Annotated in this window: 59 protein-coding genes (2 of these 59 cut by a window edge); 40 read left to right on the top strand and 19 right to left on the bottom strand. The window is 66.6% G+C overall.

Going from position 1 to position 53,599, the window contains the following annotated elements; translation table 11 throughout:
* The 3 genes from ACYZGB_RS10890 to ACYZGB_RS10880 form a co-directional block, all read left to right on the top strand.
* On the top strand, positions 1 to 259 hold the 3' portion of the coding sequence (locus ACYZGB_RS10890) for a hypothetical protein (RefSeq protein WP_462388227.1). The gene continues 161 nt to the left of window position 1, outside the view; the window shows 259 of its 420 coding nt (coding positions 162-420); its start codon lies off the left edge, out of view; its stop codon occupies positions 257 to 259.
* 26 nt (positions 260 to 285) lie between these two features.
* The gene (locus ACYZGB_RS10885; RefSeq protein WP_462388226.1) at positions 286 to 495 is read left to right on the top strand and encodes a hypothetical protein; all 210 of its coding nucleotides are present in this window, start codon (positions 286 to 288) and stop codon (positions 493 to 495) included.
* 237 nt (positions 496 to 732) lie between these two features.
* Complete coding sequence (locus tag ACYZGB_RS10880) at positions 733 to 1,050, top strand: hypothetical protein (protein WP_462388225.1); 318 nt, start codon at positions 733 to 735, stop codon at positions 1,048 to 1,050.
* A 92-nt stretch (positions 1,051 to 1,142) separates the two neighbouring features.
* Here the strand turns inward: ACYZGB_RS10880 and ACYZGB_RS10875 are convergent, their stop codons facing one another.
* Together ACYZGB_RS10875 and ACYZGB_RS10870 are read right to left on the bottom strand one after the other, a co-directional pair.
* Positions 1,143 to 2,264: a hypothetical protein gene (locus tag ACYZGB_RS10875; protein ID WP_462388224.1), complete on the bottom strand. Its 1,122-nt coding sequence runs from the start codon at positions 2,262 to 2,264 to the stop codon at positions 1,143 to 1,145.
* A 132-nt stretch (positions 2,265 to 2,396) separates the two neighbouring features.
* The gene (locus tag ACYZGB_RS10870; RefSeq protein WP_462388223.1) at positions 2,397 to 3,341 is read right to left on the bottom strand and encodes a M14 family metallopeptidase; all 945 of its coding nucleotides are present in this window, start codon (positions 3,339 to 3,341) and stop codon (positions 2,397 to 2,399) included.
* A 78-nt stretch (positions 3,342 to 3,419) separates the two neighbouring features.
* Between ACYZGB_RS10870 and ACYZGB_RS10865 the strand changes: the two genes are divergently transcribed.
* From ACYZGB_RS10865 to ACYZGB_RS10850, 4 genes are all read left to right on the top strand, one after another.
* Entirely contained in the window at positions 3,420 to 4,841 is a 1,422-nt protein-coding gene (locus tag ACYZGB_RS10865) for a S1 family peptidase (protein WP_462388222.1), read from the top strand.
* Positions 4,838 to 5,836, top strand: coding sequence for an FHA domain-containing protein (locus ACYZGB_RS10860; RefSeq protein ID WP_462388221.1), 999 nt, complete (start codon positions 4,838 to 4,840; stop codon positions 5,834 to 5,836). Before ACYZGB_RS10865 ends, ACYZGB_RS10860 begins: the two co-directional genes overlap by 4 nt.
* Positions 5,837 to 5,892: 56 nt before the next feature.
* On the top strand, positions 5,893 to 6,222 hold the full coding sequence (locus ACYZGB_RS10855) for a hypothetical protein (protein ID WP_462388220.1): 330 nt from the start codon (positions 5,893 to 5,895) through the stop codon (positions 6,220 to 6,222).
* Between the two features lie 157 nt (positions 6,223 to 6,379).
* Positions 6,380 to 6,697, top strand: a complete 318-nt coding sequence (locus ACYZGB_RS10850) for a DUF2322 family protein (RefSeq protein WP_462388219.1) — start codon at positions 6,380 to 6,382, stop codon at positions 6,695 to 6,697.
* A 42-nt stretch (positions 6,698 to 6,739) separates the two neighbouring features.
* Here ACYZGB_RS10850 and ACYZGB_RS10845 read toward each other — a convergent pair whose 3' ends face one another.
* A complete protein-coding gene (locus ACYZGB_RS10845) occupies positions 6,740 to 7,525 on the bottom strand; it encodes a transporter substrate-binding domain-containing protein (RefSeq protein WP_462388218.1) in 786 nt (261 codons plus the stop codon).
* 405 nt (positions 7,526 to 7,930) lie between these two features.
* Between ACYZGB_RS10845 and ACYZGB_RS10840 the strand changes: the two genes are divergently transcribed.
* The 3 genes from ACYZGB_RS10840 (at position 7,931) to ACYZGB_RS10830 (ending at position 9,990) form a co-directional block, all read left to right on the top strand.
* Positions 7,931 to 8,179, top strand: a complete 249-nt coding sequence (locus ACYZGB_RS10840; RefSeq protein WP_462388217.1) for a hypothetical protein — start codon at positions 7,931 to 7,933, stop codon at positions 8,177 to 8,179.
* A gap of 160 nt (positions 8,180 to 8,339) precedes the next feature.
* Positions 8,340 to 9,281, top strand: a complete 942-nt coding sequence (locus ACYZGB_RS10835) for a peptidoglycan DD-metalloendopeptidase family protein (RefSeq protein ID WP_462388216.1) — start codon at positions 8,340 to 8,342, stop codon at positions 9,279 to 9,281.
* Between the two features lie 82 nt (positions 9,282 to 9,363).
* On the top strand, positions 9,364 to 9,990 hold the full coding sequence (locus ACYZGB_RS10830) for a pseudouridine synthase (RefSeq protein WP_462388215.1): 627 nt from the start codon (positions 9,364 to 9,366) through the stop codon (positions 9,988 to 9,990).
* On the opposite strand, the gene ACYZGB_RS10825 is transcribed toward ACYZGB_RS10830, so the two are convergent.
* Both ACYZGB_RS10825 and gstA read right to left on the bottom strand, forming a co-directional pair.
* A complete protein-coding gene (locus tag ACYZGB_RS10825) occupies positions 9,912 to 10,610 on the bottom strand; it encodes a glutathione S-transferase family protein (RefSeq protein WP_462388256.1) in 699 nt (232 codons plus the stop codon). The two genes, ACYZGB_RS10830 and ACYZGB_RS10825, sit on opposite strands and share 79 nt — an antisense overlap.
* An 11-nt stretch (positions 10,611 to 10,621) precedes the next feature.
* Positions 10,622 to 11,230, bottom strand: a complete 609-nt coding sequence (gene gstA / locus ACYZGB_RS10820; protein WP_462388214.1) for a glutathione transferase GstA — start codon at positions 11,228 to 11,230, stop codon at positions 10,622 to 10,624.
* Positions 11,231 to 11,343: 113 nt separating this feature from the next.
* On the opposite strand from gstA, the gene ACYZGB_RS10815 reads away from it, so the two are divergent.
* Together ACYZGB_RS10815 and ACYZGB_RS10810 are read left to right on the top strand one after the other, a co-directional pair.
* Entirely contained in the window at positions 11,344 to 12,234 is an 891-nt protein-coding gene (locus tag ACYZGB_RS10815; protein WP_462388213.1) for a LysR family transcriptional regulator, read from the top strand.
* A 108-nt stretch (positions 12,235 to 12,342) separates the two neighbouring features.
* Entirely contained in the window at positions 12,343 to 12,888 is a 546-nt protein-coding gene (locus ACYZGB_RS10810) for a dihydrofolate reductase family protein (protein ID WP_462388212.1), read from the top strand.
* 97 nt (positions 12,889 to 12,985) lie between these two features.
* Here the strand turns inward: ACYZGB_RS10810 and ACYZGB_RS10805 are convergent, their stop codons facing one another.
* On the bottom strand, positions 12,986 to 13,423 hold the full coding sequence (locus tag ACYZGB_RS10805) for an Lrp/AsnC family transcriptional regulator (protein ID WP_462388211.1): 438 nt from the start codon (positions 13,421 to 13,423) through the stop codon (positions 12,986 to 12,988).
* A gap of 130 nt (positions 13,424 to 13,553) precedes the next feature.
* Here ACYZGB_RS10805 and ACYZGB_RS10800 point away from each other — a divergent pair, with 130 nt between their 5' ends.
* On the top strand, positions 13,554 to 14,120 hold the full coding sequence (locus ACYZGB_RS10800; RefSeq protein ID WP_462388210.1) for an RBBP9/YdeN family alpha/beta hydrolase: 567 nt from the start codon (positions 13,554 to 13,556) through the stop codon (positions 14,118 to 14,120).
* A gap of 161 nt (positions 14,121 to 14,281) precedes the next feature.
* On the opposite strand, the gene ACYZGB_RS10795 is transcribed toward ACYZGB_RS10800, so the two are convergent.
* Positions 14,282 to 14,815, bottom strand: a complete 534-nt coding sequence (locus ACYZGB_RS10795) for a DUF2242 domain-containing protein (protein ID WP_462388255.1) — start codon at positions 14,813 to 14,815, stop codon at positions 14,282 to 14,284.
* A 530-nt stretch (positions 14,816 to 15,345) separates the two neighbouring features.
* On the opposite strand from ACYZGB_RS10795, the gene ACYZGB_RS10790 reads away from it, so the two are divergent.
* Positions 15,346 to 15,783 (top strand): thermonuclease family protein, encoded by a 438-nt coding sequence (locus tag ACYZGB_RS10790; RefSeq protein ID WP_462388209.1) that lies wholly within the window; start codon positions 15,346 to 15,348, stop codon positions 15,781 to 15,783.
* A 21-nt stretch (positions 15,784 to 15,804) separates the two neighbouring features.
* On the opposite strand, the gene ACYZGB_RS10785 is transcribed toward ACYZGB_RS10790, so the two are convergent.
* On the bottom strand, positions 15,805 to 17,508 hold the full coding sequence (locus ACYZGB_RS10785) for a flagellinolysin (protein WP_462388208.1): 1,704 nt from the start codon (positions 17,506 to 17,508) through the stop codon (positions 15,805 to 15,807).
* A 264-nt stretch (positions 17,509 to 17,772) separates the two neighbouring features.
* Here ACYZGB_RS10785 and ACYZGB_RS10780 point away from each other — a divergent pair, with 264 nt between their 5' ends.
* The 3 genes from ACYZGB_RS10780 to ACYZGB_RS10770 all read left to right on the top strand — a co-directional run bounded on the left by ACYZGB_RS10780 (position 17,773) and on the right by ACYZGB_RS10770 (position 22,034).
* Positions 17,773 to 19,044, top strand: a complete 1,272-nt coding sequence (locus tag ACYZGB_RS10780; protein ID WP_462388207.1) for an MFS transporter — start codon at positions 17,773 to 17,775, stop codon at positions 19,042 to 19,044.
* A gap of 148 nt (positions 19,045 to 19,192) precedes the next feature.
* Positions 19,193 to 20,806 carry a DUF1800 domain-containing protein gene (locus ACYZGB_RS10775; RefSeq protein ID WP_462388206.1) on the top strand — a complete coding sequence of 538 codons (1,614 nt, stop codon included), beginning with the start codon at positions 19,193 to 19,195 and terminating at the stop codon, positions 20,804 to 20,806.
* Positions 20,807 to 20,816: 10 nt separating this feature from the next.
* Positions 20,817 to 22,034, top strand: coding sequence for a DUF1501 domain-containing protein (locus ACYZGB_RS10770; RefSeq protein ID WP_462388205.1), 1,218 nt, complete (start codon positions 20,817 to 20,819; stop codon positions 22,032 to 22,034).
* Between the two features lie 87 nt (positions 22,035 to 22,121).
* Here the strand turns inward: ACYZGB_RS10770 and ACYZGB_RS10765 are convergent, their stop codons facing one another.
* The gene (locus ACYZGB_RS10765; protein ID WP_462388204.1) at positions 22,122 to 23,039 is read right to left on the bottom strand and encodes a DHH family phosphoesterase; all 918 of its coding nucleotides are present in this window, start codon (positions 23,037 to 23,039) and stop codon (positions 22,122 to 22,124) included.
* Between the two features lie 141 nt (positions 23,040 to 23,180).
* Between ACYZGB_RS10765 and ACYZGB_RS10760 the strand changes: the two genes are divergently transcribed.
* Positions 23,181 to 23,372, top strand: coding sequence for a hypothetical protein (locus ACYZGB_RS10760; RefSeq protein ID WP_462388203.1), 192 nt, complete (start codon positions 23,181 to 23,183; stop codon positions 23,370 to 23,372).
* Positions 23,373 to 23,407: 35 nt separating this feature from the next.
* Positions 23,408 to 23,644, top strand: coding sequence for a tellurite resistance TerB family protein (locus ACYZGB_RS10755; RefSeq protein WP_462388202.1), 237 nt, complete (start codon positions 23,408 to 23,410; stop codon positions 23,642 to 23,644).
* A gap of 117 nt (positions 23,645 to 23,761) precedes the next feature.
* On the opposite strand, the gene ACYZGB_RS10750 is transcribed toward ACYZGB_RS10755, so the two are convergent.
* Both ACYZGB_RS10750 and ACYZGB_RS10745 read right to left on the bottom strand, forming a co-directional pair.
* Positions 23,762 to 24,097, bottom strand: a complete 336-nt coding sequence (locus ACYZGB_RS10750) for an ankyrin repeat domain-containing protein (protein ID WP_462388201.1) — start codon at positions 24,095 to 24,097, stop codon at positions 23,762 to 23,764.
* A gap of 155 nt (positions 24,098 to 24,252) precedes the next feature.
* Positions 24,253 to 24,846 (bottom strand): DUF6151 family protein, encoded by a 594-nt coding sequence (locus ACYZGB_RS10745; protein WP_462388200.1) that lies wholly within the window; start codon positions 24,844 to 24,846, stop codon positions 24,253 to 24,255.
* A 151-nt stretch (positions 24,847 to 24,997) separates the two neighbouring features.
* On the opposite strand from ACYZGB_RS10745, the gene ACYZGB_RS10740 reads away from it, so the two are divergent.
* Positions 24,998 to 25,807 carry a pseudouridine synthase gene (locus ACYZGB_RS10740; protein WP_462388199.1) on the top strand — a complete coding sequence of 270 codons (810 nt, stop codon included), beginning with the start codon at positions 24,998 to 25,000 and terminating at the stop codon, positions 25,805 to 25,807.
* Positions 25,808 to 25,875: 68 nt separating this feature from the next.
* On the top strand, positions 25,876 to 26,826 hold the full coding sequence (locus ACYZGB_RS10735; protein ID WP_462388198.1) for an NAD(P)H-dependent flavin oxidoreductase: 951 nt from the start codon (positions 25,876 to 25,878) through the stop codon (positions 26,824 to 26,826).
* Between the two features lie 28 nt (positions 26,827 to 26,854).
* On the opposite strand, the gene ACYZGB_RS10730 is transcribed toward ACYZGB_RS10735, so the two are convergent.
* A complete protein-coding gene (locus tag ACYZGB_RS10730) occupies positions 26,855 to 27,445 on the bottom strand; it encodes an NAD(P)H-dependent oxidoreductase (protein WP_462388197.1) in 591 nt (196 codons plus the stop codon).
* A gap of 284 nt (positions 27,446 to 27,729) precedes the next feature.
* Between ACYZGB_RS10730 and ACYZGB_RS10725 the strand changes: the two genes are divergently transcribed.
* Together ACYZGB_RS10725 and ACYZGB_RS10720 are read left to right on the top strand one after the other, a co-directional pair.
* Entirely contained in the window at positions 27,730 to 28,665 is a 936-nt protein-coding gene (locus ACYZGB_RS10725; RefSeq protein WP_462388196.1) for a DMT family transporter, read from the top strand.
* 136 nt (positions 28,666 to 28,801) lie between these two features.
* A complete protein-coding gene (locus tag ACYZGB_RS10720) occupies positions 28,802 to 29,341 on the top strand; it encodes a DUF924 family protein (RefSeq protein ID WP_462388195.1) in 540 nt (179 codons plus the stop codon).
* A gap of 25 nt (positions 29,342 to 29,366) precedes the next feature.
* Here the strand turns inward: ACYZGB_RS10720 and ACYZGB_RS10715 are convergent, their stop codons facing one another.
* Positions 29,367 to 30,302, bottom strand: a complete 936-nt coding sequence (locus ACYZGB_RS10715; protein WP_462388194.1) for a M14 family metallopeptidase — start codon at positions 30,300 to 30,302, stop codon at positions 29,367 to 29,369.
* 101 nt (positions 30,303 to 30,403) lie between these two features.
* Between ACYZGB_RS10715 and ACYZGB_RS10710 the strand changes: the two genes are divergently transcribed.
* Positions 30,404 to 33,559 carry a thioesterase domain-containing protein gene (locus ACYZGB_RS10710; RefSeq protein WP_462388193.1) on the top strand — a complete coding sequence of 1,052 codons (3,156 nt, stop codon included), beginning with the start codon at positions 30,404 to 30,406 and terminating at the stop codon, positions 33,557 to 33,559.
* Between the two features lie 211 nt (positions 33,560 to 33,770).
* Positions 33,771 to 34,436: a hypothetical protein gene (locus ACYZGB_RS10705; RefSeq protein ID WP_462388192.1), complete on the top strand. Its 666-nt coding sequence runs from the start codon at positions 33,771 to 33,773 to the stop codon at positions 34,434 to 34,436.
* Positions 34,437 to 34,575: 139 nt separating this feature from the next.
* Here ACYZGB_RS10705 and ACYZGB_RS10700 read toward each other — a convergent pair whose 3' ends face one another.
* Positions 34,576 to 35,598 (bottom strand): OmpA family protein, encoded by a 1,023-nt coding sequence (locus tag ACYZGB_RS10700; protein ID WP_462388191.1) that lies wholly within the window; start codon positions 35,596 to 35,598, stop codon positions 34,576 to 34,578.
* Between the two features lie 239 nt (positions 35,599 to 35,837).
* Here ACYZGB_RS10700 and ACYZGB_RS10695 point away from each other — a divergent pair, with 239 nt between their 5' ends.
* Positions 35,838 to 35,981: a hypothetical protein gene (locus ACYZGB_RS10695; protein WP_462388190.1), complete on the top strand. Its 144-nt coding sequence runs from the start codon at positions 35,838 to 35,840 to the stop codon at positions 35,979 to 35,981.
* Between the two features lie 134 nt (positions 35,982 to 36,115).
* On the opposite strand, the gene ACYZGB_RS10690 is transcribed toward ACYZGB_RS10695, so the two are convergent.
* Positions 36,116 to 38,401, bottom strand: coding sequence for a putative bifunctional diguanylate cyclase/phosphodiesterase (locus tag ACYZGB_RS10690; protein WP_462388189.1), 2,286 nt, complete (start codon positions 38,399 to 38,401; stop codon positions 36,116 to 36,118).
* A 109-nt stretch (positions 38,402 to 38,510) separates the two neighbouring features.
* Entirely contained in the window at positions 38,511 to 39,488 is a 978-nt protein-coding gene (ylqF, locus tag ACYZGB_RS10685) for a ribosome biogenesis GTPase YlqF (RefSeq protein ID WP_462388188.1), read from the bottom strand.
* 94 nt (positions 39,489 to 39,582) lie between these two features.
* Here ylqF and ACYZGB_RS10680 point away from each other — a divergent pair, with 94 nt between their 5' ends.
* On the top strand, positions 39,583 to 39,834 hold the full coding sequence (locus ACYZGB_RS10680) for a hypothetical protein (RefSeq protein ID WP_462388187.1): 252 nt from the start codon (positions 39,583 to 39,585) through the stop codon (positions 39,832 to 39,834).
* Between the two features lie 68 nt (positions 39,835 to 39,902).
* Positions 39,903 to 40,073, top strand: coding sequence for an oxidoreductase-like domain-containing protein (locus tag ACYZGB_RS10675; RefSeq protein ID WP_462388254.1), 171 nt, complete (start codon positions 39,903 to 39,905; stop codon positions 40,071 to 40,073).
* Between the two features lie 140 nt (positions 40,074 to 40,213).
* Here ACYZGB_RS10675 and gshA read toward each other — a convergent pair whose 3' ends face one another.
* Together gshA and ACYZGB_RS10665 are read right to left on the bottom strand one after the other, a co-directional pair.
* The gene (gshA, locus tag ACYZGB_RS10670; RefSeq protein ID WP_462388186.1) at positions 40,214 to 41,740 is read right to left on the bottom strand and encodes a glutamate--cysteine ligase; all 1,527 of its coding nucleotides are present in this window, start codon (positions 41,738 to 41,740) and stop codon (positions 40,214 to 40,216) included.
* A 71-nt stretch (positions 41,741 to 41,811) separates the two neighbouring features.
* Positions 41,812 to 42,720 (bottom strand): SDR family NAD(P)-dependent oxidoreductase, encoded by a 909-nt coding sequence (locus ACYZGB_RS10665; protein ID WP_462388185.1) that lies wholly within the window; start codon positions 42,718 to 42,720, stop codon positions 41,812 to 41,814.
* 963 nt (positions 42,721 to 43,683) lie between these two features.
* On the opposite strand from ACYZGB_RS10665, the gene ACYZGB_RS10660 reads away from it, so the two are divergent.
* The 11 genes from ACYZGB_RS10660 to tolA all read left to right on the top strand — a co-directional run bounded on the left by ACYZGB_RS10660 (position 43,684) and on the right by tolA (position 51,818).
* Positions 43,684 to 43,965 (top strand): DUF427 domain-containing protein, encoded by a 282-nt coding sequence (locus ACYZGB_RS10660; protein WP_462388184.1) that lies wholly within the window; start codon positions 43,684 to 43,686, stop codon positions 43,963 to 43,965.
* A gap of 545 nt (positions 43,966 to 44,510) precedes the next feature.
* A complete protein-coding gene (locus tag ACYZGB_RS10655) occupies positions 44,511 to 45,146 on the top strand; it encodes a DUF938 domain-containing protein (RefSeq protein ID WP_462388183.1) in 636 nt (211 codons plus the stop codon).
* Positions 45,147 to 45,159: 13 nt separating this feature from the next.
* Positions 45,160 to 45,456: a 2Fe-2S iron-sulfur cluster-binding protein gene (locus ACYZGB_RS10650; RefSeq protein ID WP_421561150.1), complete on the top strand. Its 297-nt coding sequence runs from the start codon at positions 45,160 to 45,162 to the stop codon at positions 45,454 to 45,456.
* Between the two features lie 386 nt (positions 45,457 to 45,842).
* A complete protein-coding gene (ribBA, locus tag ACYZGB_RS10645; protein WP_462388182.1) occupies positions 45,843 to 46,964 on the top strand; it encodes a bifunctional 3,4-dihydroxy-2-butanone-4-phosphate synthase/GTP cyclohydrolase II in 1,122 nt (373 codons plus the stop codon).
* A gap of 18 nt (positions 46,965 to 46,982) precedes the next feature.
* On the top strand, positions 46,983 to 47,447 hold the full coding sequence (ribH, locus tag ACYZGB_RS10640; RefSeq protein ID WP_462388181.1) for a 6,7-dimethyl-8-ribityllumazine synthase: 465 nt from the start codon (positions 46,983 to 46,985) through the stop codon (positions 47,445 to 47,447).
* Positions 47,444 to 47,986 (top strand): transcription antitermination factor NusB, encoded by a 543-nt coding sequence (nusB, locus tag ACYZGB_RS10635; protein ID WP_462388180.1) that lies wholly within the window; start codon positions 47,444 to 47,446, stop codon positions 47,984 to 47,986. The genes ribH and nusB overlap by 4 nt, the downstream gene beginning before the upstream one ends.
* Positions 47,987 to 48,077: 91 nt before the next feature.
* Positions 48,078 to 49,262 (top strand): pyridoxal phosphate-dependent aminotransferase, encoded by a 1,185-nt coding sequence (locus ACYZGB_RS10630; protein ID WP_462388179.1) that lies wholly within the window; start codon positions 48,078 to 48,080, stop codon positions 49,260 to 49,262.
* 4 nt (positions 49,263 to 49,266) lie between these two features.
* Positions 49,267 to 49,686: a tol-pal system-associated acyl-CoA thioesterase gene (ybgC, locus tag ACYZGB_RS10625; RefSeq protein ID WP_462388178.1), complete on the top strand. Its 420-nt coding sequence runs from the start codon at positions 49,267 to 49,269 to the stop codon at positions 49,684 to 49,686.
* The gene (tolQ, locus tag ACYZGB_RS10620; RefSeq protein ID WP_462388177.1) at positions 49,683 to 50,396 is read left to right on the top strand and encodes a protein TolQ; all 714 of its coding nucleotides are present in this window, start codon (positions 49,683 to 49,685) and stop codon (positions 50,394 to 50,396) included. Before ybgC ends, tolQ begins: the two co-directional genes overlap by 4 nt.
* Positions 50,397 to 50,411: 15 nt before the next feature.
* Positions 50,412 to 50,840, top strand: a complete 429-nt coding sequence (locus ACYZGB_RS10615; protein WP_462388176.1) for a biopolymer transporter ExbD — start codon at positions 50,412 to 50,414, stop codon at positions 50,838 to 50,840.
* 21 nt (positions 50,841 to 50,861) lie between these two features.
* Positions 50,862 to 51,818 (top strand): cell envelope integrity protein TolA, encoded by a 957-nt coding sequence (tolA, locus tag ACYZGB_RS10610; RefSeq protein ID WP_462388175.1) that lies wholly within the window; start codon positions 50,862 to 50,864, stop codon positions 51,816 to 51,818.
* Positions 51,819 to 51,948: 130 nt separating this feature from the next.
* Here the strand turns inward: tolA and ACYZGB_RS10605 are convergent, their stop codons facing one another.
* The gene (locus ACYZGB_RS10605) at positions 51,949 to 53,289 is read right to left on the bottom strand and encodes an MFS transporter (protein WP_137749560.1); all 1,341 of its coding nucleotides are present in this window, start codon (positions 53,287 to 53,289) and stop codon (positions 51,949 to 51,951) included.
* 242 nt (positions 53,290 to 53,531) lie between these two features.
* Between ACYZGB_RS10605 and cyoA the strand changes: the two genes are divergently transcribed.
* A protein-coding gene (cyoA, locus tag ACYZGB_RS10600; protein ID WP_462388174.1) for a ubiquinol oxidase subunit II crosses the window boundary here: on the top strand, positions 53,532 to 53,599 show its start. Its footprint extends 997 nt past the window's final position; 68 of the gene's 1,065 nt are visible here — the first part of the coding sequence; the start codon lies at positions 53,532 to 53,534; its stop codon lies off the right edge, out of view.

Below are 53,599 nucleotides of genomic sequence, written 5' to 3'. Positions count from 1 at the left end.
ACGTTCAACCTTCGTGACGTTTCAACAGCTGGCAGAGTTGTATGCAAAAGGTGCACTCGAAGAATTCGGGTTTTCCGTTCGCATGTGCCCAGGTCAGGGCACGTACCCCGCCAAGAATCCAGCAAAAAAGATACTGCCAACCAGCATCAGGCCGGGCTCACCGTTCGACGTGGCTGTTCAAAAGGTGGATATTTCAAAACCTGCTACTCGCGAATTAAGAACCGCCTTACTTCGCACCAACGTCACCCTTCAAGGGTGATGACGTTGATTGATAGGAAAGTCCCTGTGAACTCATCCGTTGCCCATGCTGAACTCATCGCCACTTTCCAGCGGGCGCAGGCAGATGCCGCTCACAAGCTCGGATTGATCCAAGCTGCGGCGAACAAGGGGCCCAAGGCAGTTCAAGCCGCCACGGAAACGGCAGCAAAGGCCGTAAAACGCAGGGACTCGTATGCAAAAAAGCTGGACAACCTGGGGGTGAGCCTCAAGGATTGATGGTGGCCCAGCCTAGGGACCGGCACCGGCCAGTAGCCACCGGCTGCACCTGGCCGCCAGAGACAGATAAGTGCTAGAGACCAATTGCATGATCCATGCAAACCGCCCATAGTCTCCCACGGGGTGCAGAGCGAAACCTGCGATCGGTCGGCAAAGCACCCACAACACGCGACACACCGGGCAGAGATCGAGCTACCGCGCCGCAAGCGCCACGCCATTTGCGATAAAAACACCGCCATGCTCCCTTCCTCACCCCTGCCGCTCACTTTCACCCCCTCCTTCGCCCACATACCGCCCGGCCCGCTGGCAGGCCCCTTGCAGTTGCTGCCCATCAACGCCGCAGCAGTGGCAGTCCACACCGCCGATGGCGCGCATGTGGGCTCGCTCAAGCTGGTTGGCGGGGTGTGGAAGTTCAAGGCCATGGGCTACGACGCTGCGGGGCGCATGGAGCCGGGCCACGGGCCGCTGACGGAGCAGCACAACATGCAGTTCGCCACGCCCGATGCAGCCGAGGTGAGTGCGCGGTTGCTGGGTGCTTTGGGCAGCCATCCGTAAAAGGCACTTGCACTCACGCGCCGAACCCTTTTCGCTTTCATTTCGATAGCAGAAAAGGCAATTCCATCAGGCGGAAACAGCCAATTTCGCCTCTATTTCCGCTCCACCAACGCCCGCAACGGCTGCCCGCCCGTGTACAGCTGAAACACCAGCCCCATGGCCTGCACCTGCCAGCCTTGTTTGGCCACGGTGGGGGTGAGCTGGAAGCCTGCCATCACGCAATCGGTTGTGCGCACCTCGCCTGCCTCGGGCGGGCTGCCCAGCATCTGGGTGTAGGTCTGCGGAGGTTGCTGCGTCGGCGCTTGCTGTGGCTGCACCGCCTGCCCCTCTTTCACCAGCACCAGGTACGCCCTGTCGCGCGCGATGGGGGCGGCGGGGTCGGCGCCGTCGGGGCGCAGGGTGAGGGGGAAGTCGGGCACGGGGGCGGCTGGGTCAAACACCAGCTGGGGCGTGAATTCGGCCTTGGTGGGTGCGCCGTTGCTCTGGGCCCAGTGCAGGCGCAGGTAGGGAGGGGGTTCCTGGGCGGACCACATCAGGTACACGTCGTTGCCGTGGGTGCAGTAACTGGGGTGGGCCACGGGGTGGGGGTGCGTGGGCCATTGGCCGCCGCCGTGGCGCTGCTCCACGCGCAGCAGGCGGTTATCGGTGGTGCCCAGCAGTGACTGGGTGTAGATGAGCCCCACGCCGTGCAGCTGGTAACGCTGCACGGGCTGCACGGTGTGGGCCAGCGGCGGGTTGCTGGCGGGCAGCTCGCGGCGCTGGGCCACGTCGCGTGCGGCGGTTTGCAGGGCGCTTTGCGCCACCAGGCTGGCGTAGATGGGCACGGCGGCGATGGCCAGGCCGGTGAGGCCCAGCACCAGGCTTTCGGCGCGCGAGAGTGCGGGCCGCACCCAGCGCCCGGCCAGCACATGGCCGCCAAACCACACCACGGGGCCCAGGGTGTAGAGCGACAGCACAAACACGCCCAGCGCAGCGGGCCCGCCCACGGCGCGCGCGGGCAGCAGCACGGCCGCCACCGCCAGCAGCGCGGCCAGCACCGACACCAGGCGCACCGCCAGCCAGCTGCCCACGCGGCAGCTGGGCTTGAAGTAGCGGCTCTCCAGCCACAGCAGGGCCACCACCACGGCCACCAACCCGGCGGCCATGCGCCACCAGGCCTGCTGCTCGGCGGCGGGCATGCGGGCGAAGGTGTCCAGCATCTGGGGCCAGTCCATGGGCGGTTCCTTTCAATGCGGGTGGTGGGTGGGCTGGAGCTTTAGCGCCTTATCGCTTCAATTTTTATAGCTATCAGCGCTTATCCATCAGGCGGTAGCGGCCAATTTGACTCAAAAAAATGCGACACAGGGTTACTGCGTCCCACACACAAACTCCACCGCCGCACACACGGCCGCCACCTGCGCCGCGATGCACTGCTCGGGTGTGGCGCGGGGGCTGTCGGGGTAGACCTCGGTGGTGGTGGTGTAGCGCGCGCCGCTCACGCTGGCGCACAGGCCCCAGGCCTTGAGTTGGTAGCGGATCACGCCGGGCGCCACCACGGGCGAGCCGATGATTTCGTTCTTGTCGTCGGCAGGCGCGATGTGCGTGACGCGGCCCACAGCCTCGATGATGGCTTGCTGGAAGGCGGGCTGCGGGTTCTCGGTGTCGTCCACCAGGTAGAAGCCGTCGGGGATGCTGCCGGGCTCGAACACCTTGCCGTCGCGCGCGGCCACGGCGGGGCGGTACTCGGATTCGTCGGTGTCGGTGGTTTCGTGCAGGTCGATGTGGGCGTCGAATAGGCCGTACTGCGCCTGGTGCTGTGCCACCAGGCGCATGAGGGCGGCGGATTCCTGCGCGGGCGAGCCCTCCTTGAACGCACGGTTGGGGTCGATGGCGTCGAAGTTCCAGCGCTGAAACCGCTCATACGCCCAGGGGCTGACGCAGGGCACCACCAGCAGGTTGGCGCGGCCCGCAAACTCGGCAGCATGTTGTTGCGCAAAGTGCAGCGCGCCGTGCACGCCGCTGGTTTCGTAGCCGTGCACGCCGCCGGTCACGAGCACGCTGGGCAGGCCGGGTTGCCAGTGGCGGCTGCGCAGGGCCTGCAGGGGGAAGTGTTCGGGCGCATGGTGGGCGTTGGCGTAGGCCACCTCGCCGTAGGGCTGCACATCCCACTGGCTGCGCAGGGCGTCGATGGCGCGCAGCACATCGTCGGCATGGCTGCGCTGGCGCACCTGGCGCGCGCGCCACTGTTCGCGTTCGGCGTCGCCCCAGGGCTGGCCGGGCGTGCCGATGGGGTAAGAGGAGGTGGGTTGCATGGGTGTGTGGGCAGGTATGAGAAGAACCCGTGGCCGACAGGGCCCGGGCAGGTCGCAGAGCGTTCATAGAATACCGCGATGCCCTTCCCCTTGATCCGGCCCCTGCGGCTGGCCACCTCGTCCCTGGTTCTGCTGCTTTGCGCCCTGGCGGCCCATGCACAGAACGCCCCTTCAACCGCCACCGCATCCACCCCAGCCCCACGCCCGGCGGGCAGCAGCCCGGTGGATGGCACGGCGCAGACATCTGCAGCCGCCGCGCCCACAGCGGCCGATGCCGCCCTGCTCTCGCGCGATGCGCGGCGCATTTACGAGCTGTCGCGCGACAAGCTGGTACAGATCCGCACGCTGCTGCGCAACGCGGGCACGCAGGCGTCGATTGGCTCGGGCTTTTTTGTGTCGTCCGATGGGCTGATCGTGACCAACTTCCATGTGGCCAGCCAGCTGGCGCTGGAGCCCGAGCGCTACCGGGGCGTGTACGTGACGATGGAAGGCCAGGAAGGCGAGGTGGAGCTGCTGGCGTTTGACGTACAGCGCGACCTGGCCGTGCTGCGCGCCAAGGGCCGCACGGCCGCTGCGCCGGTGCTGGGCTTTCGGCCCACCGACGAGGCGCTGGCGCAAGGCGAGCGCATCTACTCGCTGGGCAACCCGCTGGACATTGGCTTTGCCGTGACCGAGGGCACCTACAACGGGCTGGTCAAGCGCAGCTTTTACCCGCGCATCTTTTTTGGCGGCACGCTCAACCCCGGCATGAGCGGTGGCCCGGCGGTGGACGACGCAGGCCGCGTGCTGGGCGTGAACGTGGCCAAGCGCATGGATGGCGAGCAGGTGAGCTTTTTGATACCGGCCGAGTTTGCGCAGGCGCTGGTGCAGCGCGCGGCCAACGCCCAGCCCATCACCCAGGCCGCGCATGCCGAGATGACGCGGCAGTTGATGGAGCACCAGCAGGTGCTGACCGACCGATTCCTGAAAGCACCGTTTCGCGAGCAGCGCCACGGCAACTACCGCGTGCCGGTGCCCGACGACGCGCTGGCACGGTGCTGGGGCTCGGGGCGCGACCCGTCCTTCCCCGGCCTGAACCTGGAGCGCACGCAATGCCGCGCCGACAGCGACGTGGTAGCGGGCGACTTCAACACCGGCGCGGTGCGCCTGTCCTACGAGGCCTACAACGCGCCCACGCTGGGCGCGGCGCGGTTTGCGCGCATGTATTCGCAAAGTTTTGCCAACGAGCAACTGCCCACACGCGGCAACCGCCACCAGACGGCAGCCGAATGCACCGAACGTTTTGTAGACCCTGGCAGCCTGCCGCTGCGGGCGGTGGTGTGCCTGTCGGCCTACCGCAAGCTGACCGGCCTGTACAACATGACGGTGCTGGTCACCTCGGTGAACCAGCCCACGCAGGGCGTGCTGGGTCGCCTGGATGTGCAGGGCGTTGCGTTTGACAACGGCATGAAGCTGGCCAGCCACTACCTCAAGGCCTTCCGCTGGGAGGCCGCACCATGAGCACGATGCCGACAACGACCACCCTGGGGCTGATCGAGGCCCATGACCGCCACGGCGCCCTGCTGGCGCGTGCCCCCATCACCCGCTGGCCCGTGACGGTGGGCCGCGCGCTGGACTGCGACCTGGTGCTGGACGACCCGTTTGTGGCGCCCCGGCACCTGCGCATTGACCGCACGGTGGACGAACACCGCACCGTGCAGGTGGATGTGCTGGAAACCCGCAACGGCGCCCGCCTGCAGCGCAAGCGCCATGCCCAGGGCGAGCGGTTTGACTGGCCCGGCGGCACGCCCATCGACCTGGGCCACACCCACATCACGCTGCGCCTGGCCGATGCGCCCATTGCCAACGAGCAGGCGCTGCCGGAGTTTCCGTGGCGCACCGTGGGCACCACGGCCGCGCTGGTGGTGCTGGTGGGGGCGGCGGCCATGGCCTCGTCGTGGCTGGAGTCGCGCGACAGCTCGCAGTACCTCAAGTCGCTGCCCAGCGTGCTGCTCATGCTGCTGCTGGTGCTCAGCGCCTGGTCGGGCCTGTGGGCCGTGGCCAACAAGATGTTTGCGGGCCGCCTGCAGTTCTGGCGCCATGTGCGCATTGCCTGCACGGTGTACCTGGCCAGCGAGGCCCTGCGGCTGGCGGCCAATCTGGCCGCGTTTTCGTTCTCGCTGGAGGCACTATCGCAGTTCGCCAGCGTGCTGGGCGTGCTGGTGCTGGCCTGGGCGCTGTATGCCCACCTCGCCACCGTGCTGCCCCGCCGCAGCGTGGGCCTGGCCTGGACGGTGGCCGCCGTGGTGATGCTGGGCGTGCCAGCGTGGCTGGGCGCGCAGTGGCTCAACCGCATGCGGCTGACGAACGAGATGTACATGAGCAGCCTGTTCCCCCCCAGCCTGCGCGTGGCGCCCACCGCGCCGGTGGACCAGCTGCTGCAAGACGCCGAAGCCCTGCGCGGCAAGCTGGACCGGCGCTTGAAGGACGATGGGCTGGCGGATGAAGACGATTGAGCGGCAGCACGCTCCACCCCGCCCTGCCCCGCCCACGCCAGCCTCTGCAGCCCCCCATGCGCCGCCGCAAGCCCCACCACCACGTCTACGTGGTCGAACTCTCCAAAGACGTGCTGCTGGAGCCGCGCTTTCGCAAGAACAACCCGGGCTACATCGACGGCAAGCCCTGCGTCTATGTGGGCATGACGGGGCTGGACCCGGACGTGCGGTTTGACAAGCACAAGGCGGGCATCCAGGCCAACCGGTTTGTGACGCAATATGGCCTGCGGCTGCTGCCCGACCTGTACGAGGGCTTCAACCCCATGACCTACGAGGAGGCGGTGGACCGGGAGGTCGAGATCGGCATCGACCTGCGCTCGGCGGGGTTTGGGGTGTGGCAGGCGTGATTGCGCCACCCCGCTCCACCCGCCCCGCCCCGCCCCGCAAAGACGCTGATCCCGTACGATCGCAGATCGGAATTTACTCACTAATTGATAGCTAAAAGCGCTTATCCATAGCGCGGAAGCAGCCAATTTCTTTCAATTTTTTACCTCCACCACCCCCATGAACTTCGCAGACCGCCTGAAACAACTCCCCTCCGCCAGCCACCTCGCCGCCTTGCACCTGATGGGTGCAGACGGCCAGGTGCTGGCCACCATCGAAAACAAGCCCGGCCAGGGCGGATCGCTGGTGGTGTATGCCGCACTGGCTGCGCTGTATGGCGGCAGCATCACGCCCGCAGCCGCCAGCCTGGGGCTGGAGTGGTATGCCGAGCATGTGGCTGATGCGCGCGCCTTCCCCGGCAAGCACCCCAACATCGACCGGCTGCTGGCCTGGGCGCAAGGCAGCGAGAGCTTTGGGGTGCGCACGGTGGGTGCCTGATGCGGCCCCCCACCGCGTATACGCGTATACGCTTTTACGCTTTTACTTCAACCACTTGTCTGCTGCCTGCTTGATGGTGCCCCGGCTGTCCACCAGGCCCCACACAAAGCCCATCACGCGCAGATAGTCGGCGTCGTCGGTGGGCAGCATGAAGCCCAGGTAATTTTTGGGCGTGAGCGGCGCATCCACAAACGCGGCGTGCAGGCGCGTGTCCACCCGGGCGTAGTGCAGGGCTTCATAGGTCTCGGTGATCATCACGTCGCCCTTGCCTTCGGCGATCAGCGCGGGGATCTCGGCGTTCTTGTCGTGTGTGCTGACCTGGGCGGCCTTGAGGTTGGCCAGCACATAGGTTTCGTTGGTGCCGCCGGGGTTCTTGATGACGCGCACCGTGGGCTGGTTCATGGCATCCACACTGGTGTACTTGGCCTTGTCCGCCGCGCGCACCAGCGCCACTTTGCCGAAGGGGGCGTAGCCGGGCAGCATGTCAAAAATACGCATGCGGTTGACGTTGCGGGTGATGCCGCCCACGGCCACGTCAAACTTGTCGCCTTGCAGGTCCTTCACCAAATTGGGCCACGAGGTCTGCACGTACTCGATCTTCACGCCCAGCTCTTTGGCCATGGTCTCGATCACGTCGATGTCGTGGCCGCTATAGCCTGCGTCGGTCTTGATGGCAAACGGGCGGTAGTCGCCGGGCGTGCCCACACGGATGACCTTGGCCTCCATGATCTTGTCGAGCCGGGGGCCCGCCTGCGCGGCCTGGCTGAAAAAAGACAGGGCAGTGGCCAGGGCGGCGGCAGCCACGGCGAGTGTTTTGTTGGGGATCATGTGGGAAGTGCTCCAGAGGACAGAAGGGATGAAACCGGCCGCCAGGGCAACGCTGCGCGCACCATCCTGGCAAAGCCACAAAAAGGATACGCCAACAATCAGGGATCCTCTGCACGAATCGAGCGGCCAGTGTGCGCTGCGGATCGGGATGGGCTGCAAGGCGCAAAACGCAGCAATAGCCATCGCTATTGCGAGTATTTGCAACGCCGCAGACCGCCCGAGACCGCAGATGCACACGGCGCGATGATTTTTGTGCAGAGGATCCCCAGCACGCAACATGCCACGCGCGCGACCGGTGGTGGCTTCTTGCGGGCACTTCCATCGTGCTGGGTTACCCTCCGGGGCCTGAAGACCATTCCCCCGGCTTGCCCCACAGCAAGCCACACCCATTCCCCGAGGAACACCATGAAAAAACTCAACGTCACCATCCAGCTCGAAATGACCGTCCCCGACGACTGGGCCCTGGTCGAGACCTCAGAAGGCACGCCGGTGATCCAGATGGCCGACGGCAAGTTTCTGGACATCGCCATCGAGCCGCTGTTTGCCACCGACCCCGAAGACATGTGGAGCAGCACCGAGAGCGAGGACGAGCTCAACGACGTGCTGGACATGGTCGAAAGCGAAGCCGTAACCTACGAGTTTGTGACGCACTGACCAGCCCTTGGCCGCCAGCCCGCTACTGCGCCACCCGCGTGGTCTTGCGGGCTTGCATTCCAGGCCCGCCCTTTCCTCGCTTGCAGCCCTCGGCCCCAGCCCCGCCTACAGCCCCGCCTACAGCCCCGGCTGCAGCCTCACCGCCACGCCAGACCTTCCCGTGCCAGCCTCTTTCCCCCACCCCGCTCACCCCGCCTTCCTCACCCGCCGCGCAGCGCTGGCCAGCGCGGGCGGCCTGCTGCTGGCGCCCGCCATGGGCCTGCACGCCAAGCCGCAGCCTGCATCCGCCACCAAGCCACCTGCCGCGCCTGCAGCACCCACCGTGTGGCCCCAGGCGCTGCAGGTGCCGGGCGGTGTGGCCCGGCTGTCGCTGGGCCCCGCCGCCGCGCGGCCCCGGGCCCTGGTGCGCCAGGGTGAGGTGGATGTGCCGGTGCTGGTGGCGGGCGACGCCATCGAGTGGACGGCCATCGTGGGCATTCCGCTGGCCGCTGCGCCGGGCGACGCGTTCATCACCGCGCTGGCTGACGGCGGCAGCCCCCGCCCGCTGCACTACACCGTGGCCCCCAAGCGCTACAAAGAGCAGCACCTGCAGGTCTCGCCACGCACGGTAGACCTCTCGCCCGAAGACCAGGCGCGCTACGAGCGCGAGCGCGACCACCAGGCGGGCGTGATGGCCACCTTCACCGAGCTGCCTGCGGGCCAGGCCCAGCCGTCTCTGCGCATGCGCGTGCCGGTGCCGGGGCGGCGCTCCAGCTCCTTCGGGCTGCGCCGCGTGTTCAATGGCCAGCCGCGCAATCCGCACAGCGGCATGGACATCGCTGCGCCCACGGGCACGCCCATCGTCGCGCCGCTGGCAGGCCGGGTGATCGATGTGGGCGACTACTTTTTCAACGGCGGCACGGTGTGGCTGGACCACGGCCAGGGCCTGCTGACGATGTACTGCCACCTCAGCCGCATGGATGTGCGCGTGGGCGATGTGCTGCAGGCGGGCGACGCCTTTTGCCAGGTGGGCGCCACCGGCCGCGTGACGGGGCCCCACCTGCACTGGGGCGTGATGCTGAACCGCAGCATGGTGGACCCGGCCCTGTTCATCCCTGCATAACTATTATTTTGATAGCTGCTTGCGCATGATGGACGCGCGCAAGCAGCCAATTTCATTCAAAACCCACGCCCCGCCCGCCCCCATGACCCCGCGCCTGATCCGCTTCAACAAACCCTATGGCGTGCTCAGCCAGTTCACGGCCGAGGGCAAGTGGCAGGGCCTGAAGGACTACATCGCCCTGCCCGGCGTGTACGTGGCCGGGCGCCTGGACGCCGACAGCGAAGGCCTGCTGCTGCTGACCAACGACGGCCAGTTGCAGGCCCACATTGCCGACCCGCGCTTCAAGATGGAGAAAACCTACTGGGTGCAGGTAGAGGGCGTCCCGGATGAGGCCGCGCTGGCCGCGCTGCGCAGTGGCGTGGTGCTGAACGACGGCCCCACCCTGCCCGCCCGCGCGCGGCTGCTGGAGCCCGCCCCCGCCGTGTGGGACCGCACCCCGCCCATCCGCGAGCGCAAGGCCATCCCCACCGCGTGGATCGAACTCATCATTCGCGAAGGCCGCAACCGCCAGGTGCGCCGCATGACGGCCGCCGTGGGCCACCCCACGCTGCGGCTCATCCGCGCGGCCATCGGGCCGCACACGCTCGACGGGCTGGCGCCCGGCGCCTGGGCCGATGCGGATGTGGGGAGTTACGCCGCCACGGCGCCCATGCGCCGCGAGAGCGCTGAGCCGCGTGCGCGCAAGAACCTGCGCAAGCCCTCGGCATAGTCTGCCCCCACGGCCTGCTGCACTGAGGCGCGGGCAGCCAGTGCGGTGCGCCAGTGCGCCACACGCGGCAGGCCCCGCCACAACTCCAGGTCCGCCATGCCTGGCACGGTGTCGATGACATCGAAGTAGCGGAACACGGGGCCGAACACCACGTCCACCATGCCAAAGTCCGGCCCGGCGAAATAGGGGCCCTCGGCACTGTGCTGGCTCAGGGCTTCTTCGATCTGCACAAAACGGCCACGCAGATCCAGCGCGCGGCCCTGCAACGTGGCCTCATCGGGCGCCGAGTAGAACGCGCCGATGGTGCCCAGCACCGTGGAGCCAAACTCCATCCACGCGCGGTGGCGCGCGCGCTGCAACGGGTCTTGCGGATGCAGCATGGGCGTGGCCACTTCGTCCAGGTATTCGCAGATCACGGCCGACTCGAACAGGCTCTGGCCGCGCACCTGCAAGACGGGCGTCTTGCCCAGAGGCGAAATAGCAAGGAACCAGTCGGGCTTGTGGGCCAGGTCGATGGTGCGGCGCTCGAACACCATGCCCTTCTCGTGTAGCACGATAGCCACACGCTGCACATAGGGGCACAGCGCATGCGAAACCAGTGAGAGCGGGGGCGCTCCAATTGGCCCTGCATTCACGATCCGAGCCCCTCGGCCTGCAGCGCAGCCAGGACCTGCGGGCGCGCCGCCACACGTGCCATCCAGGCCTGCAGATGCGGATAGGCAGAGAGCGGAATGCCCAGCAGATTCGACCAGTTGACGATGGTGAAACCATAGGCGTCAGCCACGCTGTAGCTGCCTGCCAGGAAGTCACTGCGCGACAGCACGGCATCCATCTCTGCAAACCGCTCGGCCAGTTTGGCCCGGACGGCCTGGCGCGTGGAGTCGGCTGTCTCCCTGTGCCACAACCAGGGACTGAAGGCCTTGTGCAACTCGGTGCTGATGAAGGTGAGCCACTCGAGAACGGCCAAGCGCTCGCGCGAGCCGTGCTTGCCAATCAGCGCCTGCGCCGGGTCCAGATCCGCCGCATACTGCAGCAGCGCCGCCGCCTCAGTGTGGCGCGTCTGGTCGTCCAGCTCCAGCAGAGGCACATAGCCACGCGGCGAAATGTCGAGGTAGTTGGCGCCAGTCTCGGTGGTGTGACGTGCCAGGTCCACCTTGACCAGATCGAAGACGGCACCCACCTCGCGCAGCGCAATGTGGACGGCGAGCGAGCAGGCGCCAGGAGCGTGGTAGAGCTTCATGTTGGAAAAGGCTTTCTGTGAAAAGTGAAGGGGACATCCCCCTGAGCACACAACTCGGCCCCGGGGGACAGGCAAAATCTACATTTGCATCAGCGCAAATAAAATAAGCAAGAATGAAATCAAATATTGCATCAATGCAATACCATTTTGGCGCTGCCGAGCTGGAGGTACTGCTGGCCATGGTGCGCACCGGCACCTTGGCGGCAGCTGGTGAGCGGCTGGGCGTGGATGCGTCCACCGTGTTCCGTTCCATCCAGCGCATCGAGCGCGGACTGGGGCAGGCACTGTTTGAGCGCTCGCGCGCGGGCTACCGCGCCTTGGAGCTGGCCCTGGCGTTGGCAGAACAGGCCGAGCGCGTGGAGGCTGCGCTGGAGGCCGCCCGCACCGCCGCGCAGGCACAGCCCGAGCAGGTCACAGGCACGGTGCGCATCTCCACCACCGACACCCTCCTGCACGGGCTCATCGCCCCGGCCCTGCAAGCGCTGCAGCCCCTGCACCCGGGGCTGGTGTATGAGCTGCATGCGGGCAACGAGCTGGTCAGCCTGACGCGGCGCGACACCGACATCGCCGTGCGCGCCACCAAACGCCCGCCGCAGCACCTGGTGGGGCGGCAGCTGGGCATGGTCCGCGCGGCGCTCTACACCGCAGCGGCCAGCCCGCAGGCCTTGTCCGATGTCGAGTCGGGCCGGGCCGCGTGGATCGCACCGGACGACGCCCTGCCCGACCACCCCTCGGTGCGCTGGCGCAAAAAACGCTTTCCCAAGGCGCTGCCCACCTACCGCGTGAACAGCCTGCTCACGGTGATGGAGCTGGTGGCCCTGGGCATGGGCGTGGGCGTGCTGCCCGTTTTTCTGGCGCAGGCCCGCAGCGACCTGCGCCCGCTCACCGGTTCACTGGCCGACTGCGAGACGGAGCTGTGGCTGCTCACGCACCCCGAGTCCCGCCACCTGCGGCGCATCGCGGCCGTGTATGGGCACCTGGCGGAGACGGTGCAGATGCCCTGACGCAAAGCAAGCCGTACAGGAGAGCCGCGAGCACGTGCTGCCAGCACGTTGTCAGCAGCGTCGCACTATGGTGTCGGCACCCACAGCACCGACCCCAGCATTCACCCCATGACCTCCACCCAGTTCTACGGCGCAGCCAGCCTTGACGGTTTCATCGCCACGCCCGACCACGACCTGGGCTGGCTGCTGCAATTTGGCGACATCGAGGGTTCCAGCTACCCCGCCTTCATCCGCGATGTGGGCGCGCTGGCCATGGGATCGCACACCTATGAATGGATGCTGAAACACGCCATCGACGCCGGGCAGCCTTGGCCCTACACCCAGCCGACATGGGTGTTCAGTGCGCGCGCGCTGCGCGGTATTGCGGGCGCCGATGTGCGCTTTGTGCGCGGCGATGTGCGGCCCGTGCACCAGGTCATGGTGCAGGCGGCGGCGGGGCGCAATGTATGGATTGTGGGCGGGGGCGAGCTGGTGGGGCAGTTTTATGACGCGGGCCTGCTGGACGAGTTGATCGTGCAGATTGCCCCGGTGACGCTGGGCGCAGGCATGCCGTTGCTGCCGCGCCGGATCACGCAGCCTGCGCTGCGCCTCACGTCGGCGACCACACTGGGCGGCCTGTTTGCCGAGCTGCGCTACGCGGTGCCACGCCCATAGCCAGCACGTGGATTGCTACATATTCAATAGCTATTCAAGCAATACAGACGCGCGGTAACGGCCATTTTTTTCTTGCAAGGGCCCCACCCCACCCGGGCTACGCCAGCGGCACCGCCTTGTTCACCGGGTGCGACAGCACCAGCGCGGTGGACACGCTGCCAAACGCCGCCAGCGCATCCACCACACGCTCCAGGTCGGCGGGCTGGCCGAAGGCACAGCGCACCACAAAACAGTCTTCGCCAGTCACACGCACGGCGTCGAGCACCTCGGGCATGGACTGAAACAGCAACACATAACGCTGGATATGTTCGTGCGTGGTGCGCACCCGCACCACGGCCTGCAGGCCCAGGCCCACGGCGGCGAGGTTGATGCGGGCGGCGTAGCCTGCAATCACGCCTGCGTCTTCGAGCTTCTTCACGCGCTCGCTCATGGCGGGTTGCGACAAGCCGATCTGTTTGCCCAGCGCTGACAGGCTCTGGCGCGCGTCGTGCTGCAGGGCCGTGAGGATCTGCCGGTCTTTTTTGTCCAGTTCCACAGCGTGCTTTCTTAACGATGACTTCAAGGTTTGGGCGGGCGATTTCCGATGGGTGCCACTGGCCGATGTGGCCGCAGTTTCCTATCGTGGGCGGGCAGTGATGGATCTGCTTTGACAACAAGGAATTTGGATGACGACGCGACCTGTTTTGCTCATTCCGGGCATCTACAACTCGGGCCCCACCCACTGGCAGTCATTGTGGCAAACGCGGCACGCGGGCGTGGCGCGGGTGGAGCAGGCCGACTGGGACCACCCCGTGTGCGACACCTGGGTGCGTGCGCTCGATGATGCGATTGCCGCGCTGCCGCAGCCCCCCATCCTGGTGGCCCACAGCCTGGGCTGCCTGGTGGCGGTGCACTGGGCAGCGCGCCACCACCGGGCCGTGCATGCGCTGCTGCTGGTGGCGGTGCCCGACCCCAGCGGGCCGAACTTTCCGGCCGACGCCCGGGGCTTTGCGCCGCTGCCTGCATCGTTGCCAGCGTTGCCAGCGCTGCCCACCCTGCCATCCATGACGAGACGGGTGCTGATGAGCAGCACCACCGACCCGTATTCCACCCCTGTGTTTTCGGCGCAATGCGCCAGCGCCTGGAACGCCGAGCCTGTGGTGCTGGGCGCGCGGGGCCACCTCAATGCCGACAGCGGACTGGGCGACTGGCCCGAGGGGTGGGCGCTGGTGGAGCGCTGGCGCGGCGAGTGACGCCTGCTGCTCTACCGCTGCGGGCGCCTGGCAACACACGTTCAGCCATAGAGCGGCTAAAAAACTCAGCGAAGCGGTTCTGGCTAGGCACTGCGTCGCAGGCCGTACGCCTAGTACGACAAGACGCGGCAACGACGCCAGAAGAGTTTTGTTAGCCGCTCTTAGCCACCACTGGCCTGGGCCTGGTCGATGATGAGGTAGCGCTTGACCAGGTCGAAGAAGCTTTCGTAGAAGGTGTCTTTGGAAATGGTCTCGCTGCCCACCTTGACCAGCGATTCGCTGCTGGAAGAAAACGGCAGCGACACCGAGCCGATCGCCCCAACACCCACGCTGGCGGAGTTGTTGGTCTTGCGCAGGGCGTAGGTGTCCTGCAGCGCGGTCACAAAGCCCAGGCTCACCTTGCCGTCATTGGCCTCGGGCACACACACCACGCGCACCACCATCTGCAGGTGCGATTCGGCCTCGGGCTGGAAGCTCTTCTTGCCCTCGATCAGCTCGGCCTGCTGGGTCGAGATGACATAGCCCTGGCTCAGCAGCGCGCGGCGCGATGCCTCGCAGGTCTGGGCGGGTGTGGCGTCGAACAGGCGCGAATAGGTGGCCACGGAGCCAAAGTTTTCCTGCACTTCAAAGGTCTTGACGGTGGTGCCCACACACCCCGCCAGCAGCAGGGCCGATGCACCGCCCGCCACGGCCATCGCCAGCGCCCGCAGCGGGGTGCGGCTTGGTGCGCGGGCCGCCGGTACGGCGGAGGGCAAGGGGCAATCTTTTGGGGAGTTTGGGGTCATGTCTGGTTTTCTTTACGCTGCGCAACAGGGTGTTCTGACGGTGCAGGCCCGGCGCGGTTCCATCAATTTTAGGGAGCTGCTGCGGGCCCCACGACCACCACGAGGAGGGGATTTGCCCGTCCTGCCAGCCAGCATCCGGCAAGTTATACCCGCCGCGTGTGCAACAAGTTGTGGATAAACCCCGGAACAACCTTCAGAACGTGTTCACGATCTCAAACCCGCGCCGGTGCGTGGTTTCAGCCGGCTGCACAAAAAACCGGCATCCCTGCACCCCATGAGCCACACACCTAGGCTTGCCCCGGAGCCTGCTCCACAGCAGCTACACTATTGATAGCGATCTGCGCTTACCCATTGCGCCCAGAAGGCCAAAAAGGCTTGTAAAGCTGCCGCCTCCCGTCAACGCTGCCTTTCGCCCTCCTCCCCCAACCACACCACCGCCCGTGCCCCTTGCTTCCCTGTTCTGCCTGGTCGTCGCCATCAGCGACGGCGACACCCTGACCGCCCGCTGTGGCACGCCCGGCGCTTACCAACAGGTGAAGGTGCGCATTGCCGCCATCGACGCGCCCGAGTCGCGCCAGGCGTTTGGCCAGAAGTCGCGGCAGCACCTGGCGCGGCTGTGCTTCAGGCAGCGCGCCACGCTGCAGCCGGTGGATGAGGACAGCTATGGCCGCACGGTGGCCCATGTGCGCTGCCGCAGTGCCGACGTGGCCACGGCCCAGGTGCGCGCGGGCCTGGCCTGGGTGTACACGCCCTATGCCGAATCGCGCCCACAGCTGGCGGCGCTGCAGCAGCAGGCGCGCAGCAGTGGCACCGGCCTGTGGTCGCAGAAGCGGCCGCTGGCGCCGTGGGACTACCGGCACCGGCGCAGCAAACGCTGAGCGGAGTTGGAGAGGGATGGATCAGGTGCGCAGCAAAGCCAGCACGCCCTGGGGCATCTGGTTGGCCTGCACCACCATGGCGTTACCCGCCTGCTGCAGGATCTGCTGGCGCGCCAGGGTGGCGGTCTCCACCGCAAAGTCGGTGTCGGTGATGCGCCCCCGGCTGGCCGAGAGGTTCTCGCTGCCGATCTGCAGGTTGGTGATGGCCGACTCCAGCCGCGACGACTGTGCGCCGATGACGGCACGTTGGCTGTTCACGTAGTCCAGCGCGCGGTCTACCGACACGATGGCCTGTGCGGCCGAGGTGGTCACATCCAGCGTGTTGCGCAGGCCCATGGCCCCCAGGCCAATCGCGCCCACGCGGGTTTCCAGCGTCTGGTTGGCATTGGCGCCCACCTGGAAGACCTTGGTGCTGATGGCGCCGCTGGACGAGGCGATGCTCTCGTAGGTTTCGGTGAAGCCCTGCAGCGCGTCCTTGCCCGAGCGGCTGCCCTGGTTGGGCAGCGCCGCCTTGGCGTCGCGCACCATGCCGCCGTCCACGTCGGCGCCGCCAATGGCGCCGGTGTCGGCATTGTTCAGGTCAAAGCTGCCGATGAAGGCCGCGCCGTTGAGCCCGTACTGCGTGAGCACATCCCCAGCGTTGGTGAAGGCCCCGGCCGAGGCTGCGCCAATGGCCGCGTCCAGCGTGGAGCCGGGGTTGTTGCTCATGTAGGTGAGCACATCCTTGATGCCGGTGCCGCCCGCCGTCTTGATGCGGTCGTGCATGTAACGCACGGCCGAGTAGCTGGAGGAGTAGAACTGGCTGGTATTGCTGGGCCCGCCAATGGCCGCCACCACGGCCGCCACGCCCAGGTTGGCCACGTCGGTGCGCACACGCTCTTCGGCGCCGTGGATGAACTCGGCCGCGCCTTCGGCAAACCACAGGTGGCTGCCAGTGATGTTCTGCCAGTTGGTGGAGCGGGCCATCACCGCGTGCACCATTTCGTGGGCAATCACACGGTCGTTGTAGAACGGCGCGGAGCCGCCGTTGGGCGGGTTGGGCGGCACAAAGTCGGCCATGTCCACCTGCAGCACCAGATTGTTGCCCCGCCCCTGCCCGTCAAACCCGGTGACCTGCACATAGGCGGCCACGCCACCCGCGTTATCGGTAAAGCCGGTGTAGCGGATGTCGATGGCCGCGCCGTCGCCCTGCAGGCCAAAGTAGCTGCGGATGAGGTTCTCGCTGCTCTCCAGCCAGCTGCCCGCGCTGGTCAGGCCGTCAAACACGGCCAGCAGGTTCTCGTCACCCACCACACTGGCGTCGGAGCGGTCGAACACGTCCATGCCGTTGAACTGCGTGGTGCGCCCGGTGCGGTCAATCTCCTGCGCCAGCCGCGTGACCTCGGCCTGGATGGCCTGGCGGTCGGTCGCGCTGTTGGTGTCGTTGGCGGCCTGCACGGCCAGCTCGCGGATGCGCTGCAGGCTGGCGGTGACGCTCTGCAGCGCGCCCTCGGCCGTCTGCATGAGCGACAGGCCGTCGTTGGCATTGCGCGCCGCCTGGTTCAACCCCCGTATCTGGGAAGTGAACCGCTCGGAGATCGCCAGGCCCGCGGCGTCGTCCTTGGCACTGTTGATGCGCAGGCCCGAGGACAGGCGCTGCACGGTCGTGGCCATATCGCTTTGCGCATTGCCAAGCCGGCGCTGCGCATTCAGCGACATCACGTTGGTGTTGATCGTCAACCCCATGGCCAGCCCCGCAGCTCCTGGTGAGTGGTTGATAAATACACAGGCACCGCGCCCCACGCCACAGCGCCGGGGGCCCGGAAACCCGCTTCTCTGTCTCCTTATCGACGCGCTCCGGCAAAACCTGAATGGCGATTTCTGCGGGTCTTTCCCGTAGCTGCCAGCGCGCCGGGGGCACGGCCAGTAGGATCGTGGGGTCTTTCTCTCCCTTTGGCCCGGCCCTTGAAAAGCTGTTTTCAGCCCCGCGCCAACAGCCCCTCCGTTGTCATGACTGCCCCCCCATCCCCCCTTGCGGCGCCCGAAGCCGAGCCCGCCAGCGTCTACCGCCATTCCGGTTTTGTTGCTTTTCTGATCGCACGCGTGGTGGCCGTGGTGGCCACCCAGGTGCAGGCCGTGGTGGTGGCCTGGCAGGTGTACGACCTCACCCGCGAACCCCTGGCGCTGGCCTATGTGGGCCTGGCGCAGTTCCTGCCCATGCTGTGCCTGCTGCTGCCGGCGGGCGATCTGATCGACCGGTTTGCGCGCAAGCGCATCCTGGCGGCCAGCTGGGCCGTGGGCGGGCTGTGCAGTGCCCTGCTGTGGTGGCTGTCGGGCCACGGAGCCAGCGGGGTGGCAGGCATCTATGCGGTGCTGGTGCTGTATGGCTGCTCGCGCGCGTTCTCGGGCCCGGCCATGCAAAGCCTGCTGCCGCAGATCGTGCCGCGCGGGCATCTGGCGCAGGCGATGGCCGCCAACAGCATGCTGATGCGCGTGGCCAGCATTGGCGGGCCGCTGCTGGGCGGGCTGCTGTATGCGCTGGGCGGCGGCGAGCTGACCTATGCCATGTGCTGCGCCTGCTTTACGCTGGGGGTGGCGCTGGTGCTGCGGGTTCCGGTGGCGCACGCCACGGCGCCCGGGCCCACGCAGGGCACGATGTGGCAGCGTTTTGGCGCGGGCATCGGCTTCATCCGCTCGCGGCCCATCATCCTGGGCACCATTTCGCTGGACCTGTTTGCCGTGCTGCTGGGCGGTGTGGTGGCCCTGCTGCCCATCTATGCGCAGGAGGTGCTGCATGTGGGCCCGGCGGGCCTGGGCGCGCTGCGCAGCGCCATGGCCGTGGGCGAGGTGGGCGCGGGGCTGTACCTGAGCATGCGGCCCTTCAACCGCCATGTGGGGCGCACCATGTTCATCGCCGTGGCGGTGTTTGGTGTGGCCAACCTCGTGTTTGCGCTCTCACACTGGTTCTGGCTGTCGTTTGCGGCGCTGATGGTGGCGGGCGCGGCCGACATGGTGAGCGTGTACATCCGGGGCGCGCTGGTGCAGTTCTCCACGCCCGACACCATGCGTGGGCGGGTGAACGCGGTCAACATGCTGTTCATCGGCTCCTCCAACGAGCTGGGCGAGTTCCGCGCGGGCACCAGCGCCGCCTGGCTGGGCGTGGTGCCCGCCGCCGTGGTGGGCGGGCTGTGCACCCTGGGCGTGGTGGGTGGCTGGATGCTGGCGTTCAAGACCCTGCGCACGGTGGACCGTTTCGAGGAAGCTGCGCAGGCCAGCAGCTGAGCAGGTGAGCGGTTCAGCGACGGAGCGACAGCCCTTGTAAACAAGCTCCGGGGCGTTTGTGTCGCGCAGGTAAAACCCGCGCAGCAGGCTTGCACGCCGCGTTGGAGCGGAGCACCATGCGCCCACTGCCTGCCCCCAAGCGCACTCCATGAACGCTCCTTCCGCCCCGCCCCACGGCCCTCTTCAACGCCGCACCGTGCTCGCAGGCCTGCTGGGCATGGCTGCCACCGCCCCGCTGGGCCTGGCCCGCGCCGCCACCCCGGCGGGTACCGCTGGCTGGGCTGGTGCCGACGAAGCCATGCAAGCCCGCCTGCTGGACCGCGTGACCTGGGGCAACACCGCCCAGGGCGCACAGGCGCTGCCACCGCAAGGGGTTGCCGCCTACCTGGCCGCGCAGCTGCGCCCCCCGCCCGCCACGCTGCCGCGCGCGGCCCAGGCGCAGATCGACGCGATGGCCATCACCCGCACGCCCCTGCCCGAGCTGGCCGCGCGCATGGAGGCCCAGCACCAGGCCGCCAAGGCCCAGCCCACCGAGGATGGCCGCAAGGCCGCGCTCAAGGCCTGGCAGCAGGAGATGCGCGCGCTGCAGCAGGAGGCGGCCGAGCGTTTTGTGCTGCGCGCGCTGTATTCGCCCACCCAGCTGCGCGAGAAGATGACCTGGTTCTGGATGAACCACTTCAGCGTGTTTGCAGGCAAAGGCAACCTGCGTGTGCTGGTGGGCGACTACGAGGAACGCGCCATCCGCCCCCATGCGCTGGGGCGCTTTCGCGACCTGCTGGGCGCCACCGTGCGCCACCCGGCCATGCTGCATTACCTGGACAACGCCCGCAACGCAGCAGGCCGCATCAACGAAAACTACGCACGCGAGCTGATGGAGCTGCACACGCTGGGCGTGGACGGTGGCTACAGCCAGCAGGACGTGCAGGAGCTGGCACGCGTGCTGACCGGCGTGGGCATTGCACGCCAGCCAGACAGCGACGAGCCCCCGCGCATGAAGCCCGCGCTGCGCCGCCACTATGTGCGCGACGGCCTGTTCGAGTTCAACCCCCAGCGGCATGACTGGGAGCCCAAGACCCTGCTGGGCCAGCCCCTGCGCGCCGAAGGCCTGGCCGAGGTGGACGAAGCGCTGGACCGCCTGGCCCGCGCACCGGCCACGGCGCGTTTCATCACGCGCAAGATCGCGCTCTTCCTGGTGGGCGACAAGCCGCCGCCCGCACTGCTGCAGACGCTGGCCCGCACGTTCGAGCGCACCGATGGCGATATTGCCGCCGTGCTGGAAGCGCTGTTCAGCGCGCCGGAATTTCGGGCATCGCTGGGCCAGCGCTTTCGCGACCCGGTGCACTATGTGCTGGCCAGCCTGCGCCTGGCCCATGGCGACGCCGTGCTGCCCGGCGCGGAGCCCGCACTGGGCTGGCTGCAGCGCCTGGCCGAGCCCCTGTATGGCCGCGCCACGCCGGACGGCTACCCGCTGGACGCGGCGGCATGGGCAGGCTCAGGGCAGATGTCCACGCGCTTCGAGATCGCCCGCGCCATCGGGGCTGGGGTGGCCACCGCCCCCATGCCCACCCCGCGCGAGAAGGAGATGAGGATGGCCGAACAGTCGGCATCGCAGCGTACGCCCCCACCGCTGGCGCAGAGTGCCTATGTGCGCGCCCTGCAGCCCACCTGGTCGGCCGCCACGCGCAATGCGCTGGCGCAGGCGGCATCGCCGCGCGAGTGGAACCTGCTGTTCCTTGCATCACCGGAATTCATGCACGGCTGAGGAAATCACCATGCGACGCAGACACCTTCTTCAAGCGCTGGGCACCAGCGCCCTCGGCGTGCACAGCGCCAGCGCGATGGCCGCCCCCGGCGCGCAGGACGTGCGTTTTCTGCTTGTGTTCTTGCGCGGTGGTTATGACTGCGCCAGCCTGCTGGTGCCCACGGCCAGCAGCTACTACTACGAGACACGGCCCAACATCGCCATTGCCCGCCCGGGGCAGGACGGCGGCGCGCTGCCGCTCACGCCCGACTGGGGCCTGCACCCCGCGCTGGCCGAATCGATGCTGCCGCTGTACCAGCAGCGCCAGCTGGCCTTTGTGCCCTTTGCGGGCACCGACGACCTCTCGCGCAGCCACTTCGACACGCAAGACAGCATGGAGCTGGGCCAGCCCGTGAGCGGGCGGCGCGACTACCGCTCAGGTTTTTTGAACCGGCTGGTGTCCGAGCTGAACCCACGCACCGGCAACACCCCGGCCACGGCCGCGCTGCAGCCCATGGCCTTCACCAGCACCCTGCCCCTGGTGCTGCGCGGCGCAGTGGATGTGCCCAACACGCTGCTGAGCGCGGCGGCCGGCCGCAGCGGCGTGGATGCGCGGCAGGCGCAGCTCATCGAATCCATGTACCGGGGCACGCCACTGGCCACACCCGTGGCCGAAGGTTTTGCCACGCGCGAAGAAGTGGCGCGCACCATGCAGGGCGAGATGGAGGCCGCCAGCCGCAACGCACTGAGCACCAAGGGCTTTGAAGGCACGGCCCGGCGCATGGCAAAGCTGATGCAGACGCGCTACCAACTGGGCTTTGTGGACGTGGGCGGCTGGGACACCCATGTGGCACAGGGTGCGGCCACGGGCGCGCTGGCTAACCGGTTTGAAGAGCTGGGCCGGGGCCTGGCGGGTTTTGCCGACGAGATGGGCCCGGCATGGAAGAGCACCGTGGTCGTGGTGGTCAGCGAGTTTGGCCGCACCTTCCGCGAGAACGGCAACCGGGGCACCGACCACGGCCACGGCACCGTGTTCTGGGTGCTGGGCGGCGGTGTGGGCGGCGGGCGCATTGTGGGCGAGCAGCAGGCGCTGACGGCCACCACCTTGTTCCAGAACCGCGACTACCCCGTGCTCAACGACTACCGCGCCGTGCTGGGCGGGCTGTTCGCGCGCATGTACGGACTGAACGCAGCCGCCGTGGCGCGGGTGTTTCCGGGGACCAAGGGGGCGGACTTGCGGCTGGTGTAGCTTGCGCCAATTGCTATATATTTAATAGCTATCAGCGCTTATCCATAGCGCGCAAAGGCCGATTTTTATTCAAAACCGGCGCCTGCTTCAGGCGTTGAAGGTGCCAGAGAGCAGCTCGGGCAGGCGCTCCACCTTCATCTTGAAACCGCAGGCCTGCGCATGCCCGCCGCCGCCCATGCTTTCGGCCAGCGCGATGCAGTCAAAGTTGCGCTGCGCACGCAGCCCCACCTTCACACCTTTTTCGCCCGCGCTCCACATCAGCGCAAAGGTGCCGGTCTTGGCCGAGAGCATGTCGCCCACCAGGCTGTGGAACATACCGGGCGCATTCACCATCAGGCCCGCAATGCCGTTGAACACCAGGGGCTGCGCGCCCTCGGCGATGTCGGCGCAGAGCTTCTTGTACTTCTCGTCCATGGCCGCGCCGCGCACCATGAACTGCGCGAGCTGCTCGGGGCTGAAGGTGGCAATCTCGCTCCAGCGCGCAAAGTCCTGCGTCTCCATGTCGAGCGCCGACAGGAAACGTGCGCTCTCTTCAAACTCCCACTTCCAGATGTCGCGGTCTTCCACATACTGCAGCAGCGCCGGGATGGGGGTATGCGGGTGGAAGAACTCCCAGGCCAGGCGCGCGCCCGACTTGCTCATGTCAAAGTGCACCACGCCGCAGCGGCAGGCAAAGCCAGTGAGCTTTTCGGCCGCGCTCTTGTGGTGGTCCAGCATCACCAGCTTGGCGGCGCGCTCGTCAATGGCCTGCAGGATCTCGGCCGAGAACGAGAAGTCGAGGATGTAGACAGTGCGGCCCGCCACGGGCGGCAGGTCGTCCACCGAGAGCACATCGCCATGGTCCAGCCCCCGGTACTCGGCGCTGTCGCCGTAATACAGCCAGGCAGCCAGCGCCGCGCCAAAACCATCGGGGCAGTTGCGCCCGTGGTACAGGATCAGCGGCGCGGGGTCGTTCTTGTCGGGGGCAACCAGCAGTTGCAGGGGGAGTATGGTTTTCTTCGTCATGACCCCCAATTGTCACCGGGGCAGTAGTCAGCCACGAGCGCAAAGTGCGCAACCGCCTGCGCGCACGGCGGGAACCAACCGGCGCGGCCACACCTCCACCCCCTTGCGCCACACAGAGAAAGCCCTCCCCAAAGGCCCCCGATGTTCCAAACCCTCAAAGACCTGTTCGACAGCTTCACGCAGCCCACGCCGTCACAGTCACCCGCCGAGCGTGCTCACACCGTGCAGCTGGCGGCCGCCGTGCTGCTGGTGGAGGTGGTGCGATTTGATGCCGCCATGGACGACGCCGAGCGCACCACCGTGGTGACCGCCTTGCGCAGCAAGTTGCGCTGAGCGACGACGAACTGGCCCGCCTGCTGGAGCTGGCCGTGACCACATCCCAAACGGCCTACGACTACCAGCGCTTTACAAGTAGCCTGAACACACACTTCACGCAGGACCAGAAGATCCAGCTGGTCGAAGCCATGTGGCAGGTGGCCTATGCCGATGCGCGCCTGGACGAGAACGAGATGCACACCATCAGCAAGGTGGCAGGGCTGCTGCATGTGACGCATGGGGAGTACATAGCGGCCAAGATGCGGGCAAGGGAAATAAGCCCCCCCTGAGTCGCTTTGCGCCTTCCCCCCGAGGGGGGACGCCGCCCGTGCGGCGGGACGCCCCTTGCACGGCGGCCGCTGGCCTGCGCCGCGCGGGCTCTACGGATATGGGCCCGTGCTTGGCGCCTACACCGGCAGCCAGCGCCACCAGAACGGCTTGCGCTCTTCCTTGGCGCCCTGTGCCTGCAGCAACGTGATGAACTCGGTGCGCCGATAGCGGCGCGCGGCCTCCAGCGGGGTCATGTCGTCAAAGTCTGACCGCAGCCCGGGGTCGGCGCCGTGAGCCAGCAGGTATTGCGCGATCTCGCTGTGCCCATGGATCAGGCTGGCCACCAGGGGCGTGCACAGAATCTCGGGGTGCTGGTAGTTGGGGTTGACGCCCGCGCTGATGTGGTGGCGCACCAGCGCCAGGTCTCCCGCCACGGCGGCGGCGTACATGTCTTTCCAGTCTCCTGCCGACATGGGGTCTCCTTGTTGTGTTTTGGGTTCGGCGAAGAGCGCAGCGCTGACCGATGCACAAGCGGCCCGGCCCGGGGCCCCGCAGCGAACCGTCGGCATTCTGGCACGCCCCGGCGCGAGGTTGGTGGGGCCGGGAGCCCATGCACCCGGCGCAGCGGCTACACCGCTGCCATGGCCCGCCCCCGCTCGGCGGCGGACAGCACACGCACGGCCACCACAGGCGAGCCAGCGGCCGTGAAGAACGGTGTGCGGCGGTAGCTGCCGGTGAATCGCGCCGCCGCAATGCGGGGCATGAAGCCCAGCAGCGCCCTCAGCTGGCTCCAGCCTGTGCGAGGCGGCGTGCCCTTGGCGCTGGCGGTCTCCAGGTGCATCTGCACTGGCACAAACGCAGGCGCAAGCGGTGCGCCGCCCGCCCGCAGGCACAGATGGACCAGGCCCACATAGGGCATGCGCCAGTCGCGCCCCGTATTGGCCAAGGGGGTGTTGCAACAGCGCGCGTACCAGCGCAGCAAGCCGCCTTCGGACAACGACAGGCAGGCCAGCTGATCGATGCCACTGCTGAAAGACACGTTGCGGGCATGTGTGCCCACCACCTCGGTACCGGCCAGGGCGTCCAGCGCCGCGTCGGCCTGGCCCAGGTGGTGGGCATAGGCCTGGCAGTCCCGGCAATAACAGATGGCGTGGATGGCGGAGCGCGTGTCGGCCACTTCGCCGACGACCTTGGCACACTGGCATTGAAAGCGATGGATCATGAAGCCCCCTCTCTGGTGGACCGGGAGCTTATCGCCCCTGCTGCCAGAATCTGTCAGCAGTGTGCGGGGCCATGTAGTAAAACGGCGCGCGCGGCATCCCGGCCCGTGCGTGCTGCCTGCATTTTTCCTGCCACCCTTCCCGCTTTCTTCCATGCCCCCTCCCCTGCACATCCTCTGGCGCGACGAGCACTTGGTGGCCGTCTACAAGCCTGCGGGCTGGCTGGTGCACCGCACGGGGCTGGACGCGGGCGAGACGCGGTTTGTGATGCAAACCCTGCGCGACCAGCTGGGCCAGCATGTGTACCCCGTGCACCGGCTCGACAAGGGCACCTGCGGCGTGCTGGTAATGGCGCTGCACAGCGATGCGGCGCGGGCACTGTCACAGGCATTCGAGCACGGCGCCACGCACAAGCGCTACCTGGCCATGGTGCGCGGCTGGGCGCCCGAGGCCATCGAGGTGGACCACGCCTTGAAGCCCGACGATGCCCCGGCCGATGCGGCAGTCCAGGACGCCCACACGCGCTTTCGGCGACTGGCGCAGCTCACGCTGCCCGAAACCAGCGACACGCGTTTTGCCACCACCCGTGCCTCGCTGGTCGAGGCCATCCCCACCACAGGGCGGCGCCACCAGATCCGCCGCCACCTCAAGCACCTGGCCCACCCCATCATCGGCGACGCCACGCACGGCAAAGGCCCGCTCAACCGCTGGTGGGCCGAGCGGCTGGGACAGCAAAGGCTGTGGCTGCATGCGTGGCAGTTGACGGTGCCGCACCCGGTGTCGGGGGTGGCGATGACGTTTGACAGCGGGCTGCCATGGCCGGGGCCTGCGGGCTGGGGGCCTGGGCACAACATGGCAGAGGATGCCAACCTCAGCCTCAGCGCCATCCCCAGCGCCGACTGGCAGCGCCTGTTTGAACGCTTGCCGTGGGAAGAGACTGCAGAGAACCCACCAACCCCGTAACGCGGGCGACACGGCAGCCACACCTCCGTAGAAATAATGGGCGCTCCAAAAATCAGGAGACTCCGCCCATGACCCCACCCGCCACCAACCGCGTCCTCGCCCACACCGGCGCGCGCTACCCCATCATCCAGGCGCCCATGGGCTGGATCGCGCGCACGCCGCTGGCCTCGGCCGTGTCCCGCGCGGGCGGGCTGGGCATCATCGAGACGTCCTCTGGCGAGACGGCCAATTGCCAGGCCGAGATCACGAAGATGAGCGTGCTCGGCCTGCCGTTTGGCGTGAACCTGCCCATCCGCTTTTTGAAAGACGACGCCATGCTGCGCTTTGTGTGCGCGTCGGGCGTGAAGTTTGTGACCACCTCGGCGGGCAGCCCGGCCAAGTTCATTGCGCCGCTCAAGGATGCGGGCATCACCGTGTACCACGCGGTGCCCACGGTGGACGCGGCGCTCAAATGCGTTGACGCAGGCATCGACGGCCTGGTGGTCGAAGGCGGTGAAGGCGGCGGCTTCAAGAACCCTGAAGAAGTCTCCACCCTGGTGCTATTACAGGCCATCCGCGCGCAGGTGGATGTACCGCTGGTGGCCGCGGGCGGCATCTGCGACGGGCGCGGCATGGCGGCGGCCTTTGCACTGGGGGCAGAGGCGGTGCAGATGGGCACAAGGTTTGTGAGCTGCGCCGAAAGCCCCGTGCACGCCAACTACAAGAACGCCATCGTCGATGCGGGCGTGACCGGCACCTGGATGCTCAACACCAAGGCCAGCCCCTGCATCCGCGCGCTCAAGTCGCAGCGCACCCAGGCCATCCACGAGGCAGGCCTGATGCCCGCCGACAGCTTTGCGGGCATCCAGCGCGTGTACTTTGACGGCGACATGGAGGCCGCGCCTGCACTCGCAGGGCAGACGGCCGGGCTCATCGACTCTGTCAAGACAGCCCAGCAGATCATCGAAGACACGGTGGCAGAGTTTTTTGCGATCAGCCAGCGCATGGGCGCCCTGGCAACGGCACGGGCGTTTGGCTGACGCAGCCTCCTGCCAAGGGCAGGGGGAGCTACGCGGCCTTGGCCCCGAGCGCACGCATGCGTGCCTTCCACTTCGCCACGCCCGCATCGCCCAGTTGCTCCACATGGCCGACCAGGGTTTCATGCACGGGTGCAATGCCCACAAAACCCAGGATGTTGCGCTCCAGCGACTTCACGCTGTGTGCGCGGAAGTACCAGCGGTACACCAGCGCGGGCATGCCCATGGTGACCACCACACGCGCGCTGCGGCCGGTGAGGCCCTTGCGGCCAAACGTGTTGCCGCCTTCGGTGCTGAAGGCAAACCCGGGCCGCGCCACCTGCTCCAGAAAGCCCTTGAGCAAGGCGGGCATGTCGCCCAGCCACAGCGGGAAGAACAACACGATGTGCTGCGCCCAGCCGATGTCGGCCTGCGCCGGTTTCAGCGAGGCGGGCAGCAGACCCAGTTCCCACTCGTGCTGGCTGCGCAGCAGCGCAAAGTCGATGGTGGCAACATCGATCTGGCGCACCTCGTGCCCTGCAGCAGTGGCGCCGTCGGCATAGGCCTGGGCCAGCGCATGGCACAGGTGGGGCGCCTGGGCGTCGGGGTGGCCTTGTATCAGCACGATGCGGTGGGGGCCCATGGTGGCGATCTCCTGGGGCGAATCGATCCTTGAAAAGATCGCAAGCAGGTTGTGAGACTCTACGCCTCTTGCGGCCGTTGAGCACGCCCCGGCCCAACCGTCCCCACAGCCGCCATCAACGGGTTGCGTGCGCTACACTTTTTGGCCCTGCACACACCCTGCGCCCACAAGGCTTTGGGAAACACCCATGCACCGGCCACCCTCCCCCTCCAGCACCACGCCACCTCTGCGTGCCGCCCAGCGCCCACGGGCCCTGGCCCCCACAGCCACCACCCAAGGCACCCATGTCTGAGCCCGACACCCGTGCCCCGGCGCTGCCCGTGCACCCGGCACACTCCAGCACCACAGCCTCATCTGGCAATCTGCGCGGCATCGTCGCCATGGTGGCAGCAGTGGGCTTCTTCTCGCTGATGGATGCGCTGCTCAAGACGCTGACCGCCCACTACCCGGCCATGCAGGTCGCCGCGCTGCGGGGCTGGGCCGCACTGCCGCTGGTGGCCTTGTATGTGCTGTGGCGTGGCGAAGTGCCCCGGCTGCTCCAGGTGCGCTGGCCGCTGCACCTGCTGCGCGGCGGGCTCAACGTGGCCATGCTGGCGCTGTTTGCGTTTGCCATCCGCGAGCTGGCGCTGGCCGAGGCCTACACGCTGTTTTTCATCGCGCCGCTGCTGATCACCGCGCTGTCTACCGTGGTGCTGCGCGAACGCGTGCGCGCCGCACACTGGGTGGCGATTGCGCTGGGCATGGTGGGCGTGCTGGTGGCGCTGCGCCCCAGCCAGGAGGCGTTCTTCACCCTCGGCGCGCTGGCAGTGCTGGCGGCGGCGGGCTGCTATGCGGTGTCGGCCATCACGGGCCGCCTGCTCACCCGCACCGATTCAAGCGCCAGCCTGGTCTTCTGGACCACCACCCTGCTGGCGCTGGGCGCAGGCACGCTGGCCTGGCCGCAGTGGGTGGGGGTGGCCCAGGCGCACTGGCCGCTGGTGGCCGGGCTCGCCGTGACCGGGTTTGTCGGCCAGCTGGCCATCACCGAGGCGTTCCGCCACGGGCAGGCATCGGTGGTGGCGCCGTTTGAATACACGGCCCTGGCCTGGGGCATGGGGCTGGACTGGGTGCTGTGGCAGACCGTGCCGGGTTACAGCACCCTGCTGGGGGGCGCCATCATCATCGGCAGCGGCCTGTATCTGGTGCGCCAGGAGCGCACACAGGCCGTGGTGCCGCCCTGACGGCGGCGCCGCCGCTGCACCATCGCCTGCGCCTGCGCCTGCGCCTGCGCAGCAAATACTACAAATTCAATAGCAATCAAACGAATACCAGAGCGCGGAAACGGCCTATTTTTCTCATTAAAAGGACACCCAGCCCATGCAAGCCCACGACATCCTGCACTTCTGGTTTGAAGAGCTCACGCCCGCGCAGCACTTTGCCCAGAGCGATACGCTGGACGCGCTGATTCGCACCCGGTTTGGCGCCACCTGGCATGCCGCGCAACAGTGCGAGCTGTGGGCCTGGCGCGCTACGCCGCAGGGGCGCCTGGCCGAGATCCTGGTGCTGGACCAGTTCTCGCGCAACCTGCATCGCGGCTCCCCCCTGGCGTTTGCGCAGGATACCCAGGCCCTGGCACTGGCCCAGGAGCTGGTGGCCGGGGGCCACGATGCGGCGCTGACGCCCGTGCAGCGCGCCTTTGCCTACATGCCCTACATGCACAGCGAATCGGCCGCCATCCACGCACAGGCTCTGGTGCTGTTTGACCAGCCGGGGCTTCAGAACAACCTGCAGTTTGAGGTGCGCCACCGCGACATCATTGCGCGCTTTGGGCGCTACCCGCACCGCAATGCGGTGCTGGGGCGCAGCTCCACGCCCGAGGAGCTGGCGTTCTTGCAGCAGCCCGGTTCGTCGTTCTGAACCACCGGGCTGCGCTGCGCTCCCGTCAGATCGGCCGGGTCAGGTACACCGCCTCACGCCCCACGATGGGCTCGCGCGTGGGCATCATCACCGTGCAGTCGTCGCACAGCGCGCGGATCTCGTGCGGGCCATCGGTGGCGATGAGTTCGCTCTGGGCAAACACCTCAAAGCCCTGCACGGGTCGCGCAAAGCGAAAGTCTGCGGTGCGCACCATGCAGGTCTCCAGCAGCTCGTAGCGGCGCTGCGCCTCTGGCGCGGGCCGGTCGGCAAGTGGGGCGATCAGGCCAAAGTGCGCCAGAAAATCCTGCGCCACCGCTGTGGCCACATCGGCGGCCGATTGCAGGAAATGCTGGCCGCACTCCACCACCAGGGCCACGCCCGTGCCATCGGCCTGGCCGTGGCGGCCATGCTGGATGAGCGGCGTGCCCGAACCCAGACCGCTGGGCATCACCAGGTGCACGGGCGGGCGGCCCAGGGCCAGTGCGGCCTCGGCGTTGCGCGGGTAGGCGGGGTAGACCCAGAACGGCTGCACATCCTGGCTGGTGGAGTGGATGTCGAGGATGTGATCGGCCGCTGCCACCACCGGACGCAGGGCGCGGGCACGTTGCAGCTCGGGGCTGTCTGCGGTGCCGTCCAGCTCGGCCGCCGACCACACGCGGTTGAGGTTGTGCACCAGCTGGCGGCTTTCAAACGGGCGGCTCGGGTCAAACGACTCGTAGGCGGCCACGTTGGCGAAGCTGATGGTCAGCGTGCCGATGAGGGGGCGCACACCCGTGTCCAGCAGGTGCGTGGCGGCCACCATGCCGCAGATCTCGTTGCCATGCGTGAGGGCGTTGATGAGCACATGCGGGCCCGGCTTGCCGGACTCGAAGCGGTGCACATAGTCGATGCCCACATTGCCCTGGCGGTAGGCCGAGAGGTCGCGGGGCAGGACTTCAAAAACAGGCGGGTTCTGGGACATGGGGGGCAATTGATAAGACAACACATCATTGTCTGCGCAAAGCAGAAACCGCGTGGCCTGCGTGTACGATGCCCCGCCACTGGCACCACACTCCAACGCCCATGCCCACTGCCCGACTTTGCCCGCTGGCCGATGTGGCCGCCCTGATCCCCGCCGACTGCTGGATGGCCGAGCGCCTGGCAGAAGACCCCACCGCGCTGGCCGATGAAACCGTGCTGTGGATCACCGGCGACGTGCAGTGGTCCGAGCTGCACCTGGACGCCCCCCTGGCCAGCGGCAGCCCGCAGCGCCGCTGGTGGCAAGGCCTGCAAACCGGCACGGACAACACGCCCATCCCCCGTTCGCTTTTTCTCATCCTTGTGGACGGCCACCTGCAGATCGACGGCGCACTGACCTGCGACGACACCGACGGCGCCACCCACCTCATCGTCACTGGCAACGCCCAGGTGCACAACGCCGTGATCGGCGGGCAACTGGTGCATGTGCAAGGCGCACTGCGGGTGCAAGACCTGCTGTGGGGCCACTACAACCACGGCGAGCTGCGCGTGCACGGCGGGCTGCGGGCCCGCGTGGCGTTGTTCACCGACGAATACCACCTGCACATCGCAGGCCCCGAGCAGGTGGAGTTTCTGCTGGACGAGGTGCGCCCCGTGCCGCACCTGGCGGAGTTCTCTGGCGAGGTGCTGGCCGCCGTGTTTGCCCCCGAGTGCCACAACAGGGCGGACGCGGGCGAGGACGGCCTGGCCGCCATGCTGCACCGCCCCCAGGTGGTGGCCGCCGTGCGGGCTGGCGACAGCGCGGTGCACAGCAGCGCAGACATCCAGGCCGCCTGGCCGCTGGCGCACGACCTGTGCGCCGACAACAGCATCAGCGTACAAAACATCCTGGCCGTGGTGCACACGCCAGTCATCGCGCACAAAGAACACAAGGCCTATGGCTGGTTCCAGCAGACCGACTTCTCGATCTGCCAGCGGCATGTGGACGAAGACGGCGACCAGCGCGACGACAACGTATTCATCACTGTCTGGAAAACCTGGGACTTCTACCTTTCGGCCGTGCAAACGCCTGCGCCCCAGGGCCTGCTGCAGCGGCTGGCGGCCACGCTGCTGCGCCGCGACGTGCCCACCACGCCGCAGCTCACCCTGCTCTACCGCCGCTACAGCCAGGGCGAACCCGGCGAATGGCAGGCGCTGGCCGAGGGTACTGACCCCGAAGCCTGGCGGGCCTGCCAGACCGCGTGGCGCGGCGTGCTTGACTACATGCGCAAGGCCGTGGGCCAGCACCGCGCGCGCTACCCGCTCTACCAGCGCCTGGTGGCCACGCTGACAGCCGAGCGCATCGAATCCCTCACCACCCTGCCCGTGTTCACCGACCAATACAACGACTGGTGGGACAGCGACCGCAACGGCTGGTGGGAGGGCGACATCTGGGTGGGCGCCCGCCAGCCCTGCATGCACGACGGCGAGCCCTGGGGGCGCGCGCTCAAGCTCAGCTGGCACAACGGTGACGACGCACCGGGCGACGACGAAGACAACGCCCACAGCGCCTACCAGATCAACATCGACGAGGCCCGCGACGGCCCTGCGGTGGTTGAGTTCACCTACGCACAGCGCCAGAACGACAGCCGCGCCCCCTTGCCCCGTGGCGCGGCCGACCAAATCGCCCGCCTGCTGCGCTTTTATGGCGCGGTCGAGGCCCGCATCCGCACCCAGGCCGAGCAAGAGGCCGCCCGCCAGGCCGAGGCGCGGCGCATCGAGGCAGACGTGCACCTGCTGGCCACCCCGCCCCTGGCGGCCGATGTACCCGATGTGGCGGTCTTCCCGCTGGAGCTGATGGAACTCTCGGCCCAGTGGCAGGCCGACGGCCAGGCCTATGTGGCCGCCGTGCGCGCACACCAACTGGCCCAAGACAGCCCCGAGCCCACGGCGGGCGATGAGGCAGCGACGGACGGCGAGAGTGACGACGACGAGGAAGAAGAGGACAACACCCTGCCCCCCGACCCGCGCAAGGCCGCCGCCCCCACCGTGCTGCAGCTTGCACGCGTGGTGCACCGGCATGCCGATGCCGACCTGGGCGAGCGCTTTCGCCAGCGTTTTGCGTTTGCCCCCGATGCCTTTGTGCAGCGCGCGGCCAATGCAGGCTGCTTTATCGGCCCGGTGATTGCGCTGGACGACGGCCGCGTGCTGGCGCGCATTGGCCCCGCCTACGACGACACCGCGCACTGGGTGGCTGTGCAGGGCCCGCACCACCAGCCCCTGCCCGCACTGCACGGCCTGGGCCGATCCCACAACCGGCGCATCTTTGCCCAGAGCGACGGCCAGCAGATCACCACCCACCAAGGCTTTGGCGGCCCGGTGATTGCGCGTTTTGCCCTGCCCCGTGGCAACGAAGGCCTGCCACCCCATGTGCCCGTGGCGCCAGGCCCGCTGGGGCAGCGCTGCGACGAACTCATCCCCTTCAACGACGGTCAGCGCGTGCTGCTGCGCAACCCGACCGGCATCTACCTTCTCACGCCCACGACCAACGCCGGCAGCGACGGTGGCGGCGTGCAACGCCTGCACCCGCAAACCTTTGACGAAGACGGCCCCTACACCTGGCGCAAGAACCAGATGGACGAAGAGGCAGGCGGCCAGACCGTCACCGTGCTGGCCCTCGACATGCTGCACATGGCCCTCTCGCCCGACGAACGCCACATCGCCGTGGGCGACCAGGACAGCAGCCACATCCTGCTCGACGCTCAGGGCACCCTGGTGGCCGAATACGACCCGCAGTCGTCCTACCCGCACCACGCAGTGTTCTCGCACGACGGCACACGCCTGTTCGCCAACTCCTGCCATCTGTACTGGGGCAGCACGCTGTCGGCGCCGCTCTCGCCACTCGCTGCGCAGGGGCCGCAAGACGCGCCACAGCATGCGCCCACCGACGCAGAAGACCTGCCCACGCTGGACGGCCGCTGCCGCGTGTACGCCTCGGCCACCCAGCCCGGGCTCGCTATCCTGGGCGACGCCGACGGCTACCTGCACGCCATCAGCGACGACGGCCAAGCCCTGTGGCGCCACCACATCGGCAGCACCATCAGCGGCATGGACATGGCCCCCGACGGCAGCGTGCTGTGGGCCGCCAGCTACGGCGGCTACCTGGTGCGGCTGGAGCGCAGCGAGGCGGGCATGGACCCGTACTCGATTGGGACCTCGCCGTATGTGGAGACCAGCCGGTGGATTTTCTGGGGGGATGAGGCGGGGCCGGTGCGGTGGTAGGGGATGCAACGGGGGCCTCTGGGTATTCACGCTCAACCAGCTCACTCACGACAGTCAGCTCGGAACCGCCCCGCCGGATTTCACGGATTCACATGCTTGAATACGCGAGCGGCATTGCGACTGCAGACCCAGGCGACAAGCCACTCATTTGCCCGTATATCCCGCCCATCCAGCAGGTTTGCGAAGTACATTCAATTTGACTGCCTAGAACATGCCTCAGCACTACGACATCAGGTCGGCCACATTCGACGAATTTGTCGAATTCATGTTCGACCGCGAGGTCACCCCGTATGTGGAGAATGCCAACCCTGCCTCGCGTCCGTGGTACTGGGACGCTGACGTGAAGTTCACTCCTCAAAAGACATTAGCCTTCTACATAAGGCTCTTTTCAGAGCCCGAATTCCTGCTTAACCGCTACACGGTGCCCCAACTCGAGCAGGCCTTTTGGGCCATACCCAGCTGCAACATAGATTGCTCTGTCGCACATCTCATTTGGAACACCAGACTGTCGTTCGAGATGCGCGAAAGCTGCGTCCGCTCAATGTACGAACTGTATGCACGTCTGTTCGCAAAGGAGCCGCTTGAAAATTCATCGGACATGTGGTGGGACTCGCTGGCATATGACTGGCACTGCGGTATCCGCCTTCGCGCCAATGGCGGAGAGGATATGGCCATGCAAGATGTGATGTTCGAAACTCTGGTCCGGATCCTGAAACTACCGCAGGAGCATTGCCAGGGGGCAGCGCTTCACGGACTCGGCCACTTGCATCATCCTGAGACAGATATGGCAATTCAGTGCTTCCTCGCTGAGCGCCCCAACATCGACCCTGAACTGAAAGCGTACGCGCTCTCAGCAGCTAAATTTGAGGTCTTGTGAATGCAATCTCCGTTGGCAATCAACACGAAAGTCCCATTGATCTGCTTTCGCCAGTGTGCTGTCCGCTGCTCATTTCTACATTGAAGCACCCTGCGTCGTTGTTGCCATAGGAGCCCCCCACCGAGTAATGCCAGCGCCCCTACTGCGGCACCAACTCCACCCGCCGATTCTTCGCCCGGCCTTCATCACTGCTGTTACTCGCCACGGGCGCGAGCGACGCCACCCCATTGCCCACCAAGCGCCCCCCAGCAATGCCGTAATCCTTGGCCAGCGCCGCAGCCACCGCATCGGCGCGGCGCTTGGACAGGGCCAGGTTGCTGTCGAAGCTGCCTACGCTGTCGGTGTGGCCCACCACGTGCAGTTTGACGGTGGGCTCGGCCTTGAGGAAGGCGGCGATCTGCTCCAGCGAGGGCTTGGACTCGGGCTTCACGTCGGCCTTGCCGGTGTCGAACAGGATGCCGTAGATGGCGACCTTGCCGTTGGCGGTGATGGACTTGCTGATGTCGGACGCACTGACCACCACCATGTTCTGCTCCATGGCCTTGGTCTCCAGGATGTCCACGGCGATGTAGGCGCCTTGTTTGGACTTGTAGGTGGCGTCTTCCTTGGGCCAGTCGATGGAGACTAGGCGCACGGTGGTGTTGCCCTTCTGGAAGGTGCCGGTGCGCACGGTGCTGGCGTCGGCGGCATACATCACGTATTCGCTGCGGTTGTTCTTGATGTTGTCGCGCTGGCCGCTGCTGAAGTTGGCCAGGAAGTTGGTGTAGCTGCCTGCAGCGCTGTCGCGGGTGGAGTCGTAGAGCGCGGTGAAGCCGCCAGCAGCGAGGTCGTTGGCGTAGTTGCGGAACAGCTCCAGCGACCGCGTGGCGCCCGGCGCCTCGTACCACAGGCGAGTGAGTTTGCCTTCGAGCGCCAGCGGGGGCTGCGCATAGCGGCGCTTGTGGGCCTGCAGGTCGAACTCCTTGAAGGTGGAGGTCTGGAACTCCACAGCGTCGAAGTTACGCACCTCGTAGCCCACGATGGTGCTGCCGCCAAAGCGCTTCACGGCCGGGTGGTCCTTGGCGCCGGGCAGGTCTTGCGCTGCGGCCGGTGCCTGGCTGGCCAGGGCCAGGAAGCCGAGGCACAGCGATGCGCCCCATTGGCGAAACAGTGTCTTGATCATGAACGCTCTCCGGTTGACTGCGTGGGTGCCAGTTGGCGACGCCATGATAGGAGAGGCCCCGGCCGCACACCACCCTGCGTGCGCGCACCCCGGGCCCGCTGCCCGGGCCTTTCGCGCAAAACGTCACGGATTGGCGCGGGCGGTGTCGCGCCCGGCGCAGGCCCAAAGCACACGAAACACGCCGGTTTGTGCCGTACCATGCAGCACGGTCCCATCCCGAGACTTTTCAAGGAAATCCCATGGCCAAAGGTGAACAACGCAGCAACAAGATGGCGAAGAAGCCCAAGAAGGACACATCGCCCCCCAAGGAACACAGCGGCTCTGACCGCCCCATGCCGCCCATCACCAGCGTGATGCCCAAGGGCAAGGACAAGAACAAGTAGCCCGGCAGGGGCGCCGCGCCCATGGTTGATTGCTACCAATTGAGTAGCAAAAATTCCTTTATCAGCGCGCGCAGACGGCCTTTTTTGCTTGTATTTCTGCGATCAGCCCCCCCCCGACCCGCCCCCAACGCCCCTTACCGCAGCGCCTCGGCAGGCACCAGGCGGGCCAGCCACTGCGTGTCGGGCTCGGGCCGGCCGAAGAGGTAGCCCTGGTACACGATCTCTGGCGCGCGCTGGCTCAGGAAGTCGGCCTGCGCCTGGGTCTCAACCCCTTCGGCCACCACACGCAGGCCAAAGTGGCGCGCCACCGACAGGATGCCTTCCACCAGCACGCCGTCGTCGGCGTTGGTGGGCGCCTCGTGCACAAACGAGCGGTCGATCTTGATCTCCTGGATCGGCAGGCGCTTGAGGTAGGCCAGCGATGAATAGCCCGTGCCGAAGTCGTCGAGCGAAATGTCCACGCCCAGCACGGCCAGCTCGCGCATCTTGGCCACGGTGTCGTCAAAGTCTTCGATCACCAGCCCTTCGGTCACCTCCAGCGTCAGCAGCCGGGGGTCGGCCCCGCTGGAGGCCAGCAGCGCACGCACCTGCGGCACAAAGCCCGCCTGCCGAAACTGGCGCGCGCTGAGGTTGACCGACAGCCGCAGCCGCCGCTCGCGGAACGCGGGCTGTGCCAGCAGCCCGCAGGCATGGGTCAGCACCCACTCGCCCAGGCTCACGATGAGGTCGGACTCCTCGGCGATGGGGATGAATACACCCGGCGGCACCAGGCCGTCGCGCGGGTGCTGCCAGCGCACCAGCACCTCGGCCCCGGTCAGCCGGCCCTCCACGTTGACCTGCGACTGCAGGTGCAAACGCAGCTCGCCCGCGCCAATCGCGTGGCGCAGCTCGCGCTCCAGCCGAAAGCGCTGCTCTGCCGCTTCGCCCATGCCCTGCTCAAAAAACGCGGCCCGCCCGCCACCTGCCTGCTTGACCCGGTGCAGGGCCATGCCGGCACGCCGCAGGGCGTCGTGCGCGCTGTCACCCGCGCTTTGTGGGTACAGGGTGATGCCCACGCTGGCGCCCAGCTGGGCGTCCTGCGCATCGCCCTCCAGGCGCAGGGGGTGCAGCAGGGTGGCCTGCAGCTTGGCGGCAAAGGCCAGCGCATGGCGGCTGGCCAGGGAGACATCCACCCCCAGGCCGTGCAGCACCACGGCAAATTCGTCGCCCGCCACCCGCACCAGCAGGCTCTGGGCGGGCAGGATCTCGGACAGGCGCAGGGCCACGGCGCACAGCAGGCGGTCGCCCATCTCGCTGCCGCGCGCGTCATTGAAGGTGGTGAAGCGGTCCAGGTCCAGCAGCAGCAGCGCGTGCTGCATGGAGGGCGAGCGGCCCACGCGGCCGTGCAGGGTCTGCAGCCACTCCATCAGCGTGGAGCGGTTGGGCAGGCCTGTGAGGTTGTCGAAATGCGCCAGGCGGTGGATTTCGTCGGCCGCGCGCTTGCGCTCGGTGATGTCCTGCTTGAGTTCCACATAGTGGCTCACGCGGCCATCGGGCTGGCGGATGGGGGCCACCACCACCGACTCGATCAGCGCCTGCCCGTCCTTGCGGTAGTTGACCTGCTCGCCCGCCCAGCTGTCGCCCCGCGCCAGGGTGGTACGCAGGCCCTCGCGCTGCGCGGGTGCAAGGCCGTTGCTTGAATACTCGGAGGACGCGCGGCCCACGACTTCTTCGCGCTCGTAGCCCGTGCGGCGCACGAAGGCGTCGTTCACGTACTCGATGTCTTCCCGCAGGTCGGTGATGACGATGGCCTCGGGGCTCTGCTCCACGGCCCGCAGCAGCTTGCGCAGCGAGGCCTCGCTGGCCGCGAGGTTCGCGGCGGTCTGCTGTGCCTCACGCACACGGCTCATGTAGCTGCGGCGCGAAAGCAGCGTGGCCGCCGCAGTCAGCGCCAGGATGCCCGCCAGGTACACCGCCCCGGCCATGCGGTTGGCCACCTGCACCGGCTTGAACATGCCCAGAATGTCGGCCCAAATGAACCCCAGAAACAGCAGTGCCGTGAGCCCCACCAGCGCAATCGTGGCACGCGCGCCCAGCAGCCAGCCCGCCAGCACAACGATCACGGGGTAGGTGAGAAGGTTGGGGCCGTTGACGCCGCCATTGCGTGCCGCCACCAGCGACACCGACACCCACACGCCCCACACCAGCAAATGGGTGGCCAGCGTCCAGCGCTGGCGGCTTGCGAGCCACAGCGCTGCAGCCCCCACCATGGACGCCACAAAATTCAGCCCCACCCGCACTGGCGCCATGGGTTCGTCGAACATCAGCAGCACGCCGATGGAGCCCGCCAGCAGCATCACGGCCCAGCCTGCGACCCGCACCAGGTTGCGCGTGATGGCATCTTCGTAGTCAGGCAACGGAACAGCAGAAGCTTCGGCCATGGCAACGGGAGGTGGAGGGGAGGAACCCATCCTAACCGCAGCTCTCGCAAACGCCTACCAGCAAAATGCCTGCGGTGGCACGCCTTGCCCCGGCCCCCTCGGGGACGGGTCAGTCTGCGCTGTCTTCGCTGCCCGGGGCCGGTTCCCGCACGCCCGAGCCCTTGCCCTTGGCCTTGGCGCGGGCGTCTTTCTTGGCCTGGCGCTTGGCATCTTCGGCCAGGCCCGCAGCGCGCCAAGCTTCAAATTCGGCGGGCGTCTCCAGCGTGATGCCGCCCAGAATGGCCGAGCGGAAGTCCGTCATCACGATCTCGGCCGTCTTCTGCAGGTTGACCCGGCCACCGCCCAGCATGGCACCGCGTTTTCGGCCAATGGCTTCCAGCAGTTCGTCGTCCTGCATGGTTGCCATGGCCCCGGCGGGCAGGCCCAGCTTGTAGCGCGCCTCCAACAACGGGGCGTAATTCTGCTGCAGGCGGCGCAGCAGCTCCAGCGCCACCAGTTCCTCGTCGTAGGCATTGCGACCCACGGCGCCGCTGGCGGCCAGGTTGTAGCCACTTTCGGGCACGATGATGCGCGGCCACAGCATGCCGGGCGTATCCCACAGGTAGAAGTCATCGGCCAGCGTGATGCGCTGCTCCAGCTTGGTGATGCCGGCCTCGTCGCCCGTCTTGGCCTGGCGCTTGTTGCTGAGCGTGTTGATCAGCGTGGACTTGCCCACGTTGGGCACGCCGCAGATCAGCACGCGCATGGGCTTGGCCATGCCGCCCCGGTTGGGCGACAGCAGGTGGCAGGCGTCGATGAGCTTGCGCGCAGGCGCGGCGTCGGACGCATCGAGCGGCACGGCGCGTGTGTCGCTCTGGGCGTTGTACCAGTCCACCCACAGGGCCGTGCGCTCGGGGTCGGCCACATCCTGCTTGTTGAGCACCTTGAGCGTGGGCTTGTGGCCCGTGATCTCGGCCAGCAGTGGGTTGGCGCTGGAGCCGGGCAGGCGCGCGTCCAGCACCTCGATCACCACATCAATGTCCTTGATGCGTTCGGTGATGGCTTTCTTGGTCAGGTGCATGTGACCGGGGAACCACTGGATGGCCATGATGCGGGGTACTTTCTTGTGTTTTTAAGACTGTCAGAGGGTGGCAAGGATAATCGCGCTCTTTGCCGCCACCCGCCACAGCGCTTTTTCTGCCATGCCTGCACCCACCGACAAACCCCGCAACGCCGCCGCCCGCAAGGCCGACAAGGAGCTGCTCTTCAAGGGCGTGACCTGCGCCCTGATTGGCCTAGTCATCCTGCTGGCGCCGTATGTCGCCCGCTCGGACAGCGTGCGCGAGCTGATGGCGCAGGCCACGCTGGTGGGCTGGTTTGCGCTGGTGCTGGGCATTGCTTTTGGGGTGCTGTACGGCGTGCGCCGCGCCCAGGCCGGGCGCCGCCAGCCGTGACGCAGGCTGTGGCAGCAGACCGCTTCACCGCCCCGGCCCGCGCTGTGGACGGTGCCTCGGCCCAGGCCATGTTTTCCGCCTTGCAGCAACATGCCGAAGAACTCGGCATCACGCTGCGGGCACCACCGCCCGAGCCCACCACCTGCTGCGGCCGGGGCTGCAATGGCTGTGTGTGGGAGGGGTTCCTGGACGCTGCGGAATATTGGCGCCAGGAGGCTTTGCTGCAGCTGTCAGGCTAAAAACTCAAGCCCAACAGGCCGTTACCGCCCGATGGACAAGCGGTTTAAGCTATCAAATCAATAGCAATTGGCATCTACAGATGCATCTACCGATGCATCTGTAGAGCGCCTGCAGAAATGGACGCCTGCAGCTTCTTGCGTCAGCCCAGCTCCTTCACCGCCATATATTGCTCGCGCCATTCCTCAAACGGCAGCGTGTCCGCCGCCTCGATGGCCTTCTGCGCAGCGATGGACTCTGCGGCCATGGCCACGTAGCGCGCCTGTTGCGCGTCTGACCAGGGCAGGCCCAGCAACGCGTCGCGCGCGGCCATGGACTGCTGGCGCGCAAAGGACTCGAAGCTGTGGTGGTGCTGCTGCGTGATGTGGTCGAGCACGCGGGCCGAGGGCGTCCGCTCGGGCGCGGCCATGAGCGCGCGGGCGTCACGCAGCGCGGCGCTGTAGTCGTCGGTGCCGTGGGTGGCGTCCAGCGCGGCGGCCAGGGGTTCGCAGGCGGTCAGCACCTCACGGCCCCAGTCGGTCAGCAGCACGCTCTGGCCATTGCGCGTGAGGTGCAGGCCACTTTCGCGGCCGCGCTCGGCGGTGAGGTGCTGGTTCTGCTTGAGCTCGGCGATTTCCTCGGGCGTGTCCGGAGGGCTGTCGGACAGCAGGCAGTGCAGCAAAAACACATCCAGCAGGCGCATGGTGGACGCCGTGATGCCCACGGGCACGAAGGGGTCCAGGTCCATCAGGCGCACCTCGACGTATTCCACCCCGCGCTCGCGCAGCGCGTGCAGCGGGCGCTCACCCGTGCGCACGGTGCGCTTGGGGCGGATGGTGCCGTAGAACTCGTTCTCGATCTGCAGCAGGCTGGTGCCCAGCTGGTTGTAGTCGCCGCCGGGGTTGCGCACACCCACGGTTTCGTAGGCCGGGTAGGGTTTGGTCAGCGCCTCGTGCAGCGAGTTGGCGTAGCCCGTGAGGCCGTTGTAGCTCACGGCCAGCGTGGCCTGGGCATCGCTCTGGTAGCCCAGGCGGCCCATGCGCAGCGAGGTGGCGTGGGGCAGGTACAGCGCGCTGCCGCCTTGCATCTGCTGCAGGCCATGCTGGCGCCCTTCCACAAAACAGGGGCACAGCGCGGGCGAGGCGCCAAACAGGTACAGCAGCACAAACGCGTGGCGGCGGAAGTTGCGGATGAGCGAGAAATACTGCTCGCTCGTCACGCCGGGCAGCGACCAGTTGTAGTGGATGCCCGAAATGGTCTGCATGCGCCGCCCGTAGCGGTGGCCCAGGCCCATGCGGTACACACTTTTGGCGCGGCCCACGTTGGAGCTGCCGTAGCGGCCAATCGGGATCGTCTCGTCCGTGGGCAGCCCGCAGGGCATGCTGGAGGCCCAGAGCAGCTCGCCGCCGCTGTCCTTGAGAGTGTGGTGCACGAACTGGTGCACCTCGGTCAGCTCATCCAGGCAGGCCAGCACGCCCTTGTGGGCGCCGGTGATGAGTTCGAGCTGGGACTCGCTGTAATCGGTGGTGATCAGCGGGTGCGTGAGCGCCGAGCCCAGCGCCAGCGGGTGGGGCGTAAGCGCCAGGCCGCCCGTGGGCAGCACCCGAAGGCCTTCCTTTTCAATGCCGCGGCGAATCCCCCCCAGGGCGTCCGCCGGGTAGGCGGCCAGTCTCTCGTGCAGTTTGCTCATATGTTTATACCGATCTAACTTCTGTCGGCCCGGAACTTAGCACGTTGAGCGCTGGCCCGCCTCAGGGGAAATCAAGCCCTTGCAGCCAAGGCCTTTCCTACTTCGTTGGTTCCTTGGGCCGCGCCGCTTTGTGGTACTTGCTCGCCCGCACGCTCGGTCACCTCGGCCAGGCGGGCCGCCAGCTGCTCGGGCACATCGGCGCCGATCCCCAGGTGGATGCCCTGCGTGAGGGTGATGTGGGCAGCCTCGAACGTGCCCGCGCCCGCACACAGGATGGTGCGGTTGGGCGCGCTTTCGTGCGCCAGCACCAGCATGGCGGGCACCACGGCTTCGGGCTTCAAGGCATCGAGCACCTCCTGCGGCATGAGGCCTTCGGTCATGCGGGTGGCGGCCGTGGGGGCCAGGGCGTTCACATGAATGTTGTTCTTTGCACCCTCGATGGACAGTGTCTGCATCAGCCCCACCTGCGCCAACTTGGCCGCGCCATAGTTGCTTTGGCCGAAGTTGCCGTACAGGCCCGTGGACGAGGTCGTCATCACGATGCGGCCGTACTGCTGCGCCACCATGTGCGGCCACACGGCCTTGCAGCAGTGGGCCGCGCCCATCAGGTGCACCTGGACAACAAGGTTGAAGTCGGCCATGTCCATCTTGGCAAACGATTTGTCGCGCAGGATGCCAGCGTTGTTGACCAGGATGTCCACGCGGCCCCAGGCATCGATGGCCTGCTGCACCATGGCTTCCACGGCCGCAAAGTCTGTGACGGACGCGCCATTGGCCAGCGCCTCGCCGCCCGCCGCACGGATCTCATCGACCACGGCCTGCGCCGCGCCCACCGTGGCGCCGCTGCCGTCCACCGCGCCGCCCAGGTCATTGACCAGCAACTTGGCGCCGCGTGCGGCCAGCGCCAGTGCATGCTGGCGGCCCAGGCCCCCACCGGCGCCTGTGACGATGGCCACGCGGCCTTGGAAGTCGATACCCATGTGAGTTTCTCCTGTTGTTGGTTGGTTAGTTGGTTGTGTTGTGCAAAGACGGGGCTGGGTGCCGGGAGGGCACGCTGCGCGTGGGACTTTAAGCGAGATGGGGGGTGGAGGGGGTTGCGCAGGTGACTGAGGGGAGCTTGCTGATTTTTTTGCTTTGCGAGTGTTGGGCTGATTGGGACGGCATGCCTTTGCCGAAGACGGAGGCCGGGGTGTGCGCCCGGCGGCGCAGTAACTTTCTTTCGCGTCGCCGAAAGAAAGTCACCAAAGAAAGGGCGACCCTGCTGTCTACGACCCCTTCGCTGCGCTGCGGGGCAACCTGGGGTGCTCGGTCACGGGGTGCACCGCAGAACTCGCTGCGCGCCTGCGGCGCTCCGCTCGGACAACTGCGGTGAGTCAGTTCACGAAGCACGCGCGCTCCGACGCGCGTGCCACCCCGCGCCCTGCGCGCGCCAGGCGCATACAGAAGGGAACCCACCGGGATCGGACATCCATTCGGGCCATCGCTGCGCTTGGCGCTTGCGCTCGCGAGATGGGGCCGAGCGAAGCAAAGGCCTGTGGGGGTGTCCGGCTGTTGGATGTTCGGCTGCCCAACCCCCTGCTGGCTGCGCCTGCGGCGGGGCGGTTGCGGGGTGGCATGGGCGTCGAAGCGCCCATGCTTCGGGATCTGACTCGCCGTGGTTGTCCGAGCGGCGCGCGCAGCGCAAAGCGAGTTCCACGGCGCACCCCGCAACCGCCCCGTCGCAGGTTTGCCCCTTCGCACAGCGAAGGGGTCGCAGACTGGGGGTCACCTTTCTTTTGGGTACTTTTCTTTGGCGAAGCAAAGAACAAGTACCTCGGCCGCCGGGCCGAGACCCGGCCTCCACCCTCAACACGAGCAAGCAACCAACCAAGCCCCCCCCAAAAACCAATCGGGTAAGGTATCTTCCCCGCAAACAAGCCCTGAAGAAAAGGAAAAGAAACCCCATGAAAGCAACCTGGAACGGCGTCGTCATCGCCGAAAGTGATGACACCGTGGTGGTCGAAGGCAACCACTACTTCCCCGAAAGCGCCCTCAAGCGTGAGTTCTTCACCTTCAGCAACCACAAGACCATGTGCGCCTGGAAAGGCCAGGCCAGCTACCTGTCGCTGCTGATCAACGGCGAAATGCACCCCGAGGCCGCCTGGTTCTACCCTGACCCCAAGCCCGAGGCCGAAGAAATCCGGGGCCGCGTGGCGTTCTGGAAAGACGTCAAGGTCACGGCCTGAACCACCGCCTGTGGGTTATCCCTGCTGCCGCTGGACAATCATGTGGATAAGTTTTGGCAAGTCCTGTATGACAACTCCAAGTGCTTGATTTGTAAGGGTAAGCCCTGCATTGCACATTTTTTAGGCAACCCTCCAAAAGCCAGCAGCGGTTATCCCTTTCCGCACTGGACAATCATGTGGATAACTTTGGACAAGCCCTGTATGACACAGCTAAGCGATTGATTTACAAAGAATATCCTTGCATTGATCAAAAAACAGGCAGCCAACAGGCATCGTCCAGCCCCGGGCAAGCTACCCACAGCCAAGCCCTGCGGCACCCCGGTTATCCCGCCCGACACTGGACAATCTTGTGGATAACTGTGAACAAGCCTTGTATGACAAGGTTAAGTGCTTGATTTGCAAGGAATATCCTTGCGCCGCTTAAAAAACAGGCACCCCGCCGGACAAGGCATCTGCGGTACATTGCACACCGGCACGCCCACAAACGCTCCTTATTTGATAGCTATCAGCGCTTGATAGACGCGCGCAAACAGCCAAAAACACTCATGTCCAACGCCCTCCTCCAGCACAGCCCCGCCGCAGAACGCAACCAGGGGCCCATCCTGGCGCAGCTGCTGGGCCTGCTCCCGCCAGCGGGGGCGGCACTGGAGATCGCCAGTGGCACCGGCCAACACGCCGCCCACTTTGCCGCCGCCCTGCCCGGCTGGACCTGGCAACCCACCGACCTGCAAGCCACCCACTTTGGCTCCATCACGGGCTGGGCCGCCCAGGCGCAGGCGCACAACGTGCGCGCCCCGCTGCGGCTTGATGTGCAACAAAACCCCTGGCCCGCCGAAGGCCCGGCCTTTGGCACCCCGTTCGACCTGATCTACTGCGCCAACATGCTGCACATCGCGCCCTGGGCCTGCTGCGCCGGACTCATGCACGGCGCGGCCCGCCACCTGGCAGCAGATGGCCACCTGGTGACCTACGGCCCCTACCTGGAAGACGGCGTGCCTACGGCCCCGGGCAATCTGGCCTTTGACGCCAGCCTGCGCGCGCAGGACGCCGCCTGGGGCATCCGCCGCATTGAAGACGTGATGGATGTGGCCGCACAGGCTGGCCTGCAACTGGCCGCGCGGCATGCCATGCCCGCCAACAACCTGCTGCTGGTGTGGACCCACGCCGCCCGCCAACCTTGACGAAACACGCACCATGAACACACCAACCACCGCCCCCTTCTTCATCGCCAAGGTCGAACCCGACGGCCTGCAATGCGACGCCTGGCCCGAGCAGCCCCTGCTGCTGTCAATGGAACAAGGCGGCATCGACTGGCCCAGCTCCTGCCGCAACGGCACCTGCCGCACCTGCCTGGGCCACCTGGTCGAGGGCACAGTGCGCTACGCCATCGAATGGCCGGGCCTCACGGCCGAAGAAAAGGAAGAAGGCTGCGTGTTGCCCTGCGTGGCCTATCCGGCGTCAGACGTGGTGCTGCAGGGCAGCGCCATCTGATCTTCGTCAGACACTACCTCGTTCAGAGACGGAACGGGCCCCGGTGCACTAAAATCCAGGGCTTCGGGGGCAAGGGAGCCTCTGCATGAATGACGCGGCGTGTGCGCTGCGGATCGGGATGGGTTGCAAGGCGCAAAGCACAGCAATAGCGGGGCTATTGCGAGCATTTGCAACGCAGCAGACCGCCCGAGACCGCAGATGCACGCGGTGCGATGATTCATGTAGAGGCTCCCCAGCTCCTTTGACGTGCGGCAGCGCCGCATCGCATGTTCTTTGGGGCGGTTTCTTGGGGGCACAGCAGCTGCCCCCGGCCACGGGAACCTGTGCTGCAGCACACCGCCAGCTGGCAAGCCGCCAGAGGCTCCCACAGAAAGCCCCAACCTTCCATGAACACCCCCCTCACCCCCGTGCCGATCTCGCCCGTCGAGGACATCGTGGCCGAGATGCGCGCCGGGCGCATCGTCATCCTAGTGGATGAAGAAGACCGCGAAAACGAAGGCGACCTCGTCCTGGCCGCCGACCATGTCACGCCCGAGGCCATCAACTTCATGGCCCGCTTCGGCCGGGGCCTGATCTGCCTGACGCTCTCGCGCGAGCGCTGCGAGTTCCTCAAGCTGCCGCCCATGGCCGCGCGCAACGGCACGGTGTACAGCACGGCCTTCACGGTCTCCATCGAGGCGGCCGAGGGCGTGACCACCGGCATCTCGGCAGCCGACCGTGCCCGCACCGTGCAGGTGGCGGTGGACCGCAACTCCAAGCCCACCGACCTGGTCCAGCCCGGCCACATCTTCCCCCTGCAGGCAGTGGACGGCGGCGTGCTGATGCGCGCAGGCCATACCGAAGCCGGCTGCGACCTGGCCGCCATGGCGGGCTGCAGCCCTGCATCGGTGATCTGCGAGATCATGAAGGACGACGGCACCATGGCCCGCCTGCCTGATCTGCAGCTGTTTGCGGCAGAGCATGGCCTCAAGATCGGCACCATCGCCGACCTGATCGAATACCGCAGCCGCAACGAGTCGCTGGTGGAAAAGGTCGGCACGCGCACGCTGCAGACCGCCTACGGCGAGTTCACCGCCCACGCCTTCCGCGACAAGCCCAGCCAGGCCGTGCACCTGGCGCTGGTCAAGGGCCAGTGGAGCACTGACGACGTGGTGCCTGTGCGCGTGCACGAGCCGCTGTCGGTGTTCGACGCGCTCGAAATCAACCGCTCCATGCACTCGTGGGGGCTGGACACCAGCCTGCAGTACCTGGCCAAACAAGGCAAGGGCGTGGCGGTGCTGCTCAACTGCGGCGAAACCGCCGCACAGCTGCTGGCCCAGTTCGAAGGCACGGCCCGCGCGGCGCAGGCCCCCGAGCGCGGCCGCATGGACCTGCGCACCTACGGCGTGGGCGCGCAGATCCTGCGCGAATGTGGCGTGCACAAGATGGCCCTCATGGGCCAGCCGCGCCGCATGCCCAGCATGGCGGGCTACGGCCTCGAAATCACCGGTTTCATCCCCAAAGAATAAAAGAACAGGACTACGACTATGTTTGGCGCAGACAAAGGCACCGCAGACAAATTGGACGGCAAGAAGCTGCACATCGGCATCGTGCAGGCCCGCTTCAATGAAAGCATCACCAACACCCTGGCCACCGCCTGCCGCGCAGAGCTGCTGGCCCTGGGCGTGCAAGAGAAGCACATCAAGCATGTGCAGGTGCCCGGCGCACTCGAAGTGCCCGTGGCCCTGCAGGCCATGGCCGAAAGCGATGAGTTCGACGCGCTGATCGCGCTGGGCTGCATCATCCGTGGCGAGACCTACCACTTCGAACTGGTGGCCAACGAATCCGGCGCGGGCGTCACCCGCCTGTCGCTGGACTACCAGATCCCGATTGCCAACGCCATCATCACCACCGAGAACCTCGAACAGGCGATTGCCCGCCAGACCGAGAAGGGCACCGATGCGGCCCGCGTGGCAGTGGAAATGGCCAACCTGCTGGACGAGCTGTCATGAGCGAAAACACCCCCACTACACCCTCTTCGCCCCGCCCTCCCAAGCAGGCCCGCACCGGCCTCAAGAGCACAGGCACGCGCAAGGCGGCCTCCAAGTCCAACCGCAGCCGCGCGCGCGAGTTCGCGCTGCAGGCCCTGTACCAGCATTTGGTGGGGGGCAACGACGCCCATGCCATCGATGCCTTTACGCGCGACCTGGCGGGCTTTCACAAGGCCGACTCTGCCCACTACGACGCGCTGCTGCATGGCTGCATTGCCACAGCAGTCGAGATGGACCAACTCATCACCCCGCTGCTGGACCGCAAGATGGCCGAGATCTCGCCGATTGAGCACGCCACGATGTGGATCGGCGTGTACGAGTTCCAGCACTGCCTGGACGTGCCATGGCGTGTGGTGCTCAACGAGTGCATCGAACTCGCCAAGGAGTTCGGCGGCACCGATGGCCACAAGTACGTGAACGCAGTGCTCAACGGCCTGGCACCGAAGCTGCGCGCCGTGGAAGTGGCGGCCGACAAGGCCGCTGGCGCGGGCGCCGCCTGACCCCGCACCGGCCCCATCGGTGCGGTCGGGGCCGCTCCACTGTTTTCTCCCTCCACGCCCCCACGCCCGGTCTGGGCAGGATGCCTTTGCCATGAAGTTTTCCACGCGCGCCGAGCGCATTGAACCGTTCTATGTGATGGAAGTGGCCAAGGCCGCGCAGGCCCTGGCACGCGAGGTGGCTGGCACGCGCGAGCCGATGATCTTCCTGAACATCGGCGAGCCGGACTTCACCGCGCCGCCCTTGGTGCAGGAGGCTGCCGCGCGCGCCGTGCACAGCGGCGCCACGCAATACACCAACGCGCTGGGGCTGGATGCGCTGCGCGAGCGCATCAGCGGCTGGTACCAGAGCCGCTTTGGCGTCAACGTGCCTGCACGCCGCATCGTGGTCACTGCCGGTGCTTCGGCCGCGCTGCAGCTGGCGTGCCTGGCACTTATCGAGTCGGGCGACGAGATCCTGATGCCCGACCCCAGCTACCCCTGCAACCGCCACTTTGTGAGCGCCGCCGAGGGCAAGGCCGTGCTGCTGCCCACCACGGCCGCAGAACGCTACCAGCTGAGCGCCGACAAGGTGCGTGCGGCCTGGACGGACAAGACGCGGGGTGTGCTGCTCGCATCGCCGTCCAACCCCACCGGCACTTCCATCGCGCCCGGTGAGCTGCGCCGAATCCACGAAGTGGTCCGCGCGCATGACGGCATCACGATGATCGACGAGATCTACCTGGGCCTGTCGTACGAAGAAGAATTCGGCCACACGGCCTTGGCCATCGACGACAACATCATCAGCATCAACAGCTTCAGCAAATACTTCAACATGACCGGCTGGCGCCTGGGCTGGATGGTAGTGCCCGAGGCCATGGTGCCCGTGGTGGAACGCCTGGCGCAAAACCTGTTCATCTGCGCCAGCACCGTGTCGCAGCATGCAGCGCTGGCCTGCTTCGAGGCCGAGAGCATTGCCGAATACGAACGCCGCCGCGCCGAGTTCAAGGCGCGGCGCGACTTCTTCATACCCGCCCTGCAGTCGCTGGGCCTCACGGTGCCGGTGATGCCCGACGGCGCCTTTTACGCCTGGGCCGACTGCACACAGGCCGCGCAACAGCTTGGTGTGAACGGCAGCTGGGACTTTGCGTTCGAGGTCATGCGCCGCGCCCACATCGCCGTCACACCAGGCCGCGACTTTGGCACGGCCGAGCCCGAGCGCTTCATCCGTTTCTCCACTGCCAACTCGATGGCACAGCTGGAAGAGTCCGTGGCGCGGTTGCGCACGCTGCTCGGCTGAACAAATGGCGTTCGAGTTCCCGATCCGCATCTACTGGGAGGACACCGATGCCGGTGGCATCGTGTTCTACGCCAACTACCTCAAGTTCTTCGAGCGCGCGCGCACCGAATGGCTGCGCTCGCTGGGCATAGGCCAGCAACGCTTGCGGGAACAAACCGGCGGCATGTTTGTCGTAACCGATGCGCAGCTGCGCTACCACCGCCCGGCGCGGCTGGACGATGAACTCATTGTTACCGCCGCCCTGCAGGACGCAGGCCGGGCATCGTTGACAATACTGCAGCAGGCGCTCCTGAAACCAGAGCAGATGACCGACCAGCCCCCCACCTTGCTGTCCGAAGCCACCATCCGCATCGGATGGGTCGATGCCGCCACGATGCGCCCCGCAAGAATCCCCAGCACCCTTCTGGAACAACTCACACCATGAATTCCCAAAACATGTCCATCATCTCCCTGGTGCTGCACGCCAGCTGGGTGGTGCAACTCGTGATGCTGCTGCTGCTGGGCGTGTCGGTGGCCAGCTGGGCGGCCATCTTCCGCAAGCTGTTTTCGCTCAAACGCGTGAAGACCCTGAACGAGGACTTCGAGCGCGAGTTCTGGTCAGGCACCAGCCTGAACGACCTGTATGCCGCCGCCGCGCAAAACGCCAAGCAGGCCGGCCCCATGGAACGGATTTTTGCCAGTGGCATGCGCGAGTACCAAAAGCTGCGCGAGCGCCGCATCGTGGACCCGGGAACCCTGCTCGACGGCGCACGCCGTGCCATGCGCGCGAGCTTCCAGCGTGAGATGGATGTCGTCGAATCCAGCCTGTCCTTCCTGGCATCCGTCGGCTCCGTATCGCCGTATGTGGGCCTGTTCGGCACCGTGTGGGGCATCATGCACGCCTTCACCGGCTTTGCAGGCATGGAACAGGTCACGCTGGCCACCGTGGCGCCCGGCATTGCCGAAGCGCTGGTGGCCACCGCCATCGGCCTGTTCGCCGCCATCCCGGCCGTGATCGCCTACAACCGCTTTGCACGCGACATCGACCGCGTGGCCACGCACCAGGAGACCTTCATCGAGGAGTTCTCCAACATCCTGCAGCGCAACCTGGGCGCGCAGCCCGCGTCCTCGGGCCACACGGCCTCGGGCCACTGATCCGGGAGGCACCCCATGCCCGCCATGGCATCCCGCGGCCGAGGCCGCCGCACCATCAACGAGATCAACATGGTCCCGTTCATCGACGTCATGCTGGTGCTGCTCATCATCTTTATGGTGACGGCGCCCATGCTCACGCCGGGCGCCATCAACATGCCAAGTGCAGGCATCTCGCAAAAACCGCCAGCGAACATCGCCCGCGTAGTTCTCAACAAAGATGGTTCGATTCAACTGAAAACACGAGAGGCAACTGTCACGCTGAGGTCAACAGAAGTTGGTCAAGCCGCACTCCGGTGGCAGCAAGCGCAGGGCAAAGACAAAGATACAGGCGTGTTGCTTAGCGCCGACAAAGATCTATCGTACGAAACGGTGATGAAGACCCTCGGTGTGCTGAAGAAAGCCGGAGTAGATCGGGTTGCACTCGAAGTTAAGCAAGGTAGTTAAAAAAACCGCCTCACGGATCTAATGCAAGCCCATACCGACCGCGACCAGTTTGCCCCACCCCGCCCTCCGGCGCGCCTGCGCGCCATCACGCTGGCGGTGCTGGTGCATGCGGTGCTGATTGGCGCACTCACCTGGGGCGTGAACTGGAAGAACACGGCCGACCAGCCCGCCGTAGAGGCCGAGCTGTGGGCCGCCGTGCCCACCCAGGCCGCAGCGCGTGCGGTGGAGCCCCCGGCGCCCCCACCACCGCCCCCCACGCCAGAACCGGTTGTTCCGCCCCCGCCTCCACCGCCGCCCGTGCGCGCCGTGCAGCCGCCCGACACGCGCGAGGCCGATATCGCCATCGAACGCGAGAAGAAGCGCCTGGAGCAGGAAAAGAAAGCCCGCGAACAGCAGCAGGAACGCGAGAAGCGCGAACGCGAGCGCAAGGAAGAAGAACGCCGCGACCGCCTGGAGCAGGAGAAAAAAGAGCGCCTGCAAAAGGAAAAAGACAAGGAACAGCGCGAAAAGCAACTGGCCGAGCAGGACAAGCAGAAAAAACTGGCCGAAGACAAACGCAAGGCGGATGAAGCCGCCAAGCGGAAGGCAGAAGCGGAAGAAAAGCAGTTGGCCAAGATGCGCGAAGACAACATGCGCCGCATCCAGGGCATGGTAGGTGCCACTGGAGCCGAAAACGCCACAGGTACAGCCCAGCGCAGCGCGGGTCCGTCGGGGGCGTACGGAGGCATGGTGTCCGCCAAAGTGAAACCCAATATCGTGTACCCAGACATGATCACGGGCAACCCACGCGCTGAGGTAGAGGTGCGGCTGTCGCCCGATGGGACCATCGTAGGCAAACGTCTCGTGCGGCCAAGTGGTAACAAGGCCTGGGATGATGCAGTGCTGCGCGCACTAGACAAAACGGAAACCTTGCCGCGAGACGTCGGTGGACGGGCTCCTCCAGCCTCTTTGATTATTGGATTCAGCCCGCAGGACTGAGGCCCGAAAACAAAAATGCCCGGCATCTAACCGGGCATTTTTTTGCCTTTTTGGCCTCTACCGCCTGATGGACAAGCCCAGGCAGCTATCAATTAAATAGCAAATTACCTGAACCCATTCCCCTAGGCATTTACCGATCCCGCCGCTCCATGCGGCGGTTCAGGTTCAGCGCGCCCAGTGTGCAGGCCACGCCGGACAGCAGGTACACAGTCACGGCCAGCAGGCCGAACTGGGCCGACAGGTACAGGGCCACCAGGGGCGCAAAGGCCGCACCGATGATCCAGGCCAGGTCGGCCGACAGAGCCGCGCCGGTGTAGCGGTACTGGGGCGAGAAATTGGCCGTCACGGTGCCGGAGGCCTGGCCATATGACAGGCCCAGCAGCACGAAACCCAGCAGCAGGAACATGGTGCTGCCCACTTCGCCGGAGTTGAGCAGCACGGGCGCCATGAAGCTGAACACGCCAATCAGCACCGCCATGCCGCCCAGCAGCTTGCGGCGGCCCAGGTGGTCCGACAGCCAGCCCGACACCATGATGGCGCCCGCAGCGAGGAAGGCGCCCACGATCTGTACGCCCAGGATCTGGGTGACGGGCTGCTCGGAGTACAGCGTGATCCACGACAGCGGGAACACGGTGACCAGGTGAAACAGTGCAAAGCTGGCCAGCGCCGCAAACGCGCCCAACAGCACGTTGCTGCCTTCATCGCGCATGACGCGGCTCACGGGCACGGGCTGCAGTTCCCGGTCCTTGAGCAGCTCAGAGTACGACTGCCCCACCACCAGGCGCAAGCGCGCAAACAGGGCCACCACGTTCACGGCAAAGGCCACAAAGAAGGGATAACGCCAGCCCCAGGCCAGGAACTCTTGCACAGACAAGCTGCTGTACAGGTAGGCAAACAGGCCCGCCGCCAGCACAAACCCGAGCGGGGCGCCCAGCTGGCCGATCATGGCGTACCAGCCCCGGCGTTCCTTGGGGGCCGACATGGCCAGCAGCGATGGCAAGCCGTCCCACGAACCGCCGAGCGCCAGCCCCTGGCCAACGCGCAAGATCAGCAGCGCCACCACGGCCGTCAGGCCCACGTCCTTGTAGCCGGGCAAAAACGCCATGCCCACCGTGCACACGCCCAGCAGGAAGAGCGCAACGGTCAGCTTGGTGCCCCGGCCCCAGCGCCGCTGGATGGCCATGGAGATGGCCGTGCCCACCGGGCGCACGACAAAAGCGACCGCCAGCAGCGCAAAGCCCATCAGCGTGCCGTCCAGGCGCGACAGGAAGGGGAACAGAAAGGACGGGAAGACGAGAACACAGGCGATCCCGAAAACGAAGAAGTCGAAGTACTCGGACGAACGTCCAATGATCACGCCCACAGCGATTTCGCTGGGGGTGACGTCTTCATGCGTATCAGCCCGCGAGAGAGAGGCGGGGCTTTCTTGAAAACCGGCCGCAGGGTAGGTGGCAGAGGCGGGGCTGCTCATGAACAAGGCTCCTTATCGTTGTGTGAATCAGACAACTCCGTTCTACACGCAAGTCGAACCGCCCACAAGTGCGGTTTTACTGATCTGACTGCGGGACAACGCCCCTCGACGCACCAAATTGGGGCAAGCCTCGTTGACCTTGGACAAAATGTCCAATGTACAAATTCGCTAGGGCTATTACATTCAGCGGCACTTCGTTATCCGCGTTTACCCGTAATTAAACGCCCCGATTGCGCTTCCACATGCCCAAACTATCCCTCTCCCGCGTGCCCACCTGGCTGGCCGCCATCGCTGCCCTAGGCAGCCTGGC

The organism is Acidovorax sp. Q11 (genome assembly GCF_054950075.1).
Note: the sequence above shows the minus strand (reverse complement) of the source record. Positions and strands in the feature narration are given on the sequence as shown.

What these genes read in the sequence shown, in the direction of transcription:
- ACYZGB_RS10675 (WP_462388254.1), top strand. Translation starts at nt 39,903, where the DNA reads ATGTTTTCCGCCTTGCAGCAACATGCCGAAGAACTCGGCATCACGCTG.
- ACYZGB_RS10750 (WP_462388201.1), bottom strand. Translation starts at nt 24,097, where the DNA reads ATGTCGGCAGGAGACTGGAAAGACATGTACGCCGCCGCCGTGGCGGGA.
- ACYZGB_RS10815 (WP_462388213.1), top strand. Translation starts at nt 11,344, where the DNA reads ATGAAATCAAATATTGCATCAATGCAATACCATTTTGGCGCTGCCGAG.
- ACYZGB_RS10870 (WP_462388223.1), bottom strand. Translation starts at nt 3,341, where the DNA reads ATGCAACCCACCTCCTCTTACCCCATCGGCACGCCCGGCCAGCCCTGG.
- ACYZGB_RS10650 (WP_421561150.1), top strand. Translation starts at nt 45,160, where the DNA reads ATGAACACACCAACCACCGCCCCCTTCTTCATCGCCAAGGTCGAACCC.
- ACYZGB_RS10830 (WP_462388215.1), top strand. Translation starts at nt 9,364, where the DNA reads ATGACCCCGCGCCTGATCCGCTTCAACAAACCCTATGGCGTGCTCAGC.
- ACYZGB_RS10845 (WP_462388218.1), bottom strand. Translation starts at nt 7,525, where the DNA reads ATGATCCCCAACAAAACACTCGCCGTGGCTGCCGCCGCCCTGGCCACT.
- ACYZGB_RS10865 (WP_462388222.1), top strand. Translation starts at nt 3,420, where the DNA reads ATGCCCTTCCCCTTGATCCGGCCCCTGCGGCTGGCCACCTCGTCCCTG.
- ACYZGB_RS10875 (WP_462388224.1), bottom strand. Translation starts at nt 2,264, where the DNA reads ATGGACTGGCCCCAGATGCTGGACACCTTCGCCCGCATGCCCGCCGCC.
- ylqF (WP_462388188.1), bottom strand. Translation starts at nt 39,488, where the DNA reads ATGGCCATCCAGTGGTTCCCCGGTCACATGCACCTGACCAAGAAAGCC.
- ACYZGB_RS10695 (WP_462388190.1), top strand. Translation starts at nt 35,838, where the DNA reads ATGGCCAAAGGTGAACAACGCAGCAACAAGATGGCGAAGAAGCCCAAG.
- ybgC (WP_462388178.1), top strand. Translation starts at nt 49,267, where the DNA reads ATGGCGTTCGAGTTCCCGATCCGCATCTACTGGGAGGACACCGATGCC.
- ACYZGB_RS10680 (WP_462388187.1), top strand. Translation starts at nt 39,583, where the DNA reads ATGCCTGCACCCACCGACAAACCCCGCAACGCCGCCGCCCGCAAGGCC.
- ACYZGB_RS10795 (WP_462388255.1), bottom strand. Translation starts at nt 14,815, where the DNA reads ATGGCCGTGGCGGGCGGTGCATCGGCCCTGCTGCTGGCGGGGTGTGTG.
- ACYZGB_RS10660 (WP_462388184.1), top strand. Translation starts at nt 43,684, where the DNA reads ATGAAAGCAACCTGGAACGGCGTCGTCATCGCCGAAAGTGATGACACC.
- ribBA (WP_462388182.1), top strand. Translation starts at nt 45,843, where the DNA reads ATGAACACCCCCCTCACCCCCGTGCCGATCTCGCCCGTCGAGGACATC.
- ACYZGB_RS10785 (WP_462388208.1), bottom strand. Translation starts at nt 17,508, where the DNA reads ATGGGGTTGACGATCAACACCAACGTGATGTCGCTGAATGCGCAGCGC.
- ACYZGB_RS10690 (WP_462388189.1), bottom strand. Translation starts at nt 38,401, where the DNA reads ATGGCCGAAGCTTCTGCTGTTCCGTTGCCTGACTACGAAGATGCCATC.
- ACYZGB_RS10665 (WP_462388185.1), bottom strand. Translation starts at nt 42,720, where the DNA reads ATGGGTATCGACTTCCAAGGCCGCGTGGCCATCGTCACAGGCGCCGGT.
- tolQ (WP_462388177.1), top strand. Translation starts at nt 49,683, where the DNA reads ATGAATTCCCAAAACATGTCCATCATCTCCCTGGTGCTGCACGCCAGC.
- ACYZGB_RS10855 (WP_462388220.1), top strand. Translation starts at nt 5,893, where the DNA reads ATGCGCCGCCGCAAGCCCCACCACCACGTCTACGTGGTCGAACTCTCC.
- ACYZGB_RS10740 (WP_462388199.1), top strand. Translation starts at nt 24,998, where the DNA reads ATGCCCCCTCCCCTGCACATCCTCTGGCGCGACGAGCACTTGGTGGCC.
- gstA (WP_462388214.1), bottom strand. Translation starts at nt 11,230, where the DNA reads ATGAAGCTCTACCACGCTCCTGGCGCCTGCTCGCTCGCCGTCCACATT.
- ACYZGB_RS10800 (WP_462388210.1), top strand. Translation starts at nt 13,554, where the DNA reads ATGACGACGCGACCTGTTTTGCTCATTCCGGGCATCTACAACTCGGGC.
- ACYZGB_RS10745 (WP_462388200.1), bottom strand. Translation starts at nt 24,846, where the DNA reads ATGATCCATCGCTTTCAATGCCAGTGTGCCAAGGTCGTCGGCGAAGTG.
- nusB (WP_462388180.1), top strand. Translation starts at nt 47,444, where the DNA reads ATGAGCGAAAACACCCCCACTACACCCTCTTCGCCCCGCCCTCCCAAG.
- gshA (WP_462388186.1), bottom strand. Translation starts at nt 41,740, where the DNA reads ATGAGCAAACTGCACGAGAGACTGGCCGCCTACCCGGCGGACGCCCTG.
- ACYZGB_RS10715 (WP_462388194.1), bottom strand. Translation starts at nt 30,302, where the DNA reads ATGTCCCAGAACCCGCCTGTTTTTGAAGTCCTGCCCCGCGACCTCTCG.
- ACYZGB_RS10705 (WP_462388192.1), top strand. Translation starts at nt 33,771, where the DNA reads ATGCCTCAGCACTACGACATCAGGTCGGCCACATTCGACGAATTTGTC.
- ACYZGB_RS10655 (WP_462388183.1), top strand. Translation starts at nt 44,511, where the DNA reads ATGTCCAACGCCCTCCTCCAGCACAGCCCCGCCGCAGAACGCAACCAG.
- ACYZGB_RS10850 (WP_462388219.1), top strand. Translation starts at nt 6,380, where the DNA reads ATGAACTTCGCAGACCGCCTGAAACAACTCCCCTCCGCCAGCCACCTC.
- ACYZGB_RS10605 (WP_137749560.1), bottom strand. Translation starts at nt 53,289, where the DNA reads ATGAGCAGCCCCGCCTCTGCCACCTACCCTGCGGCCGGTTTTCAAGAA.
- ACYZGB_RS10775 (WP_462388206.1), top strand. Translation starts at nt 19,193, where the DNA reads ATGAACGCTCCTTCCGCCCCGCCCCACGGCCCTCTTCAACGCCGCACC.
- ACYZGB_RS10880 (WP_462388225.1), top strand. Translation starts at nt 733, where the DNA reads ATGCTCCCTTCCTCACCCCTGCCGCTCACTTTCACCCCCTCCTTCGCC.
- tolA (WP_462388175.1), top strand. Translation starts at nt 50,862, where the DNA reads ATGCAAGCCCATACCGACCGCGACCAGTTTGCCCCACCCCGCCCTCCG.
- ACYZGB_RS10840 (WP_462388217.1), top strand. Translation starts at nt 7,931, where the DNA reads ATGAAAAAACTCAACGTCACCATCCAGCTCGAAATGACCGTCCCCGAC.
- ACYZGB_RS10780 (WP_462388207.1), top strand. Translation starts at nt 17,773, where the DNA reads ATGACTGCCCCCCCATCCCCCCTTGCGGCGCCCGAAGCCGAGCCCGCC.
- ACYZGB_RS10720 (WP_462388195.1), top strand. Translation starts at nt 28,802, where the DNA reads ATGCAAGCCCACGACATCCTGCACTTCTGGTTTGAAGAGCTCACGCCC.
- ACYZGB_RS10630 (WP_462388179.1), top strand. Translation starts at nt 48,078, where the DNA reads ATGAAGTTTTCCACGCGCGCCGAGCGCATTGAACCGTTCTATGTGATG.
- ACYZGB_RS10730 (WP_462388197.1), bottom strand. Translation starts at nt 27,445, where the DNA reads ATGGGCCCCCACCGCATCGTGCTGATACAAGGCCACCCCGACGCCCAG.
- ACYZGB_RS10765 (WP_462388204.1), bottom strand. Translation starts at nt 23,039, where the DNA reads ATGACGAAGAAAACCATACTCCCCCTGCAACTGCTGGTTGCCCCCGAC.
- ribH (WP_462388181.1), top strand. Translation starts at nt 46,983, where the DNA reads ATGTTTGGCGCAGACAAAGGCACCGCAGACAAATTGGACGGCAAGAAG.
- ACYZGB_RS10710 (WP_462388193.1), top strand. Translation starts at nt 30,404, where the DNA reads ATGCCCACTGCCCGACTTTGCCCGCTGGCCGATGTGGCCGCCCTGATC.
- ACYZGB_RS10700 (WP_462388191.1), bottom strand. Translation starts at nt 35,598, where the DNA reads ATGATCAAGACACTGTTTCGCCAATGGGGCGCATCGCTGTGCCTCGGC.
- ACYZGB_RS10615 (WP_462388176.1), top strand. Translation starts at nt 50,412, where the DNA reads ATGCCCGCCATGGCATCCCGCGGCCGAGGCCGCCGCACCATCAACGAG.
- ACYZGB_RS10725 (WP_462388196.1), top strand. Translation starts at nt 27,730, where the DNA reads ATGTCTGAGCCCGACACCCGTGCCCCGGCGCTGCCCGTGCACCCGGCA.
- ACYZGB_RS10770 (WP_462388205.1), top strand. Translation starts at nt 20,817, where the DNA reads ATGCGACGCAGACACCTTCTTCAAGCGCTGGGCACCAGCGCCCTCGGC.
- ACYZGB_RS10735 (WP_462388198.1), top strand. Translation starts at nt 25,876, where the DNA reads ATGACCCCACCCGCCACCAACCGCGTCCTCGCCCACACCGGCGCGCGC.
- ACYZGB_RS10810 (WP_462388212.1), top strand. Translation starts at nt 12,343, where the DNA reads ATGACCTCCACCCAGTTCTACGGCGCAGCCAGCCTTGACGGTTTCATC.
- ACYZGB_RS10760 (WP_462388203.1), top strand. Translation starts at nt 23,181, where the DNA reads ATGTTCCAAACCCTCAAAGACCTGTTCGACAGCTTCACGCAGCCCACG.
- ACYZGB_RS10860 (WP_462388221.1), top strand. Translation starts at nt 4,838, where the DNA reads ATGAGCACGATGCCGACAACGACCACCCTGGGGCTGATCGAGGCCCAT.